50 protein-coding genes and 3 pseudogenes (2 of these 53 running past the window's edge) are annotated in these 57671 nt (G+C 50.2%); 38 read left to right on the forward strand and 15 right to left on the reverse strand.

Annotation, left to right across the window (positions count from 1 at the left end; genetic code table 11):
• From ilvI to cra, 3 genes are all read left to right on the forward strand, one after another.
• Positions 1 to 782, forward strand: the final stretch of a protein-coding gene (gene ilvI / locus DSM2777_RS07155; protein WP_025800374.1) for an acetolactate synthase 3 large subunit. The gene continues 937 nt to the left of window position 1, outside the view; only the last 782 of its 1719 coding nucleotides appear in the window; its start codon lies off the left edge, out of view; the stop codon is at positions 780 to 782.
• Between the two features lie 2 nt (positions 783 to 784).
• Positions 785 to 1276 (forward strand): acetolactate synthase small subunit, encoded by a 492-nt coding sequence (gene ilvN / locus DSM2777_RS07160; RefSeq protein WP_025800373.1) that lies wholly within the window; start codon positions 785 to 787, stop codon positions 1274 to 1276.
• Between the two features lie 185 nt (positions 1277 to 1461).
• A complete protein-coding gene (gene cra, locus DSM2777_RS07165) occupies positions 1462 to 2466 on the forward strand; it encodes a catabolite repressor/activator (RefSeq protein ID WP_025800372.1) in 1005 nt (334 codons plus the stop codon).
• Positions 2467 to 2527: 61 nt separating this feature from the next.
• Here cra and DSM2777_RS07170 read toward each other — a convergent pair.
• A pseudogene (locus DSM2777_RS07170) lies at positions 2528 to 2994 on the reverse strand (L-alanine exporter AlaE).
• Between the two features lie 879 nt (positions 2995 to 3873).
• On the opposite strand from DSM2777_RS07170, the gene mraZ reads away from it, so the two are divergent.
• From mraZ to mutT, 19 genes and pseudogenes are all read left to right on the forward strand, one after another.
• A complete protein-coding gene (mraZ, locus tag DSM2777_RS07175) occupies positions 3874 to 4332 on the forward strand; it encodes a division/cell wall cluster transcriptional repressor MraZ (protein WP_004094563.1) in 459 nt (152 codons plus the stop codon).
• A gap of 2 nt (positions 4333 to 4334) precedes the next feature.
• Positions 4335 to 5279 carry a 16S rRNA (cytosine(1402)-N(4))-methyltransferase RsmH gene (gene rsmH, locus DSM2777_RS07180; protein WP_040045384.1) on the forward strand — a complete coding sequence of 315 codons (945 nt, stop codon included), beginning with the start codon at positions 4335 to 4337 and terminating at the stop codon, positions 5277 to 5279.
• The gene (gene ftsL, locus DSM2777_RS07185; RefSeq protein WP_004094561.1) at positions 5276 to 5596 is read left to right on the forward strand and encodes a cell division protein FtsL; all 321 of its coding nucleotides are present in this window, start codon (positions 5276 to 5278) and stop codon (positions 5594 to 5596) included. Before rsmH ends, ftsL begins: the two co-directional genes overlap by 4 nt.
• A 51-nt stretch (positions 5597 to 5647) precedes the next feature.
• A pseudogene (locus DSM2777_RS07190) lies at positions 5648 to 7410 on the forward strand (peptidoglycan glycosyltransferase FtsI).
• Positions 7397 to 8884 carry a UDP-N-acetylmuramoyl-L-alanyl-D-glutamate--2,6-diaminopimelate ligase gene (murE, locus tag DSM2777_RS07195; RefSeq protein WP_061553545.1) on the forward strand — a complete coding sequence of 496 codons (1488 nt, stop codon included), beginning with the start codon at positions 7397 to 7399 and terminating at the stop codon, positions 8882 to 8884. The pseudogene DSM2777_RS07190 and the gene murE overlap by 14 nt, the downstream one beginning before the upstream one ends.
• Positions 8881 to 10257: a UDP-N-acetylmuramoyl-tripeptide--D-alanyl-D-alanine ligase gene (gene murF / locus DSM2777_RS07200; protein WP_061553546.1), complete on the forward strand. Its 1377-nt coding sequence runs from the start codon at positions 8881 to 8883 to the stop codon at positions 10255 to 10257. Before murE ends, murF begins: the two co-directional genes overlap by 4 nt.
• Positions 10251 to 11333, forward strand: coding sequence for a phospho-N-acetylmuramoyl-pentapeptide-transferase (gene mraY / locus DSM2777_RS07205; RefSeq protein ID WP_004094552.1), 1083 nt, complete (start codon positions 10251 to 10253; stop codon positions 11331 to 11333). Before murF ends, mraY begins: the two co-directional genes overlap by 7 nt.
• A gap of 1 nt (position 11334) precedes the next feature.
• Positions 11335 to 12651, forward strand: coding sequence for a UDP-N-acetylmuramoyl-L-alanine--D-glutamate ligase (murD, locus tag DSM2777_RS07210; protein ID WP_061553547.1), 1317 nt, complete (start codon positions 11335 to 11337; stop codon positions 12649 to 12651).
• An 83-nt stretch (positions 12652 to 12734) separates the two neighbouring features.
• Positions 12735 to 13889 (forward strand): cell division protein FtsW, encoded by a 1155-nt coding sequence (ftsW, locus tag DSM2777_RS07215; protein WP_230676541.1) that lies wholly within the window; start codon positions 12735 to 12737, stop codon positions 13887 to 13889.
• A complete protein-coding gene (murG, locus tag DSM2777_RS07220; RefSeq protein WP_025800362.1) occupies positions 13886 to 14965 on the forward strand; it encodes an undecaprenyldiphospho-muramoylpentapeptide beta-N-acetylglucosaminyltransferase in 1080 nt (359 codons plus the stop codon). The genes ftsW and murG overlap by 4 nt, the downstream gene beginning before the upstream one ends.
• Positions 14966 to 15070: 105 nt before the next feature.
• Positions 15071 to 16528: a UDP-N-acetylmuramate--L-alanine ligase gene (gene murC, locus DSM2777_RS07225; protein ID WP_061555346.1), complete on the forward strand. Its 1458-nt coding sequence runs from the start codon at positions 15071 to 15073 to the stop codon at positions 16526 to 16528.
• Positions 16521 to 17441 (forward strand): D-alanine--D-alanine ligase, encoded by a 921-nt coding sequence (locus DSM2777_RS07230; protein WP_061555347.1) that lies wholly within the window; start codon positions 16521 to 16523, stop codon positions 17439 to 17441. The genes murC and DSM2777_RS07230 overlap by 8 nt, the downstream gene beginning before the upstream one ends.
• A 1-nt stretch (position 17442) precedes the next feature.
• Positions 17443 to 18309 carry a cell division protein FtsQ gene (gene ftsQ / locus DSM2777_RS07235; protein ID WP_061553548.1) on the forward strand — a complete coding sequence of 289 codons (867 nt, stop codon included), beginning with the start codon at positions 17443 to 17445 and terminating at the stop codon, positions 18307 to 18309.
• Positions 18306 to 19562, forward strand: a complete 1257-nt coding sequence (ftsA, locus tag DSM2777_RS07240) for a cell division protein FtsA (protein WP_004094542.1) — start codon at positions 18306 to 18308, stop codon at positions 19560 to 19562. The genes ftsQ and ftsA overlap by 4 nt, the downstream gene beginning before the upstream one ends.
• Positions 19563 to 19631: 69 nt before the next feature.
• Positions 19632 to 20792, forward strand: coding sequence for a cell division protein FtsZ (gene ftsZ, locus DSM2777_RS07245; protein ID WP_025800357.1), 1161 nt, complete (start codon positions 19632 to 19634; stop codon positions 20790 to 20792).
• A gap of 113 nt (positions 20793 to 20905) precedes the next feature.
• Complete coding sequence (gene lpxC / locus DSM2777_RS07250; RefSeq protein ID WP_025800356.1) at positions 20906 to 21823, forward strand: UDP-3-O-acyl-N-acetylglucosamine deacetylase; 918 nt, start codon at positions 20906 to 20908, stop codon at positions 21821 to 21823.
• A gap of 260 nt (positions 21824 to 22083) precedes the next feature.
• Positions 22084 to 22611, forward strand: coding sequence for a secA translation cis-regulator SecM (secM, locus tag DSM2777_RS07255; RefSeq protein ID WP_046457416.1), 528 nt, complete (start codon positions 22084 to 22086; stop codon positions 22609 to 22611).
• Positions 22612 to 22687: 76 nt separating this feature from the next.
• Positions 22688 to 25396, forward strand: coding sequence for a preprotein translocase subunit SecA (gene secA / locus DSM2777_RS07260; protein ID WP_046457417.1), 2709 nt, complete (start codon positions 22688 to 22690; stop codon positions 25394 to 25396).
• A 106-nt stretch (positions 25397 to 25502) separates the two neighbouring features.
• Positions 25503 to 25892, forward strand: coding sequence for an 8-oxo-dGTP diphosphatase MutT (mutT, locus tag DSM2777_RS07265; protein ID WP_040045447.1), 390 nt, complete (start codon positions 25503 to 25505; stop codon positions 25890 to 25892).
• 102 nt (positions 25893 to 25994) lie between these two features.
• On the opposite strand, the gene yacG is transcribed toward mutT, so the two are convergent.
• The 3 genes from yacG to coaE form a co-directional block, all read right to left on the reverse strand.
• Positions 25995 to 26189, reverse strand: coding sequence for a DNA gyrase inhibitor YacG (gene yacG, locus DSM2777_RS07270; RefSeq protein ID WP_061553549.1), 195 nt, complete (start codon positions 26187 to 26189; stop codon positions 25995 to 25997).
• 63 nt (positions 26190 to 26252) lie between these two features.
• Positions 26253 to 27005, reverse strand: coding sequence for a cell division protein ZapD (gene zapD, locus DSM2777_RS07275; protein ID WP_061553550.1), 753 nt, complete (start codon positions 27003 to 27005; stop codon positions 26253 to 26255).
• The gene (coaE, locus tag DSM2777_RS07280) at positions 26998 to 27621 is read right to left on the reverse strand and encodes a dephospho-CoA kinase (RefSeq protein WP_061553551.1); all 624 of its coding nucleotides are present in this window, start codon (positions 27619 to 27621) and stop codon (positions 26998 to 27000) included. Before coaE ends, zapD begins: the two co-directional genes overlap by 8 nt.
• Positions 27622 to 28015: 394 nt before the next feature.
• Here coaE and DSM2777_RS07285 point away from each other — a divergent pair, with 394 nt between their 5' ends.
• Complete coding sequence (locus DSM2777_RS07285) at positions 28016 to 29062, forward strand: GMP reductase (RefSeq protein WP_025800349.1); 1047 nt, start codon at positions 28016 to 28018, stop codon at positions 29060 to 29062.
• A gap of 80 nt (positions 29063 to 29142) precedes the next feature.
• Here DSM2777_RS07285 and hofC read toward each other — a convergent pair whose 3' ends face one another.
• The 3 genes from hofC to ppdD are packed head-to-tail and all read right to left on the reverse strand — an operon-like array spanning position 29143 to position 32228.
• A complete protein-coding gene (gene hofC / locus DSM2777_RS07290) occupies positions 29143 to 30339 on the reverse strand; it encodes a protein transport protein HofC (RefSeq protein WP_061553552.1) in 1197 nt (398 codons plus the stop codon).
• Positions 30340 to 30345: 6 nt separating this feature from the next.
• Positions 30346 to 31701, reverse strand: coding sequence for an ATPase, T2SS/T4P/T4SS family (locus tag DSM2777_RS07295; protein WP_061555349.1), 1356 nt, complete (start codon positions 31699 to 31701; stop codon positions 30346 to 30348).
• 44 nt (positions 31702 to 31745) lie between these two features.
• Positions 31746 to 32228, reverse strand: coding sequence for a prepilin peptidase-dependent pilin (gene ppdD, locus DSM2777_RS07300; protein ID WP_082790862.1), 483 nt, complete (start codon positions 32226 to 32228; stop codon positions 31746 to 31748).
• Here ppdD and DSM2777_RS07305 point away from each other — a divergent pair.
• Complete coding sequence (locus DSM2777_RS07305; protein ID WP_061553553.1) at positions 32220 to 32402, forward strand: hypothetical protein; 183 nt, start codon at positions 32220 to 32222, stop codon at positions 32400 to 32402. The genes ppdD and DSM2777_RS07305 overlap by 9 nt on opposite strands.
• A 7-nt stretch (positions 32403 to 32409) precedes the next feature.
• On the opposite strand, the gene nadC is transcribed toward DSM2777_RS07305, so the two are convergent.
• The gene (gene nadC / locus DSM2777_RS07310) at positions 32410 to 33300 is read right to left on the reverse strand and encodes a carboxylating nicotinate-nucleotide diphosphorylase (protein ID WP_025800345.1); all 891 of its coding nucleotides are present in this window, start codon (positions 33298 to 33300) and stop codon (positions 32410 to 32412) included.
• A 211-nt stretch (positions 33301 to 33511) separates the two neighbouring features.
• Here nadC and ampD point away from each other — a divergent pair, with 211 nt between their 5' ends.
• Both ampD and ampE read left to right on the forward strand, forming a co-directional pair.
• Positions 33512 to 34069: a 1,6-anhydro-N-acetylmuramyl-L-alanine amidase AmpD gene (gene ampD, locus DSM2777_RS07315; protein WP_061553554.1), complete on the forward strand. Its 558-nt coding sequence runs from the start codon at positions 33512 to 33514 to the stop codon at positions 34067 to 34069.
• A gap of 20 nt (positions 34070 to 34089) precedes the next feature.
• Entirely contained in the window at positions 34090 to 34944 is an 855-nt protein-coding gene (gene ampE / locus DSM2777_RS07320) for a beta-lactamase regulator AmpE (protein ID WP_061553555.1), read from the forward strand.
• A gap of 636 nt (positions 34945 to 35580) precedes the next feature.
• On the opposite strand, the gene DSM2777_RS07330 is transcribed toward ampE, so the two are convergent.
• The 3 genes from DSM2777_RS07330 to DSM2777_RS07340 all read right to left on the reverse strand — a co-directional run bounded on the left by DSM2777_RS07330 (position 35581) and on the right by DSM2777_RS07340 (position 39578).
• Positions 35581 to 36531, reverse strand: coding sequence for a glycoside hydrolase family 43 protein (locus DSM2777_RS07330; protein WP_061553557.1), 951 nt, complete (start codon positions 36529 to 36531; stop codon positions 35581 to 35583).
• 25 nt (positions 36532 to 36556) lie between these two features.
• Positions 36557 to 37960, reverse strand: a complete 1404-nt coding sequence (locus DSM2777_RS07335; RefSeq protein WP_061553558.1) for a glycoside-pentoside-hexuronide (GPH):cation symporter — start codon at positions 37958 to 37960, stop codon at positions 36557 to 36559.
• 220 nt (positions 37961 to 38180) lie between these two features.
• Positions 38181 to 39578 carry an amino acid permease gene (locus DSM2777_RS07340; protein ID WP_046459041.1) on the reverse strand — a complete coding sequence of 466 codons (1398 nt, stop codon included), beginning with the start codon at positions 39576 to 39578 and terminating at the stop codon, positions 38181 to 38183.
• 248 nt (positions 39579 to 39826) lie between these two features.
• Between DSM2777_RS07340 and DSM2777_RS07345 the strand changes: the two genes are divergently transcribed.
• The 5 genes from DSM2777_RS07345 to lpdA all read left to right on the forward strand — a co-directional run bounded on the left by DSM2777_RS07345 (position 39827) and on the right by lpdA (position 47639).
• On the forward strand, positions 39827 to 40006 hold the full coding sequence (locus DSM2777_RS07345) for a hypothetical protein (RefSeq protein WP_061553559.1): 180 nt from the start codon (positions 39827 to 39829) through the stop codon (positions 40004 to 40006).
• Between the two features lie 439 nt (positions 40007 to 40445).
• Complete coding sequence (gene pdhR, locus DSM2777_RS07350; RefSeq protein WP_025800338.1) at positions 40446 to 41210, forward strand: pyruvate dehydrogenase complex transcriptional repressor PdhR; 765 nt, start codon at positions 40446 to 40448, stop codon at positions 41208 to 41210.
• Positions 41211 to 41371: 161 nt separating this feature from the next.
• Entirely contained in the window at positions 41372 to 44035 is a 2664-nt protein-coding gene (gene aceE / locus DSM2777_RS07355; RefSeq protein WP_025800337.1) for a pyruvate dehydrogenase (acetyl-transferring), homodimeric type, read from the forward strand.
• A 13-nt stretch (positions 44036 to 44048) separates the two neighbouring features.
• Positions 44049 to 45923: a pyruvate dehydrogenase complex dihydrolipoyllysine-residue acetyltransferase gene (aceF, locus tag DSM2777_RS07360; RefSeq protein WP_061553560.1), complete on the forward strand. Its 1875-nt coding sequence runs from the start codon at positions 44049 to 44051 to the stop codon at positions 45921 to 45923.
• 291 nt (positions 45924 to 46214) lie between these two features.
• Positions 46215 to 47639 (forward strand): dihydrolipoyl dehydrogenase, encoded by a 1425-nt coding sequence (gene lpdA, locus DSM2777_RS07365; protein WP_061553561.1) that lies wholly within the window; start codon positions 46215 to 46217, stop codon positions 47637 to 47639.
• A gap of 83 nt (positions 47640 to 47722) precedes the next feature.
• Here lpdA and DSM2777_RS07370 read toward each other — a convergent pair whose 3' ends face one another.
• A complete protein-coding gene (locus DSM2777_RS07370; RefSeq protein WP_046459039.1) occupies positions 47723 to 47980 on the reverse strand; it encodes a hypothetical protein in 258 nt (85 codons plus the stop codon).
• A gap of 532 nt (positions 47981 to 48512) precedes the next feature.
• Between DSM2777_RS07370 and acnB the strand changes: the two genes are divergently transcribed.
• The 3 genes from acnB (at position 48513) to yacL (ending at position 52488) form a co-directional block, all read left to right on the forward strand.
• Positions 48513 to 51110: a bifunctional aconitate hydratase 2/2-methylisocitrate dehydratase gene (acnB, locus tag DSM2777_RS07375; protein ID WP_046459038.1), complete on the forward strand. Its 2598-nt coding sequence runs from the start codon at positions 48513 to 48515 to the stop codon at positions 51108 to 51110.
• A 164-nt stretch (positions 51111 to 51274) separates the two neighbouring features.
• Entirely contained in the window at positions 51275 to 51928 is a 654-nt protein-coding gene (locus DSM2777_RS07380; protein ID WP_061553562.1) for a tellurite resistance TerB family protein, read from the forward strand.
• 194 nt (positions 51929 to 52122) lie between these two features.
• Positions 52123 to 52488: a protein YacL gene (gene yacL, locus DSM2777_RS07385; protein WP_025800332.1), complete on the forward strand. Its 366-nt coding sequence runs from the start codon at positions 52123 to 52125 to the stop codon at positions 52486 to 52488.
• 86 nt (positions 52489 to 52574) lie between these two features.
• Here the strand turns inward: yacL and DSM2777_RS07390 are convergent, their stop codons facing one another.
• Positions 52575 to 52922, reverse strand: coding sequence for a YacC family pilotin-like protein (locus DSM2777_RS07390; protein WP_025800331.1), 348 nt, complete (start codon positions 52920 to 52922; stop codon positions 52575 to 52577).
• Positions 52923 to 53185: 263 nt separating this feature from the next.
• Here DSM2777_RS07390 and cueO point away from each other — a divergent pair, with 263 nt between their 5' ends.
• From cueO to hpt, 3 genes and pseudogenes are all read left to right on the forward strand, one after another.
• Complete coding sequence (gene cueO, locus DSM2777_RS07395) at positions 53186 to 54808, forward strand: multicopper oxidase CueO (protein WP_061553563.1); 1623 nt, start codon at positions 53186 to 53188, stop codon at positions 54806 to 54808.
• Between the two features lie 104 nt (positions 54809 to 54912).
• Positions 54913 to 55517, forward strand: a pseudogene (locus tag DSM2777_RS07400) (nitroreductase family protein).
• A gap of 220 nt (positions 55518 to 55737) precedes the next feature.
• Positions 55738 to 56274, forward strand: coding sequence for a hypoxanthine phosphoribosyltransferase (gene hpt, locus DSM2777_RS07405; protein ID WP_025800295.1), 537 nt, complete (start codon positions 55738 to 55740; stop codon positions 56272 to 56274).
• Positions 56275 to 56332: 58 nt separating this feature from the next.
• Here the strand turns inward: hpt and DSM2777_RS07410 are convergent, their stop codons facing one another.
• Positions 56333 to 56641, reverse strand: a complete 309-nt coding sequence (locus tag DSM2777_RS07410) for a hypothetical protein (RefSeq protein ID WP_061553564.1) — start codon at positions 56639 to 56641, stop codon at positions 56333 to 56335.
• 422 nt (positions 56642 to 57063) lie between these two features.
• On the opposite strand from DSM2777_RS07410, the gene DSM2777_RS07415 reads away from it, so the two are divergent.
• Positions 57064 to 57432, forward strand: coding sequence for a DNA-binding protein (locus tag DSM2777_RS07415; RefSeq protein WP_061553565.1), 369 nt, complete (start codon positions 57064 to 57066; stop codon positions 57430 to 57432).
• Positions 57433 to 57520: 88 nt separating this feature from the next.
• Here DSM2777_RS07415 and can read toward each other — a convergent pair whose 3' ends face one another.
• Positions 57521 to 57671, reverse strand: the final stretch of a protein-coding gene (gene can, locus DSM2777_RS07420; RefSeq protein ID WP_025800292.1) for a carbonate dehydratase. It continues 500 nt past the right edge of the window; the window shows 151 of its 651 coding nt (coding positions 501–651); the start codon falls outside the window, past its right edge; its stop codon occupies positions 57521 to 57523.

Here is a 57671-nt window from a genome sequence, read left to right on the forward strand (position 1 = left end):
CCGTTGATGCAGATATTCCGATCGTGGGTGATGCGAAAGAGGCGCTAGCGACTTTCTTGGAGCTGCTGGGGCAGAAAGAAGCCAAGCAAGATTTCGATGGACTGCGTGATTGGTGGCAAAACATTGCTCAATGGCGTGCCCGTAAATGCCTGAGCTATGATACGAACAGCGGCCGTATTAAACCGCAGCAGGTCATTGAAACCCTCCATCGATTAACCCACGGTGAGGCTTATGTTGCTTCGGACGTGGGTCAACATCAGATGTTTGCCGCCTTGTACTACGGTTTTGATAAACCGCGTCGTTGGGTGAATTCGGGAGGCCTAGGCACTATGGGCTTTGGCTTGCCTGCGGCGCTGGGGATCAAATTAGCCTTGCCGGAAGAAACCGTGATTTGTGTCACTGGTGACGGCAGTATCCAGATGAACATCCAAGAGCTGTCAACGGCGCTGCAATATGATTTGCCCGTTGTCGTGGTGAATCTGAACAACCGCTTCCTTGGCATGGTTAAGCAGTGGCAAGACATGATCTATGCAGGGCGTCATTCACAGTCTTACATGGAATCATTACCGGATTTTGTGAAGCTGGCTGAGGCTTACGGACACGTTGGGATCTCGATCCGCACGCCTGATGAATTAGAAAGCAAGCTGGAGCAGGCGCTGGCGGTGAAGAATCGTTTAGTGTTTGTCGACGTTACCATTGATGAAACTGAGCACGTTTATCCGATGCAAATTCGCGGCGGATCAATGGACGAAATGTGGTTAAGCAAAACGGAGAGGACTTAATAATGCGCCGGATTTTATCTGTATTACTGGAAAACGAATCAGGCGCACTGTCCCGCGTGGTCGGCCTGTTCTCTCAGCGTGGCTATAACATTGAAAGTTTGACCGTTGCTCCTACGGACGATCCCACGCTTTCGCGCATGACGATCCAAACCGTCGGTGATGCGAAAGTGCTTGAGCAAATTGAAAAGCAGCTCCACAAACTGGTAGATGTTTTGCGTGTGAGCGAGTTGGTGCAGGGCTCGCACGTTGAGCGTGAAATTATGTTAGTGAAGTTACAGGCAACGGGTTATGGACGTGAAGAAGTGAAGCGCAGCACCGACATTTTCCGTGGGCAAATCGTGGATGTCACCGCGGCGCTTTACACAGTTCAGCTAGTCGGTACCAGCGACAAGCTTGATGCCTTCTTAAGCGCCGTACGAGAGGTTGCTGAAATTGTTGAAGTAGCCCGTTCAGGTGTTGTCGGGGTATCTCGTGGTGACAAAATAATGCGTTAACACAGGTCAATTTTCTGCGTAATAGTGCTATTTAGAGGCTCAGCTTTGTGCTGGGCCTCTTACTTTTTCTTATTTGCTGATGCCTTTCAGCAAAAGCGGTTGCTCCTTTCTTCTTTATGCGGTTAGATCATTTGTATCGATGACCATTCGGTCTTCTTAATTAATTTGATGCGTAAGGGGATAACGTGAAGTTGGATGAAATCGCGCGTCTTGCTGGAGTTTCGCGGACGACGGCCAGTTATGTCATTAACGGTAAGGCCAAACAGTACCGTGTGAGTGATAAAACGGTTGAAAAAGTGATGGCTGTGGTACGTGAGCATAACTATCATCCAAACGCCGTGGCTGCAGGTTTACGTGCTGGCCGCACCCGTTCTATTGGGCTGGTTATTCCTGATTTGGAAAACACCAGCTACACCCGCATTGCAAACTATCTTGAGCGTCAGGCACGCCAAAGAGGCTATCAGCTGTTGATCGCCTGTTCAGAAGATCAGCCAGATAACGAAATGCGGTGTATCGAGCACCTGTTACAGCGTCAGGTTGATGCCATCATTGTCTCGACCGCTCTGCCGCCGGAACACCCGTTCTACCAGCGTTGGGTCAACGATCCTTTGCCGATCATTGCGCTGGATCGTGCGTTAGATCCTGAAAACTTTATTAGCGTTGTGGGGGCCGATCGTGAGGATTCCGAGATGTTGGCGGAAGAATTACGCAAATTCCCGGCTAAATCGGTTCTGTATCTCGGTGCTTTGCCTGAGCTGTCGGTGAGTTTCTTACGCGAGCAGGGATTCCGAGACGCATGGCGCGACGATCCGCGTGAAGTGCAATATCTTTACACCAATAGCTACGAACGTGATGCCGCGGGCGTAGCGTTCTCTAATTGGCTTAAAGATAATGAAATGCCGCAGGCTTTGTTCACCACGTCATTCCCGCTTCTGCAGGGGGTGCTGGATGTCACGTTGAAGCATCATGGTCATTTGCCAACCGATCTTGCGATCGCAACCTTTGGCGACAATGAGCTACTGGATTTCCTCGATTGCCCTGTTTTATCGGTGGGGCAACGCCATCGTGATATCGCCGAACGCGTACTGGAATTGGTATTGGCGAGTTTGGATGAGCCGAAGAAGCCAAAAGCGGGTTTAAGCCGAATGCGTCGTGTACTGCTCAAGCGTGGTCGCCTTAACCGGATGTAATGCCGAAAGAATTAAGTAAAACGATGAAGTGAGAAGGCGCCGGTGGTAACCGGCGCTTTTTTTACGCCTGTACTTTATTGACCTGAACTTTATTGGCATGGGCAGACACTTTAAACAGCCTGCGGCAATAATCTAAAAATAGCCGTAGGCGACACCCATTGCCATCGATACCACGGCGTTACTGGTGACCGCCGCGATAATTTGCGCACCGTCGGCACCCACAGACCACAAAATAATGGCGTATACCGGCGACTGAAAAGAGACATAGGCAAGCAGATCGGCCACGATTTTAGCCGCTCCGGTTGGGCTGCAACGCTGTGACTGACGAATAAACCAATCACGATATATGCCATACGGCCAAGCGATAAGAATGTTGACCGGAATGGAAAGTAGGCGAGATGACAGTGATTGGCTAAAGCTCATTCCAGAGAGAAAGACTTCAATCGCCATACCGACGATGAAGGAGTAAACCACCAGTGCAAAAATATCGGCGGCTGCACTACGAGCACGAGAATCGGATGAAAACATAACGGCTAACTCCATGTTGAAACTAGTCATTAATACTGGTTTTGCTTGCTCTTAATGGTTTTATGAACTGCTTATTTTTGTATGAATAGCATACATGCTCGCCGTATGTTTTTTAACTAGTGAAAAATTATTATTTAAAGACGGATTTGCTACAAAAATCTGCGCGAATGACAAGAATGGGCAAAACGCATGATTTATCACCATGCCGGTAATTTTTATGTTCTTATTCAATTTCTTGGATGGAAATCGTACAGGGAAGGATAATGAATGGTTTGTGTTGTTCTAATAATCGTCTGAATAAAATAAAAATGAATATTTGAGAACTATCTGAGGTGGTAAGGATTGAGAGAACGAAATACTCAATGCCTTTTGAATAAAGGCAGTTAGATAATTAATCCTCAAACCGATTATTATCTCGGGATAAAGTGAGATAAAATGGTTATCAGAAAAACTATGTTGAATGGTAATTAAATTATTTTATTGATTTTTAAAGGTATTTTTAATTTTCTGACGACGATTGGCTAAGGTTGAATTAGCTTTATATTTACTACTGTAAAGCGTATGTAAATTATACAAGACATGTTCAAAATGAGAGCCATATTGCAAAGTCTGGTTAAATTTTAATTTTTGGTAAAAATTTTGTGTTTCTCGTTAGTAACACTCCCTTCCAAGAATTTCCCTTAATTTATCATGATGTTAATTTTATTATTTCTCTTTCAGAGTTTTCGTTGTGAATGGTTTTAATTTCACTTCAGGCAAAAATAATCCCAAACCGCATCCGCTCTGGCTTGACAAGGTTTTCCTACCCTCCGTAAACTTCCTTATGTGGGAATTTGTGGTGTAAAGTGGTGAGATGGGGCAACGAGGGGTAATTTAGGTATGTTTCGTGGCGCAACAACCATCAACCTTGACGGTAAAGGACGCTTAGCGGTTCCAATGCGCTATCGCGAATTACTGCTTGAGGAATCGCAAGGTCAAATGGTTTGCACCATCGATCTCCATCAGCCATGCCTATTGCTTTACACACTTCCGCAGTGGGAAGTGATTGAACAAAAACTATCGCGTCTTTCGAGTATGAATCCTGTCGAGCGTCGCATTCAGCGTCTGCTGCTAGGTCATGCCAGCGAATGCCAGATGGATAGCGCCGGTCGATTGCTGATTGCAAGTACGTTGCGACAGCATGCTGGGCTTACAAAACAAGTGATGCTAGTTGGGCAGTTCAACAAGTTTGAACTGTGGGATGAAGAAAACTGGTATCAACAGGTCAAGGAAGATATTGACGCACAACAGACCGCAACGGAGCCTTTATCCGAGCGGCTACAGGATTTGTCGTTATAGTCATGTCAGAAGAAAATTACCAACACAAGACCGTGTTGCTGGATGAGGCTGTGAATGGCCTTAATCTGCGCAGTAACGGCATTTACATTGATGGCACTTTTGGTCGCGGTGGTCATTCACGTCTTATTTTGTCCCAGCTTGGGCCAGAAGGACGCTTAGTGGCTATCGATCGTGACCCGCAGGCTATTGCCGCCGCAGCAGAAATCACCGATCCACGTTTCTCTATCGTTCATGGCCCGTTTTCCGATATGGCGAGCTATGTACGTGAACTCGGCCTAGAAGGCCAAATCAACGGCGTTCTTCTCGATTTGGGCGTTTCCTCTCCGCAGCTCGATGATGCTGAGCGCGGCTTCTCTTTCATGCGTGATGGACCGCTCGACATGCGAATGGACCCAACGCGTGGTTTGTCCGCAGCTGAATGGCTGATGAAAGCGGAAGAAGAGGATATTGCTTGGGTGCTGAAGACCTTTGGCGAAGAGCGCTTTGCCAAGCGTATTGCGCGCGCCATCGTGGAGCGTAATCGCCTTGAGCCAATGACCCGCACGCATGAACTGGCCACGCTGATTGCAAACGCCAGCCCATTCCGTGAAAAACATAAGCATCCGGCAACGCGCAGCTTCCAAGCGATTCGTATTTATATCAACAGCGAATTGGAAGAGATCGAACGTGCACTGAACGGCGCGCTAGAGATTCTCGCCCCAGAAGGTCGCCTGTCGATTATCAGTTTCCATTCGCTGGAAGACCGCATTGTAAAACAGTTTATTCGTCACCATAGCCGTGGGCCACAGGTTCCTGCGGGTATTCCTCTGACAGAAGCGCAGCTGCGCAGTCAGGGCGGACGTAAGCTGAAAGCGTTGGGCAAAATGAAACCGAGCGGTGAGGAAGTGAACGTTAACCCACGTGCTCGTAGCTCGGTGCTGCGCTTTGCGGAAAGGACGACAGAATGATCGGCAATGAGCGCCATACGCTAGTTGCCGTTATCGGCGGAGATATTCTCCGCCACGGTAAACTGCCTCTGATTCTGTTTATCGGCGTTTTGGTATCCGCGGTGCTTGTGGTGACGACCACGCATAAAACACGCTTGCTGACCGCACAGCGTGAGCAACTGGTGCTTGAACGCGATGCTCTGGATATCGAGTGGCGCAACCTGATTCTGGAAGAGAATGCGTTAGGCGATCATAGCCGTGTCGAACGTATTGCCACCGAGAAGCTGCAGATGCAGCACGTAGATCCATCTCAAGAAAACATTGTTGTTAAGCAATGAGTTAACAATGTTTTCAACAGACCACCTTCGACGTAGGTAAATGTGTAATCAATGAAAGCAGTGCGACCCGGAAAGTTAAAGCGTCAGGAAGATCAGGCCAGCTTTGTCAGCTGGCGTTTTGCGTTGCTCTGTGGGTGCATATTTATTGCCTTGATGGGTTTGTTAGGCCGCGTGGCTTATTTGCAGGTGATTAATCCCGATCGCTTAGTGCGTGAAGGCGATGCGCGTTCTTTGCGCACGCAGCCTATTCTGACTTCACGCGGGATGATTAGCGATCGTGCAGGCCGCCCGTTGGCCGTGAGCGTGCCTGTTAATGCCATTTGGGCCGATCCGAAAGAAGTGAATGAACGCGGTGGTATAACGCTGGATTCACGTTGGAAGGCGCTGGCCGATGCGCTGGAAATGCCGCTGGATAAAATGGCTGCGCGTATCAACGCCAACCCGAAAGGGCGCTTTGTTTATCTCGCTCGTCAGGTGAATCCGGCGATGGCTGATTACATCCATAAGCTGAAGCTTCCAGGTATTTTCCTCAAGCAAGAATCCCGTCGTTATTATCCTGCTGGGCAAGTAACCGCTCACATCATCGGTGTGACCAACATTGATGGTCAGGGGATCGAAGGCGTTGAAAAGAGCTTTGACCGCTGGCTAACCGGCCAGCCGGGTGAACGTACCGTGCGTAAAGACCGCTTTGGCCGCGTGATTGAAGATATTTCCTCGGTGGATAGCCAAGCCGCGCATAACTTGGCGCTCAGTATCGATGAACGTCTACAGGCGTTGGTCTACCGTGAGTTAAATAACGCGGTGGCGTTTAACAAAGCGGAATCTGGTACTGCTGTGCTGGTTGACGTGAATACCGGCGAAGTGTTGGCGATGGCAAACAGCCCATCGTATAACCCCAATAATTTGGCCGATACGCCTAAAGAAACCATGCGTAACCGCGCTATTACCGACATCTTCGAACCGGGTTCCACGGTGAAGCCGATGGTGGTGATGACCGCGTTACAGCACAACGTGGTGAAAGAGAATAGCGTACTGAATACGCTCCCTTATTTTGTTAACGGGCACCAGATTAAAGACGTGGCCCGTTACTCAGAACTCTCCATTACGGGGATTCTACAGAAGTCGAGTAACGTCGGTGTATCAAAGCTGGCGTTAGCGATGCCGTCCTCTGCGCTGGTAGAAACCTACTCGCACTTTGGATTGGGTAAGGCGACCAATTTGGGGCTGGTCGGAGAAAGTAGTGGCATGTACCCAAAAAACAACGGTGGTCTGACATAGAGAGGGCCACCTTTTCTTTCGGATATGGGCTAATGGTAACGCCGTTACAGCTAGCACGTGTCTATGCAACGATTGGCAGCCTTGGGATTTATCGTCCGCTGTCGATTACCAAAGTCGATCCACCGGTTCCGGGCGAACGCGTATTCCCTGAGCCCATCGTTCGCACGGTTGTGCACATGATGGAAAGCGTTGCACTGCCGGGCGGTGGTGGGACAAAAGCAGCAATCAAAGGCTATCGCATCGCGATTAAAACAGGGACCGCGAAAAAAGTCGGTCCAGATGGCCGTTATGTAGATAAATACATTGCTTATACCGCTGGCGTTGCGCCAGCAAGTAATCCTCGATTTGCTCTGGTTGTGGTCATTAACGATCCGCAGGCAGGGAAGTATTACGGTGGTGCGGTATCTGCTCCGATCTTCGGCGCTATCATGGGCGGCGTTCTGCGCACCATGAACGTTGAGCCGGATGCGTTGCCCACGGGTGATAAAAACGAATTAGTGAACAATAAAAAAGAGGGTTCAGGTGGCAGATCGTAATTTGCGCGCGCTTTTGGCTCCTTGGGTAGCAGATGCTCCGGAGCGCGTTTTGCGAGAGATGACATTAGACAGCCGCGTTGCGGCTGCGGGTGATCTGTTTGTGGCGATCGTTGGCCACGCGGTAGATGGTCGCCGTTATATTCCGCAAGCGATAGCGCAAGGCGTTGCTGCAGTCATCGCTGAGGCAGATGGGGAAGCAGAAGATGGCACCGTTCGCGAGAGCCACGGCGTTCCCGTTATCTACCTGAGTCAGTTAAACCAGCGCTTATCCGCGTTGGCAGGACGCTTTTACCATCAGCCGGGTGCTGATTTGCGCTTAATCGGCGTAACAGGAACCAACGGCAAAACGACCATTACCCAATTGTTGGCACAGTGGGGCCAGCTATTAGGCGAAACCAGTGCGGTAATGGGAACGGTGGGCAATGGCCTACAGGGTCAAGTTCATCCAAGTGAAAATACGACCGGTTCTGCGGTTGATGTGCAGCATTTGCTGCGCAGCTTGGTGTCTCAAGGCGCCACGCTGGCGGCGATGGAAGTTTCTTCCCATGGTTTAGTGCAAGATCGCGTTGCCGATCTGCCGTTTGCTGCATCGGTATTCACCAATCTGAGCCGCGATCATCTGGATTACCATGGTGACATGGCGCATTACGAACAGGCTAAATGGCTGCTGTTCTCCACTCACCACAGCGGTGAAAAAATTATTAACGCTGACGATGAAGTCGGTCAGCGCTGGTTGGCTAAGTCTCCAGATGCCATTGCGGTAACCATGGAACAGCGCTTGCCAGAAAATTGGTCTGGGCGCTGGGTTTCAGCGACCGACGTTGATTATCACGACGGTGGCGCAAGCATCAGCTTTGACTCTTCATGGGGTAAAGGCTTGCTGGAAAGCCGCTTGATGGGAGCCTTTAACGTCAGCAATTTGCTGGTTGCTGCCGCTACCATGCTGGCACTTGGCTATCCATTAGAAGCGTTGTGTAAAAGCTCTGCTCAGTTGCAGCCCGTATGTGGCCGCATGGAAGTGTTCGCTGCTCCTGGTAAGCCAACCGTCGTTGTTGACTATGCGCATACGCCGGATGCACTAGAGAAAGCGCTTGAAGCGGCGCGTTTGCACTGCAAAGGCCAGCTATGGTGCGTATTTGGCTGCGGCGGCGATCGCGATAAAGGTAAGCGCCCACTTATGGGGGTGATTGCTGAGCAATATGCCGATCGCGTTGTTGTCACTGACGATAACCCGCGTAGCGAAGAGCCTCGCGCCATCATGGCCGATATTCTGAACGGCATGCTTGATGCAGGCCGTGCACAGGCTGTTTCTGGCCGCGCCGAAGCCGTTACCGGAGCCATCATGCAGGCTAAGCCTGATGATGTGATTCTCGTGGCAGGCAAAGGCCATGAAGATTATCAACTGGTTGGCAACCGTCGTTTGGATTATTCCGATCGCGTGACCGTAGCACGTCTGCTGGGGGTGATTGCATGATCCCTGTTTCTTTGCAGGCTATCGCTGAGGCGGTTAACGGCCAGTTGATTGGTGCTGATACACAAATTACTGATGTTGTGACCGATACGCGCAAGCTAACCGACGGCTGCTTGTTTATCGCGTTGAAAGGCGAAAAATTTGATGCTCATGATTTTGCGGCCGATGCAGTGAGTCAGGGCGCTGGCGCTTTGCTAGTAAGTAAACACTTACCGATTGATGCTCCGCAGATTGTGGTTGCTGATACGCGTATTGCGCTGGGGTTGCTTGGCGCATGGGTTCGTCAGCAAATGCCCGCTCGCGTTATCGCGCTTACCGGTTCATCGGGCAAAACGTCGGTGAAAGAGATGAGCGCGGAGATTCTGCGCCAATGCGGCAACGTGCTGTATACCTCGGGTAATTTTAATAATGACATCGGCGTGCCGCTGACGTTATTACGCCTTGAGCCACAGCATGAATATGCGGTGATTGAGCTGGGCGCCAACCACGTGGGCGAAATTGCCTATACGGTAGATCTGGTTAAGCCAGAAAGTGCCTTAGTTAATAATCTGGCTGCTGCACATTTGGAAGGCTTCGGTTCCTTAGCCGGTGTAGCCAAAGCCAAAGGTGAGATTTTTGATGGTTTGGCCGCGAACGGCACAGCCATTATCAATGCCGATAATAACGACTGGCCACATTGGCAAGAAAAGATTACCAACCAGCGCGTATGGCGTTTCTCTCCGCAGGCCGCTGAGTCCGTGGATTTCTTTGCCAGCGATGTCCGCGTGACACATCAAGGCACCGAGTTTGATCTGCACACGCCGTTTGGTACTGCGCCGGTGGTTCTGCCGCTGCCGGGTCGTCATAACATCGCGAATGCGCTCGCGGCGGCTGCGCTGACGATGTCAGTAGGCGCAACGCTTGAGAATGTGCGCAACGGATTAAGCGAACTCAAAGCGGTTCCCGGTCGCTTATTCCCGATCCGTTTGAATTCAGAACAGCTGATTCTCGATGATACCTATAACGCCAACGTGGGCTCTATGACCGCGGCAGCGCAGGTGTTGGGCTCAATGCCTGGCTATCGCGTCATGGTGGTGGGTGATATGGGCGAGTTGGGCGCTGAAGAAGAAGATTGTCATCGTCAGGTGGGCATTGCGGCTCGCGAGGCGGGGATTGATAAAGTGCTGAGCGTTGGCCGTTTAAGCCATCTCATCAGCGAGACCAGTGGTTGTGGTGAACATTTCACGGACAAAACGGCTCTGATTGAGCGCCTAAAAAACCTGTTATGCGAACATGCGGCGATCACCATTTTAGTTAAAGGTTCACGTAGTGCCGCTATGGAGCAGGTAGTACGAGGCTTATCTGTGCAGGAAATGCAGGAGAATCAATCATGTTAGTCTGGCTGGCCGAACACTTGGTCAAATACTATTCCGGCTTCAACGTCTTTTCCTATCTGACGTTCCGCGCCATTGTCAGCTTGTTGACGGCGCTGTTCCTGTCGCTGTGGATTGGGCCGCGAATGATTGCTCGCCTGCAAAAAATGTCTTTCGGTCAGGTTGTTCGTAACGACGGCCCTGAATCGCATTTCAGCAAGCGCGGTACGCCAACGATGGGCGGACTGATGATCCTGACCTCCATCACCATTTCCGTGTTGATGTGGGCATACCCGTCTAACCCTTACGTCTGGTGCGTGCTGTTTGTATTGCTCGGCTATGGCGTTGTCGGCTTTGTTGATGATTATCGCAAAGTGGTACGTAAAAATACCAAGGGCCTGATTGCACGCTGGAAGTACTTCTGGCAGTCGGTGATTGCGCTGGTAGTTTCTTTTGCCATGTACTCCATCGGTAAAGGAACTCCGGCAACCGAGCTGGTGGTTCCCTTCTTCAAGGATGTCATGCCGCAGCTGGGTCTGCTGTATATCTTGCTGAGCTATTTTGTGATTGTGGGTACCAGTAACGCCGTTAATCTCACCGATGGTTTAGACGGATTGGCTATTATGCCTACCGTTTTTGTTGCGGCGGGAATGGGGCTGGTGGCTTGGGCGACCGGTAACATGAACTTTGCTGCTTACCTGCATATTCCTTATCTGCGTCACGCCGGTGAACTGGTGATTGTCTGCACGGCTATTGTCGGCGCGGGGCTTGGATTCTTATGGTTTAACACTTATCCAGCTCAGGTCTTTATGGGCGATGTTGGCTCTCTGGCTCTGGGTGGTGCGCTGGGTACGATCGCGGTGTTGCTGCGTCAGGAATTCCTGCTGGTGATTATGGGCGGCGTATTTGTGATGGAAACCCTCTCGGTTATTTTGCAGGTGGGCAGCTTCAAACTGCGCGGCCAGCGAATTTTCCGTATGGCGCCAATCCATCACCACTATGAACTGAAAGGCTGGCCAGAACCTCGCGTTATCGTGCGCTTCTGGATTATCTCTCTGATGCTGGTGCTGATTGGCCTAGCAACCTTGAAGGTGCGTTAATATGGTGGACTATCAGGGTAAGAAAGTCGTCATCATTGGCCTCGGGCTTACGGGCCTGTCATGCGTTGATTTCTTCTTGGCACGTGGCGTAACGCCGCGTGTTATCGATACCCGTATTTCTCCACCGGGGCTGGATAAGCTGCCGGAAAACGTCGAGCGTCACTTGGGCGATATGAACCAAGAGTGGCTGCTGGATGCCGACCTCATCGTTGCAAGTCCCGGAATTACCCTTGCTTCCCCTGCGCTCAGCGTGGCGGCAGAAGCAGGTGTTGAGATCGTGGGTGATATTGAGTTGTTTTGTCGCGAAGCGCAGGCTCCCATTGTAGCTATCACGGGGTCTAACGGTAAAAGCACCGTAACAACCTTAGTCGGCGAAATGGCTAAATCTGCGGGCTGGAACGTTGGCGTGGGGGGCAATATCGGTTTGCCTGCGCTGATGCTGCTAAAGCAAGAGTGCGATCTTTACGTACTTGAACTCTCTAGCTTCCAGTTAGAAACCACCAATAGCCTGCGGGCGGCTGCGGCCACGATCCTGAATGTCACCGAAGATCACATGGATCGCTACCCGCTTGGGTTGCAGCAATACCGCGCTGCCAAGCTGCGTGTGTATGAAAATGCCAAAGTTTGCGTGGTTAACTCCGACGATGCGCTCACGATGCCGATTCGCGGTGCGGATTCGCGCTGCGTGAGTTTTGGTGCCGACGTGGGCGATTATCATTTGAATCGTCAGCAGGGTGAGATTTGGCTGCGCGTGCGTGGTGAAAAAGTTCTCAATACGCGTGAAATGAAAGTCACCGGCAAACATAACTTCACTAACGCATTGGCTGCGTTAGCGCTGGCGGATGCCGTTGGTATTCCACGTGCTTCGAGCTTAAAAGCACTGACAACGTTTACCGGTTTAGCACATCGCTTCCAGCTGTCATTGGAGCATAACGGCGTGCGTTGGATTAATGATTCCAAGGCCACCAACGTTGGCAGCACTGAAGCGGCGCTCAATGGCTTACACGTTGATGGCACTTTGCATCTATTGCTCGGTGGCGATGGCAAATCAGCCGACTTCAGCGCATTGGCGCAATACCTACAAGGCGATAACGTGCGTCTGTACTGCTTTGGTCGGGATGGCGCGCAGCTCGCTGCTTTGCGTCCTGAGATTGCCGAGCAGACAGAGACTATGGAACAAGCGATGCGAGTGATTGCTACCAAAGTGAAAACCGGCGATATGGTTCTGTTATCTCCAGCCTGCGCTAGCCTTGACCAGTTTAAAAACTTTGAACAACGCGGCGACGAGTTCAGCCGTTTAGCCAAGGAGCTTGGCTGATGCGTCTGCGACTCCCGCGGTTACCGCGCCCTAAATTCTCGTTGCCACATTTTGGTTTAATCACGCGTTTGCGTGAGTGGGTGATGGGAGCGGGCGAGAGCGATGCGGCGATGGTGGTGCTGTACGATCGCACTTTGCTCTGGCTGACCTTTGGTTTGGCGGCAATTGGCTTTGTGATGGTGACATCAGCATCCATGCCAATTGGCCAACGTTTGGCAGACGATCCTTTCCTGTTTGCGAAACGTGATGCGCTGTATCTGGCATTGGCGTTTGGGCTGGCGATGGTGACGCTGCGTGTGCCGATGGAAATCTGGCAGCGCTATAGCAATGCGTTATTACTGATGGCCGTTGCGATGCTGCTGATTGTTCTCGTGGTCGGTAGCTCGGTGAACGGTGCTTCGCGTTGGATTGCGTTTGGTCCGCTACGTATTCAGCCCGCAGAGATCTCCAAGCTGGCGCTGTTTTGCTATCTCTCCAGCTATCTGGTGCGCAAAGTTGAAGAGGTTCGTTCGAACTTCTGGGGCTTCTGTAAACCGATGGGTGTGATGGTGGTATTAGCGGTTCTGCTGCTGGCTCAGCCTGACTTGGGTACGGTGGTGGTGCTGTTTGTGACCACGCTAGGTTTGCTGTTCTTGGCGGGTGCCAAAATGTGGCAATTCTTAGCCATTATCGGCTCCGGTATTTTTGCCGTTGTGTTACTGATTATTGCAGAACCGTATCGTATGCGCCGCGTAACGTCGTTCTGGAATCCATGGGCCGATCCTTTCGGCAGTGGTTACCAGCTGACGCAATCGCTGATGGCCTTTGGCCGCGGTGAATTCTGGGGACAGGGCTTGGGTAACTCGGTACAAAAACTGGAGTATTTACCTGAAGCGCACACCGACTTTATTTTCTCAATTTTAGGCGAGGAACTTGGGTATTTCGGTGTGGTTCTTGCTTTGTTAATGGTATTCTTCGTCGCTTTTCGTGCTATGTCGATCGGACGTCGTGCGTTAGAGGCAGATCAGCGTTTTTCTGGTTTTTTAGCCTGCGCCATCGGTATTTGGTTTAGTTTTCAGGCACTGGTTAACGTTGGGGCTGCCGCAGGGATGTTGCCGACGAAAGGTCTGACGTTGCCGCTAATTAGTTACGGTGGTTCCAGCTTGCTGATTATGTCGACCGCGTTGGTATTGCTGTTACGCATTGATTATGAAACTCGTCTGGAAAAAGCACAGGCGGTAGTAAGGGGTTCCCGATGAGTAGCAATGCTGATCATCAACAGAATAAACGCCTGATGGTAATGGCGGGTGGCACCGGTGGGCATGTGTTCCCTGGTTTAGCCGTCGCGCATTATTTGCAGGCTCAAGGATGGCAGGTGCGTTGGTTAGGCACCGCCGATCGAATGGAAGCCCAGTTGGTCCCACAGCACGGTATAGAAATTGATTTTATTCAGATTTCTGGCCTGCGTGGTAAAGGATTGAAGGCACAGCTAGGCGCGCCAATCCGCATTTTCCGCGCGGTTCGCCAAGCTAAAGCCATTATGAAGGCCTATAAGCCAGACGCCGTTTTAGGTATGGGCGGATATGTTTCAGGCCCCGGTGGTTTGGCTGCGTGGCTATGTGGTGTTCCGGTTGTGCTGCATGAACAAAATGGGATTGCCGGTTTAACCAACCGCTGGCTGTCTAAGATTGCTAAGCGCGTATTGCAGGCTTTTCCGGGCGCATTCCCGAATGCACCCGTGGTGGGTAACCCAGTGCGTGAAGACGTTCTGGCGCTGCCAGCCCCACAGCAGCGTTTAGCTGGCCGTATGGGGCCGATTCGAGTGCTGGTGGTTGGCGGAAGCCAAGGAGCCCGCATCCTGAACCAAACCATGCCGAAAGTTGCTGAGCAACTGGGTAGCCGAATTACGCTGTGGCATCAGGTAGGGAAGGGCGCTTTGCCAACGGTATTAGCCGACTATGAAAAAGTCGGTCAGACGCAGCACAAAGTGACTGAGTTTATTGATGACATGGCGGCAGCCTATGACTGGGCAGACGTCGTGGTATGTCGCTCTGGTGCACTGACGGTGAGCGAAATCGCGGCCGCTGGGTTGCCTGCATTGTTCGTACCGTTCATGCACAAAGATCGCCAACAGTATTGGAATGCGTTGCCGCTAGAAAAAGCAGGCGCTGCAAAAATCATTGAACAACCACAGTTGACCGTGGAGTCAGTGACGGCGACGTTGGCAGGATGGGATCGCCAAACCCTGTTAGAAATGGCAGAGAAAGCTCGCGCTGCTGCAATTCCCGATGCGACTGAACGTGTCGCCGCCGTGATTTGTGAAGTTGCGAAATAATTTACCGCTGAGCGGGTCGCTAGTTGTTAGCACCGGCCAAAATGACAGAACTGAGAAACAGTGAATAAGAACGTAAATACTCAACAACTCGCGAAACTGCGTACCATGGTGCCTGAGATGCGTCGCGTCCGGCATATTCACTTTGTCGGCATCGGCGGTGCGGGCATGGGCGGTATTGCCGAAGTGTTGGCTAATGAAGGCTATCAAATTAGCGGTTCTGATTTAGCGCCGAACCCTGTCACGCAGCAGTTAACCGAACTGGGCGCACAGATATATTTCAACCATCGTCCTGAAAACGTCAAAGACGCGAGCGTGGTTGTGGTTTCGACGGCGATTTCTGCGGATAACCCAGAGATCGTTGCGGCGCGTGAAGCGCGTATTCCCGTTATTCGCCGCGCTGAAATGCTGGCTGAGCTGATGCGTTTTCGTCATGGCATCGCGATTGCTGGCACCCATGGCAAAACAACGACAACGGCGATGGTTTCCAGCATTTATGCCGAAGCCGGTTTGGATCCAACGTTTGTAAACGGTGGTCTGGTGAAAGCGGCAGGCACGCATGCGCGTTTAGGCTCGAGCCGTTATTTGATTGCTGAAGCAGACGAAAGCGATGCCTCTTTCCTGCATCTACAGCCGATGGTTGCCGTGGTTACTAATATCGAAGCCGATCATATGGATACCTACCATGGCGACTTCGAGAATCTGAAGCAGACGTTTATTAATTTTCTGCACAACCTGCCGTTCTATGGCCGTGCGGTGATGTGCATTGATGATCCTGTGGTGCGTGAGTTATTACCGCGTGTAGGACGTCACATCACTACCTACGGTTTTAGCGATGATGCAGATGTGCGTATCGAGTCCTATCAGCAAAATGGCGCACAGGGCACTTTCTTCATCTGTCGTCAGGATAAGCCTCGTTTAGCGGTAACGTTAAATGCGCCAGGCCGCCACAACGCCCTGAACGCGGCAGCAGCCGTTTCGGTTGCCACCGAAGAGGGGATTGCGGATGAAGACATTCTACGTGCGCTAGAAGGCTTCCAAGGCACCGGACGTCGCTTTGACTTCCTTGGCGAGTACTCGCTGGAGAATGTGAACGGCAAAGAAGGTAAAGCCATGCTGGTGGATGACTATGGTCATCACCCAACGGAAGTGGACGCCACGATTAAAGCGGCTCGCGCAGGATGGCCGGATCGTCGTCTGGTGATGGTATTCCAGCCGCACCGTTTCACACGTACCCGCGACCTGTATGACGATTTTGCAAATGTGCTGTGTCAGGTTGACGTTTTATTGATGCTGGATGTGTACTCCGCCGGTGAAGCGCCAATTCCGGGAGCCGATAGCCGCTCTCTGTGCCGCACTATTCGTGGCCGTGGCAAGTTAGATCCCGTACTGGTGTCTGACGCTGCAACATTGCCAGCTACGCTGGCTCAGTTTTTAGAAAATGACGACCTGATTTTGACTCAGGGCGCCGGAAATATTGGCAAAGTGGCGCGGACTTTGGCTGAGCAGAAATTGCAGCCGATTAACGTTGACAGAACAAGTACGGATGAAAAACATCATGGCTGAGAAAGTTGCTGTATTACTGGGTGGTACCTCCGCAGAGCGTGAAGTCTCTTTACAGTCAGGCCAAGCGGTTCTGAATGGTCTGAAAGAGGCGGGTATTGACGCGCATCCGGTGGATATAAAAGACTTCCCCGCGACACAATTAAAAGACGCGGGCTTCGATAAGGTCTTTATCGCTCTGCATGGCCGTGGTGGTGAAGATGGAACGCTGCAAGGGGTTCTGGAGTTCCTGCAACTGCCTTATACCGGCAGCGGCGTAATGGCGTCGGCGCTGACCATGGACAAACTGCGTACCAAGCTGGTTTGGCAGGCGTCTGGCTTACCGGTGTCGCCTTTTGTTGCAATCAGCCGTGACCAGTTTGATGAAGGCTTAACTCAAGAAATGTTGGTTGAGCTGAATGCATTAGGTTTACCGCTGATCGTTAAGCCGAGCCGTGAAGGTTCAAGCGTCGGAATGAGTAAAGTCAGCGATGCCAGCGAGTTCGACGATGCGTTGGTTGAAGCCTTCCACCATGACGACGACGTGCTGGTTGAGAAGTGGTTAAGCGGCCCTGAATACACCGTGGCTTTCTTGGGCGAAGAGATTTTACCATCAATTCGTATACAAGCGCCGGGAGTCTTCTATGATTATGAAGCTAAGTACTTGTCGGATAAGACTGAATACTTCTGCCCAAGCGGTTTGAGCGAAGAGCGCGAACGTGAACTGGCTGAGCTGGCACGTAAAGCCTATAAATCGCTGGATTGCAGCGGCTGGGGACGCGTAGACGTTATGATGGACGCCGATGGAGAGTTTTATTTGCTGGAAGTGAATACGGCTCCGGGGATGACCAGCCATAGTCTGGTTCCAATGGCGGCGCGCCAGTATGGGTTGAGCTTCTCTCAGCTAGTTGCCCGCATCTTGGAGCTGGCTAACTGATATGTCGCAGGCAGCCCTGAACACTCGCGACCGTGAACCGACTGGTTCTGGCCAACGCCGTAGTGGTGCAGGTCTGCGTCGCAGTAATGGTATTTGTTTGTTTGGTATGATTTTTTTACTGATCATACTGGGTTCAATAGTGGTTAGTGGTTGGATGGTGGTGAGCTGGATGAAAGATGCCAGCCGTATGCCGCTTTCCAAGCTGGTGGTGACCGGTGAGCGTCATTTCACGAAGAGTGACGATATTCGTCAGGCGATTTTGTCGCTGGGTGCTCCGGGCACGTTCATGACGCAAAACGTCGATGTTATCCAGCAACAGATTGAGCGTTTACCGTGGATTAAGCAGGCCAGCGTGCGTAAGCAGTGGCCTAACGAACTCAAGATCCATTTAGTTGAGTACGTTCCGGTCGCACGTTGGAATGACTTACGTTTGGTCGATGCTGAAGGCAAATCGTTCAGCGTGCCAGCAGAGCGTACAGTGCAGCAGAAAATGCCGTTGCTGTATGGCCCAGAAGGCAGCGAAAATGATGTGCTGGAAGGCTATCACTCGATGAGTCAGGAACTGGCGAAGAATAATTTTAAGCTGAAAATGGTGTCAATGAGTGCGCGTCACTCATGGCAGCTAGGTCTGGATAACGACATTCGTCTTGAGCTGGGACGTGATGATCCTTCTGGACGACTGGCGCGGTTTGAGGAACTTTATCCCGCGTTACAGCAGCAGGCGCAGGCAACCAATCAACGTATTAGCTACGTTGATCTGCGCTATGACACCGGCGCCGCCGTGGGATGGGCTCCAGCGCCGCTTGACCAGCAGACACAGCAAAACGCTAATCAGCAACAGAATCAGGCACAGGTTAAACAACAATGATCAAGTCGACGGACAGAAAACTGGTAGTTGGACTGGAGATCGGAACGGCGAAAGTAGCCGCTCTGGTAGGGGAAGTTCTGCCCGATGGCATGGTCAATATCATCGGTGTGGGCAGTTGCCCATCCCGTGGCATGGATAAGGGCGGTGTTAACGATCTGGAATCCGTCGTTAAATGTGTCCAACGCGCTATTGATCAAGCCGAACTGATGGCAGATTGCCAAATTTCTTCAGTCTATTTGGCGCTTTCTGGCAAACATATCAGCTGCCAGAACGAAATAGGGATGGTTCCTATTTCCGAAGAAGAAGTGACGCTGGAAGATGTAGAGAATGTGGTTCATACCGCGAAGTCTGTTCGCGTGCGTGATGAGCACCGTGTTCTGCATGTTATCCCGCAGGAATATGCCATCGACTATCAAGAAGGCATCAAAAATCCGGTTGGCCTATCCGGCGTGCGTATGCAAGCTAAGGTTCATCTGATTACCTGCCATAATGATATGGCAAAGAATATTGTCAAAGCAGTTGAGCGCTGTGGGCTTAAGGTCGATCAACTGATTTTTGCCGGACTTGCAGCGAGTTATGCTGTATTGACCGAGGATGAGCGCGAACTGGGCGTTTGTGTGGTAGATATCGGCGGTGGCACCATGGATATGGCAGTCTATACCGGTGGTGCACTGCGTCATACCAAGGTTATCCCGTATGCAGGCAATGTGGTTACCAGTGATATCGCCTATGCATTTGGAACACCGCCTACCGACGCCGAAGCGATTAAAGTTCGTTACGGCTGTGCGATGGGCACGTTGGTCAGCAAAGACGAAAGCGTTGAAGTCCCTAGCGTGGGTGGACGTCCGCCACGCAGTTTGCAGCGTCAGACGCTGGCTGAGGTTATCGAACCTCGTTATACCGAACTGTTAAATCTGGTGAATGATGAAATTCTGCAGTTGCAGGAACAGCTTCGCCAGCAGGGTGTCAAACATCATCTGGCAGCAGGGATTGTATTGACCGGTGGTGCCGCGCAGATCGATGGATTGGCAGCGTGTGCGCAACAGGTTTTCCATACGCAGGTGCGTATTGGGCAGCCTCTGAATATCACTGGCCTGACAGATTATGCGCAGGAACCTTACTACTCAACGGCGGTTGGGTTGCTGCATTACGGAAAAGAGTCTCACCTTAGCGGTGAAGCCGAAGTAGAAAAAAGAGCTTCAGTGGGCAATTGGTTCAAGAAAATCAACGGCTGGCTGAGAAAAGAGTTTTAATGTTTAAAAAAAGAGATCATCCTTACGCGTTATGATCTCGAAGCGACAGGCACAAAACGGAGAGAAACTATGTTTGAACCAATGGAATTAACCAATGACGCGGTGATTAAAGTCATCGGCGTCGGCGGCGGCGGTGGCAATGCCGTAGAGCACATGGTGCGTGAGCGTATCGAGGGCGTAGAGTTCTTCGCCGTTAACACCGATGCTCAGGCGTTGCGTAAAACAGCTGTCGGCCAAACTATTCAGATCGGTAGTGGTATCACTAAAGGTTTGGGGGCGGGTGCAAACCCAGAAGTCGGCCGTAACTCTGCAGAAGAAGACCGTGAAGGTCTGCGCGCTGCATTGGAAGGTGCTGACATGGTATTCATCGCGGCCGGTATGGGCGGTGGTACAGGTACGGGTGCAGCGCCGGTTGTGGCTGAAGTAGCCAAAGATTTAGGTATTCTGACTGTTGCCGTGGTGACTAAGCCTTTCAACTTTGAAGGCAAAAAGCGCATGGCGTTTGCAGAGCAGGGTATTGCTGAACTGTCCAAACACGTGGACTCCCTGATCACTATCCCGAACGATAAGCTGTTGAAAGTTCTGGGGCGTGGTATTTCCCTGTTAGACGCCTTCGGCGCAGCTAACGACGTACTGAAAGGTGCGGTGCAGGGTATCGCGGAACTGATTACACGCCCAGGTCTGATGAACGTCGACTTCGCGGACGTGCGTACCGTGATGTCTGAAATGGGTTATGCCATGATGGGTTCAGGTATTGCCTGCGGTGAAGACCGTGCAGAAGAAGCGGCTGAAATGGCTATCTCTTCTCCACTGTTGGAAGACATCGATCTGTCTGGTGCGCGTGGCGTGCTGGTTAACATCACTGCGGGCTTCGACCTGCGTTTAGATGAGTTCGAAACCGTTGGTAACACTATTCGTGCATTTGCTTCTGACAATGCAACCGTGGTTATCGGTACTTCTCTGGATCCAGAGATGAACGATGAACTGCGCGTTACCGTTGTTGCGACCGGCATCGGCATGGATAAGCGTCCTGAAATCACACTGGTAACGAGCAAACAGGCTCCTCAGCCGGTTATTGACCAGCGCTATCAGCAGCACGGCTTGTCTCCGTTACCACAAGAAAACAAACCTGCAGCGGCTAAAGTCGTTAACGACCAGACCGCTCAGGGGAGCAATAAAGAACCAGATTATCTGGATATTCCAGCCTTCTTGCGTAAGCAAGCTGACTAATTTACTCAGATATTTGGCATCTCCGCTCTTTGTGCTAAACTGTCCCGCCGCCCTTAGTATAAAGTTAACTTTGCTAAAGGTGGTTGGATGGATAAACACTGCGAGATAAAACGATGATCAAACAACGGACATTAAAACGTATTATTCAGGCGACTGGTGTCGGTCTTCATACCGGCAAGAAGGTCACTCTGACTATGCGCCCAGCCGCGGCTAACACCGGGGTCATCTATCGTCGCACTGACTTGAATCCACCGGTTGATTTTCCGGCTGATGCAAAATCCGTGCGTGATACCATGCTCTGTACTTGCCTGGTTAATGAGCATGACGTGCGTATTTCTACCGTAGAACATTTAAACGCTGCTCTGGCAGGTTTAGGCATCGACAACTTAATTATTGAAGTTGATGCGGCAGAAATCCCTATCATGGATGGCAGCGCCAGTCCTTTCGTTTATCTGCTGTTAGAAGCGGGTATCGAAGAGCTGAACTGTGCGAAGAAATTCCTTCGCCTGAAGCAGACTGTGCGTGTTGAAGATGGCGATAAGTGGGCCGAACTGTCTCCGTATAACGGTTTCAGCTTAGACTTTACTATCGACTTCAATCATCCAGCGATTGATTCCAGCTCACAGCGTTATCGGATGGATTTCTCCGCCGAATCGTTTGTGCGCCAAATTAGCCGTGCGCGTACTTTTGGTTTTATGCGCGATATCGAATATTTACAGTCCCGTGGTTTGTGCCTGGGCGGTAGCTTCGATTGTGCCATCGTTGTGGACGATTACCGCGTTCTTAACGAAGATGGCCTGCGTTTTGAAGACGAATTCGTTCGTCACAAAATGCTGGATGCGATTGGTGACTTGTTCATGTGTGGACATAACATCATTGGTGCATTCACTGCATTCAAATCAGGTCATGCATTGAACAACAAACTGTTACAAGCAGTATTGGCTAAGCAGGAAGCTTGGGAATACGTAACGTTTGAAGATGATGCCGAAATGCCAATCGCATTCCGCGCACCAACAACAGTTTTGGCTTAACGCCTACTGTTTCTGATCACGACTGGTGGAGTTAGTACTCTCTCCGGCTAATGAAGCCAGTCGTTCTAATTTTTACTCCTGCTTAAAACTTCTATTAGTGCTTTATTCCCCGCTTTAATTCTTCATAATCAAACTAGTATGATATGAACTCATCATTATTATTGTTTCTATCGATTGGTATTGATGAATCCTGATGTGGATTGATGATAATAATGGTAAAATCTGCGGCCTATGTGTAAGTGGAAACACGGAAATCTGATGTGATTGGTATTCTCAATCGTTGGCGACAATTTGGCAGACGCTATTTTTGGCCGCATCTCCTTTGGGGGATGGTCGCGGCTACGCTTGGTGTGCCTACTGCATTAGCGAATACCGAACAAACTAAAGTTGCCGATCCTTCCGCCAGCTTGCAGCGTTTAATCAACGCCCACAACACAAATGAATTCGCGTGGCTTCAGGCCAGCAAACGCCGCGGTAATTTCCAATCCGTGGATTATTGGCATCAGCACGCACTGCGCACCGCGATTCGGCATTTAAGCTATCGCATGACGCCGCAGGCAACGGCGAGTGAACCCGTTAATGATGTCAAGGTTGATGAGCTACATGCTCAGCAGCTGGTGTTACTCAGTTCTTTAAGCTCGCTGTTAACGTTACAGCCAGCTATCACGCCATCTACCCCCGTTTTATTGATGCCTGAGTCGGATGCAGCGCCTGCCGCGCATACGCCAGCACTCTGGGTTGCTCAGGTTCAGGGCATTCGTGCCGGACCCCAGCTGCGCCATATCTAATCGCTTTTTATACCATCTCATCACTATAAAATTTGGGCGATCGTCAAGCATCGCTCCTTAAGAGATATTAAGAATTATGTTAATCAAATTATTGACCAAGGTTTTTGGTAGCCGTAACGATCGTACTCTGCGCCGTATGCGCAAAGCTGTAGCGCTGATTAATCAGATGGAACCGGAGATGGAAAAACTCTCCGACGACGAGCTGAAAGCAAAAACCAATGAGTTCCGTGAGCGTTTGGCCAAAGGCGCAACGGTAGAAAGCCTGTTGCCAGAAGCGTTTGCGACCGTTCGTGAAGCGAGTAAGCGCGTGTTTGGTATGCGTCACTTCGACGTTCAGCTGTTAGGCGGTATGGTTCTGAATGATCGCTGTATCGCAGAAATGCGTACTGGTGAAGGTAAAACCCTGACCGCAACCCTGCCAGCTTATCTGAATGCGCTGAGCGGCAAAGGCGTACACGTCGTTACCGTGAACGACTACTTGGCACAGCGTGACGCCGAAAACAACCGTCCACTGTTTGAGTTCCTCGGTCTGTCTGTTGGTATCAACCTGCCTGGTATGACCGCACCGGCGAAACGCGCCGCTTACGCCGCTGATATCACCTACGGTACTAACAACGAATACGGTTTTGACTATCTGCGCGACAACATGGCGTTTAGCCCTGAAGAACGCGTTCAGCGCAAATTGCACTACGCGTTGGTGGATGAGGTTGACTCCATTCTGATCGACGAAGCGCGTACACCGCTGATCATCTCTGGTCCTGCAGAAGACAGCTCTGAGATGTACATCCGTGTGAATAAACTGATTCCTAAGCTGATCCGTCAGGAAAAAGAAGACTCGGATACCTTCCAAGGTGAAGGTCACTTCTCCGTTGATGAGAAAAGCCGTCAGGTTAACCTGACCGAACGTGGTCTGATCCTGATCGAAGAGATGCTGGTTGAAGCGGGCATCATGGAAGAAGGCGAGTCTCTGTACTCTCCGGCAAACATTATGCTGATGCACCACGTCACTGCGGCATTGCGCGCACACGTGCTGTTTACGCGTGACGTTGACTACATCGTTAAAGATGGCGAAGTTATCATCGTCGATGAGCACACCGGCCGTACCATGCAAGGTCGTCGCTGGTCTGATGGTCTGCATCAGGCGGTTGAAGCGAAAGAAGGCGTTGAGATCCAAAACGAAAACCAAACGCTGGCTTCTATCACCTTCCAGAACTACTTCCGTCTGTATGAAAAATTAGCCGGTATGACCGGTACTGCTGATACCGAAGCATTCGAATTCAGCTCTATCTACAAACTGGATACCATCGTTGTTCCAACCAACCGCCCAATGATCCGTAACGATATGCCTGATCTGGTCTACATGACTGAAATGGAAAAAATCGGTGCGATTATTGAAGATATCCGTGAATGTACTAAACGCGGACAGCCAGTGCTGGTGGGTACTATCTCGATTGAAAAATCAGAAGTGGTTTCTCAGGAGCTGACTAAAGCGGGTATCAAACACAACGTATTGAACGCCAAGTTCCATGCGAAAGAAGCAGATATCGTTGCCAACGCCGGTCAGCCTGGTGCGGTCACTATCGCAACCAACATGGCCGGTCGTGGTACTGACATCGTGTTGGGCGGCAGCTGGCAGACTGAGGTCGCTGAGCTGGTTGAGCCTACCGACGAACAGATTGAAGAAATCAAAGCTGCATGGAAAATTCGCCATGACGCAGTTCTGGCTGCGGGCGGTTTACACATCATTGGTACCGAGCGTCATGAATCACGCCGTATCGATAACCAGCTGCGTGGCCGTGCGGGTCGTCAGGGTGATGCCGGTTCTTCTCGCTTCTACCTGTCTATGGAAGATGCCCTGATGCGTATCTTCGCTTCTGACCGTGTTACCGGCATGATGCGTAAACTGGGGATGAAACCAGGCGAAGCTATCGAGCATCCTTGGGTGACCAAAGCAATCGCCAATGCGCAGCGTAAAGTGGAAAGCCGTAACTTCGATATTCGTAAGCAGCTGCTGGAATATGATGACGTGGCTAATGACCAACGTCGTGCGATCTATACCCAGCGTAACGAACTGCTGGACGTAAGCGACGTTAGCGAAACTATTACCAGCATCCGTGAAGACGTCTTTAAAACCGTCCTTGATACCTATATTCCACCGCAATCGCTGGAAGAAATGTGGGATATCGAAGGTCTGCAAGAGCGTCTGAAGAATGACTTTGATTTGGAAATGCCAATCAAAGAATGGCTGGATAAAGAGCCAGAATTGCATGAAGAAACCCTGCGCGAGCGCATTTTCCAGCAGGCCGTTGAAGTTTATCAGCGTAAAGAAGAAGTTGTGGGCGTTGAAATGATGCGCAACTTTGAGAAAGGCGTGATGCTGCAAACGCTGGATTCCCTGTGGAAAGAGCATTTGGCTGCCATGGACTATCTGCGTCAGGGTATTCATCTGCGTGGTTATGCGCAGAAAGATCCTAAGCAAGAATATAAGCGTGAATCTTTCGCAATGTTCGCCGCTATGCTGGAATCGCTGAAATATGAAGTGATCAGCGTGCTGAGCAAAGTTCAGGTGCGTATGCCAGAAGAAGTTGAGGCAATGGAACAGCAGCGTCGTGAAGAAGCTGAGCGCTTGGCTCGCCAACAGCAGCTGAGCCACGTCGATGATGCAACTCTGGTTGCACAGGATCTGGCTTCTCAGACCGGTGAGCGCAAAGTTGGCCGTAACGATCCATGCCCTTGTGGTTCTGGCAAAAAATACAAACAGTGTCATGGTCGCCTGCAAGGCTAATCACTTAACGCTGTGAACATCATCGTTATCAAGGGATACGCTTTGGCGTATCCCTTTTTCTTATCTTCTCAGGTAAGAATGTCATCAGAAGGAATAAGTTATGAGCCTGAAACATTTGCACATTGCAGTAGGCATTATTCGCAATGACGAAGGGGAAATTTTCATTACTCAGCGTGGCGGCGACTCGCATTTATCCGGCCTGTGGGAGTTTCCCGGCGGAAAAATTGAGGTTAATGAGAGCCCGGTTCAGGGATTGCAGCGTGAGTTATTAGAAGAAACGGGGATCGAAGTCTTAGACAGCGAATTGCTATACCAGTTGGATCATCGTTTTAGTGACCGTATCGTCACGCTCTATTTCTATTTGGTTAAGCGTTGGAATAAAACGCCATATGGACGAGAAGGTCAGCCAATGCGTTGGGTGCACCAGCATCAGCTGAAAGCTGAGGAGTTTCCTGAGCCTAACAAGCCAGTTATCGAACAGCTTAACAAGGCATAACAAGGCATAACAAGGCATAACAAGGCATAGTGCAGTTCAAAACGTAGTGCAGTTCAAAGCATAGCTCAAATGGCGTAGGCAAAACCTACGCCGGTGAACGCATTACTGCTCTTCACTCCAGTCATCGCTTTCTGAAAGATCGGAATTGCTCGGAATGCGTTTCTCTTCATCGGCCCATTCACCAAGGTCAATCAGCTGGCAGCGTTTGCAGCAGAAAGGGCGATAAGGGCTTTGCTCGCTCCATATTACGGATTTGCCGCAGATAGGGCAGTTCACCGTCATAACTTCATCTGTCATTTTCTATTTCCTTTCATGCTCACATTTGAGAACGCTTCAGCGCCGTGAGCCTTTAGTACATTTTTAGCAGCAGGCTAGTTCAAACTGCAAACGTTCTGGAACAGTACCTTGCTCGCTATCAAGCGGTAAGAAGCGGATAGCAAAACGAGTTTTGTGTCCAGAAACCTGCGGGTATACCTGCAAATTCAAAGCAACATTCATTCGCAGCAGATCGGCATCTTCCGCGTTATCCTGATAAAAACCGTTGAGGCTGATCATCGGTTTGAAAACGCCAGAGTTACGGATTAAGTTTAGGATTAGCGTTAGTGTTGCGGATAATGGCTCAAGAGAAATCAGCCAAGAATCAACGAGTTCGTCGCGAATTTCTTGCGGCTGATGCAGCCAGATGTGCAGTGTTGGCAGATCAAAACTACAGCAACCACCGGGGATACCCAAACGCTGACGAACCAAGGCGATAAGGCGATCTTCACGCAGCTGTTGACCAATACGCGGCGCAGCCATCAATGTGGCGGCCTGATTTTTTAGTTGGCTACGTAATTGGCGGATCATCTCCTGATCGACGCCGGGAACCTCAGTCCATTGCAGCAGTTTTCGCTGCTGGCGTTCAAGCTCTTTTAGCAGCTCGGTGCGCACTTCGCCGCGTTCTAGAACATCTAGCAGGTCGGCCGTGGTACGAAAAAAGGCGAGGGCGCCAGTGATATCTTGTAGGTGTCTATGTTGCTGTAATTGCTGAAGTAGAAAATCAATTCGTAGCCAAGTACGCATCTTTTCATTTAGCGGATGTTCAAACAAAACAGTCGTAGATGTATCACTCATGGTGTGGATCCTGTTGGGTCGCTGCCGCCAGATCTAGATAGTGACGATGCAGTGAGGCAACGCGCGGCGCGATGGTTTCAGGGCTACCGCTGTTCTCAATAATATCATCAGCATAGGCTAAACGTTGTTCGCGTGTTGCCTGAGCTGCCAAAATGTTTGCGGCTTGTTCGCGAGAAACACCGTCGCGAGCCATTGTCCGCTGAAGCTGTACTTCAGGATCAACGTCAACCACCAACACGCGCTGTGCTCGTTGAGTTAATCCGTTTTCAACCAGCAGGGGAACCACCCATAACGCGTAAGGGGCATCAATCGTGGCGAGTTGACGCTGCGTCTCTTGATGAATCATGGGGTGCAGCAGGCTGTTGAGCCATATTTTTTCCTGCGGCTGATTAAAAATAATTTCTCGCAGTAATGTCCGATTTAATGAGCCATCACCCAGCAATATTTTCTGACCGAAATGTGCGGCAATTTTTTGTAGCGCGGGAGCGCCAACGGCTACGACCTGTCTGGCAATGACGTCGGCATCAACAACGGGAACGCCCAACTGATTGAACGCATCCGCGACAGTGCTTTTGCCACTGCCGATCCCTCCGGTTAGTGCAACGATGTAGGTCATCATGCCACCTTTTCATAGCAAATTAGCGCATCGATGGTTGCAGGCTAACGCCTGAATCAACCCACAATGGGTGCGAGAAATAAATGCCATGCGAATCATAATGGTCCTAGCGCCAAGTGCAAGCAAGGATCTTATTGGCTCGACTATTTTGAGAAAAAAACAGGCACAATTGTAAGGTTTGTGCTTTTTGATGCAGAAAAGTGTGATATGGAAGGGGTTAGTTGGCTGAAGTAAATTTATGGGAGTGTAACCTATATTTTGATGAAAAAGCAGTCTTGTCGAGGTGGAATTCTTGCGTATGATAACGTCACTGGAACTGGCGTCATGCAACAGCCAATCGTTTGTATGATTGCATTCCCTGCGAATCGTCGCCGTTAACCAGGAAACCAAACACATGCGTATTGAAGAAGATCTGAAGTTAGGCTTTAAAGATGTCCTGATCCGCCCTAAGCGTTCAACCTTAAAAAGCCGTTCTGAAGTTGAGCTTGAGCGTGAGTACACCTTTAAGCATTCAGGATGGAAGTGGTCCGGCGTTCCGGTTATCGCAGCCAATATGGATACGGTAGGCACTTTCCGCATGGCAGAAGCGCTTGCTTCTTTCGATGTTCTGACCGCAGTTCACAAACATTACACCGTAGAACAGTGGCAGCAGTTCGTTCAGCGTTCGTCTGAAAGCGTGCTGCGTCATGTTATGGTTTCTACCGGTACCTCTGAAGCTGACTTCGTGAAGATGAAGCAGATTCTGGCCTTATCCCCATCGCTAAAATTTATCTGCATTGACGTTGCTAATGGTTATTCTGAGCACTTCGTGGCATTCCTGCGTAAAGCGCGCGAAGCATGCCCAGATAAAGTGATCTGTGCGGGTAACGTTGTGACCGGTGAAATGGTCGAAGAGCTGATCTTGTCCGGCGCAGACATCGTAAAAGTTGGCATTGGCCCAGGTTCCGTTTGCACCACGCGCGTAAAAACCGGCGTTGGCTATCCACAGCTGTCCGCTGTGATTGAATGTGCCGATGCTGCGCACGGTCTGGGTGGGCAAATTGTATCCGACGGCGGTTGCACCGTGCCGGGCGACGTGGCTAAAGCATTCGGCGGCGGCGCTGATTTCGTGATGCTGGGTGGGATGCTGGCTGGGCATGATGAATGTGAAGGCCGTATCGTTGAAGACGAAAGCGGTGATAAATTCATGCTGTTCTACGGTATGAGCTCTGAATCTGCCATGAATCGTCACGTTGGCGGTGTTGCTGGCTACCGTGCCGCAGAAGGCAAAACCGTGCGCCTACCGCTGCGTGGGCCGGTTGATAACACCGTTCGTGATATCTTGGGTGGCCTGCGCTCAGCGTGTACCTATGTGGGTGCAGAGCGTTTGAAAGAGCTGACCAAGCGCACCACCTTTATCCGCGTTGCGGAGCAGGAAAACCGCGTTTACGGCTCCAACTAAGTTAGTACTTCTTAATACAGCCATTCTGTTGAAACAGGGTGGCTGTTTTGTTTTATGCCTTCTATGTCCGTCCTAATTGACTACTGCAATACGCTGCCCAGTTGAAAAATAGGGAGATACATTGCAAGCACTAAGCCGCCAACAACAATCCCCATAATCACCATCATGATGGGTTCTACCATCTGTGCCAGCGCATCGCTCAGGCTATTCGCCTGATGTTGATAATGCTGTGCCAAGCGCGACATCATGTGGTCAAGCCCGCCGGATTCCTCACCGACTCGTATCAGTTGAAAACACAGCGTTGGAAATACTGACTGCTGTTTTATGGCGACGCTTAGGGCATCTCCCTGCTGTAAATTCTGGCTCACATCTTCGACTGCCTGCCGAAAAATAGGATTCTGCTGCGCCTGAGCTGCATTATCTAACCCTTTCAACAGCGGCAACCCTGCCTGTTGGGTCATGGCGAGACTGAAAAAGAGCTGGCTAAGATTTGCCGTTGATATCAAACAACCGATGATGGGTAACCGTAATAACATTCGTTGGGTTTGTTTTCTGAATGATGGAGAGCGCTGATAACGCCATAGAATCAGAAGCGCTACCGAAGTGTTTATCCCAACCATCGATGGTGCATGCTGAATCAGCACCTGAGAGCAAGCCATTAATGCACGCGTGAACGCAGGCAAAGGTGCGTTAAAACTCCGGTAGAGATCGGAGAATTGCGGCAATACCCAAACCAGCATTATGACGATCACGATCAGCGTGACGCTAAGTAAGAGAGCGGGATAGCGCAACGCTTTGCCGATCTTGGCTTTGAGTTCGGCTTGGCGTTTCTGTTGCTCTGCTAACGCAAAACAGCTTTGATCCAGCCTTCCTGTCAATTCTGCCGTGGCAATGGTTTTGCTATACACCGGAGGAAAGATGTCTGAGAAAGTGACCATCGCCTCCGAAAGAGGAGTACCCATACTCACCTGCTGTGCAAGTCGTTGAAGTAAGCACCGCCAATGGCGATGTGGGTGATCTTCTGACAGCATCAGTAGGCATTTAGCCAAAGGCAATCCCGCATGCAGCAATGCGGCGAGCTGTTCGATAGCGTGAATGCAATCGGCGTTCTTCCACGCCAAAGGGCGCAGGCTATACTGCCGCTGCATTTTTAGAGCAGTGAGGCCTTGTCTCTGTAGCTGCAAAAATGCCTGATCTTTTTGTTTGGCAAGACAGATGCCCGTTTGCAATTGCTGCGCGGGATCGATCGCTAACCATGTAAAGAGCGCATAAGCCATCTATGTTCACCGTGTGTTGTCAGCATAATGACTACCCAAGACACGGACGACTTCTGCCAGCGAAGTTTCTCCTCGATGGGCGAGCTGAAGACCTGCCTGCCACAGCGACACAACGCCTTGTTGCTGTGACAGCGCGTAAATATCCAGAGCGGATGCATGGGCGAGCAGCGCGAGTTGGATTTCACGAGAAATCGGCAGAATTTCGTAAACCGCTTTTCGGCCATAGTAACCGTTGAAGCAGTGGTCGCAGCCAACGGCTATCCAGTGATGAAATTCATTGCCTTGCCATTGGCTGGGAGAGAGCTTTTGCGAGGTATAATCGCGTTGGCGACAATGCTGGCAGAGCTTGCGCACCAAGCGCTGTGCGATAACGAGACTCAGGCTGGCGGCGATAAGGTAGGGTTTAATATTCAACTGAGATAAACGTACCAGCGTTTCGCTAGCAGAATTGGTATGCAGTGTGGATAGCACCAGATGTCCGGTTTGTGCTGCATTAACAGCAATCTCCGCCGTTTCAGCATCGCGGATCTCACCGATCATAATCACATCGGGGTCTTGGCGTAGCAGCGCACGTAGGACGGTGGTAAATCCGAGCGCGGCTTTGGTGTTAATTGCGGTTTGGTTGACGCCTTCTAGCGGTGACTCAACCGGATCTTCTACGCTGCAAATGTTGATCTCTGGCGAGTGCAAATAGTTTAGGCTGCTATAGAGCGTGGCTGTTTTTCCACTTCCCGTTGGCCCTGTGACTAAAATCAGCCCCTGAGGTTTGCTCAATGCGGATTTAAACGTGCTAAGCGCTTGGGGTTCGAATCCTAAGTCGTCGAGCTCGAAAGGTTGGGCTCCCTCTTGTACCTGACGCAGTACCACTTTTTCACCAAGCCGAGTGGGCAGGGTGGAAATACGGAAGGTTGCGCTCTGGACATTTAGCGCGAGGTTAAGTTGCCCATCTTGTGGAATGCGGCGTTCCGCGATATCCAGTTCAGCCATCACTTTTAGCCGAGGAATAATACGCAGAGTTTCGTTGCCGCTTGGGAGCGGCAACGGCTGTAATACGCCATCAATGCGCAGGCGAACGCTTAGGCCGTCTCGTTTCGGTTCAAGGTGGATGTCTGAGGCTCTCCGCGTGAGCGCTTGCTGAATAATATATTCCAGTAACTGCTTGGTTTTAACATCATCACCGGTGCTGTCTGGTGGGTTTAATACGGTTGCATGATGTTGTTGGGCTGATTCTAACTGGGCTGCGCCCCACACATGCCAAACGACGGATTTCCCGCTGGCGAACTTTATTGCGTCGATGAGTTTGCTGGGAGCCACGGCGTGAGGCCCTGCGATCTGGATCGTGTGGCTATCGGCTTCAATCATTACGCAGCCAAATTGGTGACATAGCTGTTCAATACGCAGCTGGTTCACTGAGCGCCTCCTGCGGATGGGAAGCGCAGAACCTGCTCACAGGCGGTGACAAGCGCGCCGTTTTCACCCGACGCCTGACAGTTTTTCTGCCAAATGAGATCGCCGTTGGCGCTGTCTAACTGTGGTGTGAGCGATGCGGTTAATCCTTTTAACGCCTGTTGTCCTACCGCAGTGATAACGCCTTGAGACACGTTGAGACTGCTGACATGCGTTGTGCTTTTGCTTTGAGGGATACCACTTGCACCGATGTTGCATTCAGAGAGGCTGCCTTGTTCCAGTGCGCACAGCTCAATCGCCGTTTTATAGGGCATCATGGCCTGTAACATGTCGGTCATTGCCGCTTTTTGGATATAGCTTTGGTACGCCGGAATGCCTGCGGCGCTGAGAATGGCGATGATGGCGATCACGACCATTAGCTCAATGAGGGTAAATCCGCTTTGATGATGGGCTATTAAGTGAGGAACCATTGTTTGCTGCATGATGAGTCTCCGCTGTGTTGTGCAGCGCAGCATGCAATGAGCGATCGTGGCAGCCAAGTGCTGAAGGATAAGACTGGAAAGGTGATTGACGAGAAATTCAAACCTGTTGCAGGTTTCCACGCCATATTGCGAACAGCGCCGCAATATGGCGTAGGGGAGTGCTTAACGTTTTAATCAGGTACTACTGAAAGCGCATGGAGAGATCTAGCGCTTTGATGTGCTTGGTGAGGGCTCCGACCGAAATGAAATCAACGCCGGTTTCAGCAAACTCGCGCAGCGTTTCATCGGTCACATTGCCAGACACCTCTAGCTGAGCGAGATCGCCGGTAAGCGCCACGGCTTCACGCATCATATCGGTGGTGAAATTATCGAGCATGATAATATCGGCTCCGGCATCCAGCGCTTCTCTGAGCTCGTCGATGGATTCGACTTCCACTTCGACCGGCACATCGGTATGCATCCAAAATGCTTGTTCGACGGCTTTTTTTATCGAACCTGCGGCGATGATGTGGTTTTCTTTAATTAGGAAAGCGTCAGAAAGCCCAAGGCGGTGGTTGCTCCCGCCGCCGCACAATACCGCATACTTCAGCGCGGTTCGCATCCCGGGGATGGTTTTTCGCGTGTCGAGCAGCTGCGTTTTTGTTCCGGCCAAAATCTTCACATAGTGGCTGACCGTTGTTGATACGCCGCTGAGCGTTTGTAAAAAGTTCAACGCGGTTCTTTCGCCGGTTAGCAGGATGCGGGCAGGGCCGGTCAGTTTACACAGGCATTGATTTGGAACCAGTGTGTCACCATCTTTCACTTGCCACTCGATAGTGACTTTCCGCCCTAGTTGCAGAAAAACTTCTTCTAACCAGCGAACGCCGCAAAAAACGCCTGCTTCACGGGTGATGATGGTGGCGGTGGCTTCCCTATCGTTTGGCAATAGTTGCGCAGAGATATCACGGTCAGCGTCTACTTCGCCGCCCAAATCTTCTCGTAGAGCCAGAGACACCGCGTAAGGGATGTCGTTTTCAATACGTTCTAACAGCTCGGCTCGGCGCGTATCGGCGCTGTAGCGGCGTGTCGGCATAATAAAAACTCCGAAAGTAGCAGGTGATGACCTTTAGGCCATAAACCTGGACTGTTGATATAGGTCCAAGTATTAAGAATAATCATGCTACTCTGTTGCCGCTATAAGTACCATATATAGCCGTCATACTTGAAGCTGCATCTGTGTTGGCTGCAACTCCAATTATATTGGCTATAGACAACACTCATTCGGTCAGGAGTAGCAGTAAGAAATGCGATTAGAAGACGGCTGGATTGTTGGCGTTGAGCGCGTGCCTTCGCCTCATTTTGACGATCGCCCAGATGGTGAAGAGCCGTCATTGCTGGTGGTTCATAATATTAGCTTACCGCCGGGTGAGTTTGGCGGGCCGTACATCAGCCAGCTGTTTAACGGGACATTACGTGCCGATGAGCATCCTTTTTTTGCTGAAATTCAGCATTTACGCGTCTCAGCACACTGCCTGATACGCCGTGATGGAACGGTGATTCAATATGTGCCTTTTAATCGCCGAGCGTGGCATGCGGGAGTCTCTAGTTTTGAAGGGCGTGAACGCTGCAATGATTTTTCGATTGGAATTGAGTTAGAGGGCACGGATACCCAAGCGTTTGAGCCCGAGCAGTATCGCAAGCTGGCTGAAATTAACGCATTGCTGATGGATGAATACCCGATAACGCCTCAGCGTGTGACTGGACATAGCGATATTGCGCCAGGACGAAAAACCGATCCCGGGCCAATGTTTTTCTGGGATGAATATCGCCAGATTTTAAGTCGTTACATAAAAAATAAATAAAAAGTAGGGAGTTAAGAAGCATGACTCTGTTTTCGTTGTTACTGGTATTAGCGTGGGAGCGTCTGTTTAAGCTCGGCCATCATTGGCAAATCGATCATCGCTTTGAGCCGATATTTCGCGTGGGCTCTGGTGCATCGTTGCCCAAAACATTGCTGATGGCGATCGTTTGGATGGTGGTGGTATTTGCCGCTTTGTGGGCCGCACACGGCATGTTCTTTGGTGTGCTGTCATTGGCGCTGTGGATCATTATCGCGCTGTTTTGTATTGGTGCCGGTGAGATCCGTAAGCACTATCGAGCCTATCTGGCTGCTGCGCGCAAAGGCGACGAGCATGCCACCGATCAGATGGCGACCGAGCTGGCATTGATTCATGGTTTGCCGACGGATTGCACGGCTGATGTTCGTTTACGTGAACTGCAAAATGCGCTGGTTTGGATTAACTTTCGTTTCTATCTCGCGCCGCTATTTTGGTTTGTGGTGGCCGGCCCGTATGGCCCCGTTGCATTAGCTGGATATGCCATGCTGCGTGCTTACCAAACATGGCTAACACGTCAGGGTTCGCCGTTATTGCGTGCACAATCGGGCGTGGATTTGATACTGAACTGGCTTGATTGGATCCCCGTGCGTTTAGCCGGTGTGACCTATGCGCTGCTAGGCCATGGTGAAAGGGCACTGCCTGCATGGCTCGCGTCACTGGGGGATGTTCACACGTCGCAATATAAAGTACTGACCAATTTGGCTCAGTTCTCCTTAGCGCGCGATCCGCATCTCGACCCGATTAAAACGCCGCGTGCGGCGGTAACATTAGCGCGAAAAATCACCATGGTGCTGCTGGTGGTTGTGGCGTTGCTGACGATTTATGGGGCGTTAATGTAGGTGGCGTGGGGCTTCGCGCGCCATTCTATGTTAGGTCTGTGGAAGATTTCGTCCGCCGAATACACCGAGTTTCACATAGACATTGCGCTGGCGTCCGAGCAAGGCGGCTCAATCGCCGCCGCCTTGCATCCGGGCTTGGCACCGTTCTCCAGCCCGCTACGCGGGTTCCTTCATTACGTCATTCCGGCTTTAACGGAACGAACGACAATCGGCATCCATGCCTCCGTCGTTCTTTTGCCGACGTCCAGTCGGCAAATCCTAGCCTACATTCCTCCATTCAGCTGAAGAACAACGTGCCGGAAAACACCTAAAAACCAAAGACCAAAGACCAAAGACCAAACTCTATCTGGTTTCTTGTTTAAGTTTAGGCAACGAGAGCAGTGGAAACAGGATGTTTCCACTAGGGGAGGAGGCGCCAGGGATGGCGCATGCCGACCCGGCGCGAAAATGGCATCTCGGATAAAAGCGCGCGAGTTGAGAGCCCCCGCGCAACGGGGCTCTCATCGGACGCCTACTTCATTGGTTTCATAGGAGTATATTTGCTTACAGGCGGACGAAATCTTTCACACTTCTAACATATACAGTACCGGCAGACGAAACCTTACCCCACAAGTTGAATCGCCCCCAGATCCCCCCCTACCTATTATCCCCCAACGGTTCCCCAAACACCGGCATCCCTTGTTCATCCCACGTAAAGGTTTTGATGCGCGTGTGGCGGTTTGGGTCATACAACGGATCGCCTTCGATTTCAGTGTAGTTACGCGCGTGGTAAACCAGTACGTCGTCGCCCTCTTTGGTTTGCGTAAAACTGTTATGCCCCGGACCAAATTGGCGGTTATGGCGTGCGGTGCCAAATACGGGCTTTTGCGCTTTATGCCACTGAGAGGCATCGAGAATATCAGCGCCGTCCTTCGCCCATAGCAGCCCCATGCAATAGTTTTCATCGGTGGCGCTGGCGGAGTAGGTGATAAAAATTCTTCCTCCGTGACGAATGGCCGCTGGCCCTTCGTTGACCCAAAAGCCGCGTGTTTCCCATTCCAGTTCAGGCTTGCTCAGCATGACCGGCTGGCCTTTTATCGTCCATGCATTTTCAAGCTCAGCGAGGTAAAGATTAGAGTTGCCGTAAACCTCAGGATCTTTCTGCGCCCAAAGATAATAGCGTTTACCTTGGTATGCAAAACTGGTGGCGTCGAGTGAAAACGTATCCAATGGCGTGATGACTCTGCCTCGCTCAATCCAGTTTCCGCTTAGCGGATCGGCGTCGTTGCAGGTTAGAGCGAACATGCGATGCTGGAATAGCCCTTCTTTAATCTCTGGTGAATGCGCAGTGGCAAAATAAATCACCCATTGTCCATTGAAGAAATGCAGCTCTGGCGCCCAAATTAGGTGGCTCATGGGGCCATTTTCTGGCTTGCGCCAAATGGTGACGGGTTTCGCGTCGGCCAGTTGTTCTAGCGTTTGGGCGCGCCGTAGCTCCAAGCGATCGTATTCGGGCACCGAAGCGATGAAGTAATACCAACCATCCTGATGCAAATGAATATAGGGATCGGCGCGCTGTTCAATCAGCGGGTTAGGAAAAACGGTCATGTATAGCTCCCTGATATTTCATGGATTAAACGGTATGTGGCTTCGCCTGTTTGGCATCGATTAGCGCATTGAGTTCTTGATAGTTTTCGCGACGTTTAGCCAGATCGCTCTGAATTTGAATCATCATGTTGCGGTCAACTTTCAATAGGCGAACAACGCCTGCGGTAATCAAATAGCCAATTCCCGGAATGACGGTGAAAAGCAGGATAATGCCACCTACGGCGCTGTCGCTCTGACGTGCTGCACCGGCGTCGTAGCCGTAAGCTGAAAGTAAGAATCCCACCATCGCACCTGCCACGGCTAAGCCTACTTTGAGGAAGAATAGGTTGCCTGAGAAGCTGATCCCGGTGCTGCGCTTACCGGTTTTCCATTCGCCGTAGTCGTCAACGTCGGCCATCAGTGACCAGTGCAGCGGGGAAGGGAGCTGGTGCAGAATATTGAGCAAGAAATAGAGCACCAGAACCAGAGTGGTCGCGTGTGGGTTTACCCAATAGAAGCCACAGGAGAAGAGTGCGAGCACGATATTAGTCCAGAAGAAGACCTTAAGTTTGCAGTAGCGATCGGTTAACGGTTTTGCCAGCGCACTGCCGAACATCATGCCAATCACGCCCAAACTGATAAACAGAGTGGCGAAATGCGTGCTTTTTTCCATTACCCATACGACGTAATACATGGTTGCGGCCATGCGAATAAAGCCCGGGCAGACGTTGCAGAACGTGAGCAGCAGAATACGTACCCACTGATCGTTCTTCCATACGTCGCGTAAATCCTGCTTTAGCGCATCATTACTGGGAACGGCGGGTTTTATGCGCTCGCGAACGGTGGCAAAGCAGAACAGAAACATAAATAGGCCGATCAGCGCCAGCACGCCCATCGCCATCTGATAGCCTTTTGCTTTATCTTCGCCGCCAAACCAATCCGCCATCGGCAGAAGGGTGGAAGACAAAATCAACGTGGCGATCCCAACCATGATGAAGCGGTAAGACTGGCAGGAAACGCGCTCTTTGGGATCGGCGGTGATCACGCCGCCCAGTGAGCAATAAGGAATATTGATGGCGGTGTAGGTCAGTGACATCAGGAAGTAGGTCACAAACGCATAGATAACTTTGCTGTTATAGGTCCATTCTGGCGTGGTAAACATCAATACGCTGAAAATGACGTAAGGGAATGATACCCAGAGCAGATAAGGACGGAAACGCCCCCAGCGAGTTTGAGTGCGGTCGGCAATGGCGCCCATAATCGGGTCGGTAACGGCGTCCAAAACACGTACCGAAAGGAGCAACACGCCAACTAATGCGGGAGCTAAACCAAAGATATCGGTGTAGAAATAGCTCAGGAACATCATGATGGCGCTGCCGATCATGTTGCAACCAGCATCCCCCATTCCGTACCCGATCTTTTCTTTTACCGAGAGCTTGTTTTCATTCATGGCTAACATCCTCACATAGAAATTATTTAGCTATCTTGATGAGGATTATGTGCTCGTAAACCTTGATTCTATGGGTAAAGGTTTAGCTGGCGAGATGGATAAATGTGCTACTGACTTGGAACTGTGAACGGGGTAACAATTTTTGCTTTCGCAAAGATAGCGCACCATAAAAATAAAGCCTCCGACATGCGGAGGCTCTAAGAGTATGAACATAAATCGCTTACGAGTGGCTGGATACGCTATTCGTATTGCGTTGGTTCCGCTGTTTTATGGCGTAGCCAATACCCAGAATAATCAGCCATACCGGTATCAGCAGCACGGAAATCTGAATGCCCGGCGTGAAGTACATGATGACTAAGATCCCGCACAGGAAGGCTAAGCACAGGTAGTTGCCGAACGGATACCAGAACGCCTGAAACTTAGGTACCACGCCTTCACGATTTTTAGCCGCACGGAAACGCAGGTGCGCTAAGCTAATCATCGCCCAGTTGATCACCAGAGCAGAAACGACCAGCGCCATCAGCAGCTCAAAGGCTTTGCCCGGCATGATGTAGTTAATCAGCACGCACAGCAGGGTGGCGGCAGCCGAGAGCCCAATCGCTACGACGGGAACGCCGCGTCCATCGACTTTCAGTAACGCTTTCGGCCCATTGCCCTGCTTGGCTAAACCAAACAACATGCGACTGTTGCAATACACGCAGCTGTTATAAACCGATAGGGCAGCGGTCAATACCACGATGTTTAGAATGGTGGCGACAACGTTGCTGTCTAATTCGTGGAAAATCATCACGAATGGACTGCCGCCTTCCACTACTTTGCCCCACGGATAAAGCGAAAGCAGGATAGACAGAGAGCCAATATAGAAAAGCAGGATACGGTAAATAACCTGATTCGTGGCTTTAGGAATGCTTTTCTCTGGGTTATCGGCTTCGGCTGCGGTGATGCCAACCAGTTCTAATCCACCGAATGAGAACATGATAACGGCCATCGCCATGACCAGACCCATGGTGCCGTTAGGGAAGAATCCACCTTGCTCCCACAGATTCGTCACGCTGGCTTCAGGCCCTGCGTGGCCGCTCAGTAAGAGCCATGCGCCGAACACAATCATGCCGATAATGGCGACGACTTTGATAATGGCAAACCAGAATTCCATTTCACCGTAGACTTTGACGTTCGCAAGGTTAATGGCGTTAATGGCGAGGAAGAAGACTGCCGCAGAAACCCATGTAGGGATATCGGGGAACCAGTACTGAACATAAATGCCGACGGCAGTAAGCTCTGCCATCGCCACGAGCACGTAAAGAACCCAATAGTTCCAGCCCGAGGCAAAACCTGCAAAGTTCCCCCAGTATTTAAAGGCAAAGTGGCTAAAAGACCCTGCTACAGGCTCTTCAACCACCATTTCACCCAATTGACGCATTATTAAGAACGCAATAAAACCACCAATTGCGTAGCCTAAAATAACGGACGGCCCCGCCATTTTGATGGTTTGTGCAATACCTAAAAACAGTCCGGTGCCGATGGCACCACCCAGAGCAATCAGCTGAATATGGCGATTTTTCAATCCCCTTTTCAGTTGGTCGCCGTGAGGCTGAGCGCGATGTTGCTGATCACTCATGTCTTCCATCCTCTAAATATGCCGGCCGAAAACGACCTCTGGCTCACTGTTACTGTCATTTGTAATTATTAAAATACGAAATGCGTAATTTATTGTTTACATGGAATGCCAATTTGATTTGTTTTATTGGCTACCAATGACTTGAGAATAATGATAAGCGAAAGAAATTGCACCACATTTATAGCGTTAAATACCGATATAGATCACAGAGAGAGCTCAATGAGTTTTTGCTCATTCATTCAGAGAAAATGAGCATTGTTTATAAAATAGACGCTTTGAGCGAAATTGGCGAAAGAGACGAAAAAAAAGCAAAATTTTATAAAATGAAGCGTCGCTGGTGGAAATGCTTCTTTTGGAGGACGGCGACAATTATTGATTGGATAGATTTCATGCTGACCGAGCGAGTGGGGTTGGCAAACACCGCATAGCCGTGACTTCTTTACCTAATTTTACCTACCGCACGTAACATATTTATCTTCAAGCAATTAGCATTGTTAATACATATATGAATTAAATAACTATTCATTAATTTGAATTGTTATGCGTATTTTGCACTGCTTTCACGCTTCAGCTTGAGTGCGTTTTAGTTTCAATAAAGTTAAAATGCTCTCACCCCTCGTAAATGGTATTACCACGTTACAGTTATAGTATTGCTGTGTTGTCTGAGTGACTTTGTTAAAAAATGCTCGCTTTCATGATTTCAATCAAAGCCTGTATGGACAGCAGGTGAATACTTTGTTACTTTAGCGTCACGTTTTTGAAATTGGTATTACCAATTGACTTTGCGCCACTCGCAGAGATTTTAAGCGGCTCGCGAACAAAATAACGTTAATAAGAAGAAGCACTCGCAGAGAAGAAAAGAGCGACATGGCCTACAGCAAAATTCGTCAACCGAAACTATCAGATGTCATCGAACAGCAACTGGAATATCTGATTCTGGAAGGCACGCTGCGCCCAGGAGAAAAACTTCTTCCCGAGCGTGAGCTGGCGAAACAGTTTGATGTGTCTCGACCTTCTTTAAGAGAAGCGATACAGCGGCTAGAAGCAAAAGGATTGCTGTTGCGTCGTCAGGGAGGCGGTACTTTCGTTCAAACCAACCTCTGGCAAAGTTTTAGCGATCCCTTGGCTGAACTGCTGGCAGACCATCCAGAATCACAATTCGATTTGCTTGAAACCCGTCATGCGCTTGAAGGTATTGCTGCTTATTACGCAGCACTGCGTGGCACAGACGAAGATTTAACCCGTATTCGCACCTGCCATCTGGTTATCCAAGAGGCGCAGGAAAGCGGCGATTTAGACGCTGAAGCGGATGCGGTTATGCAGTATCAGGTCGCGGTGACCGAAGCTGCACATAACGTGGTTCTTCTGCATTTGTTGCGCTGCATGGCGCCGATGCTGGAGCAAAACGTGAAACAGAACTTTGAGTTGCTTTACTCGCGCCGTGAAATGTTGGCCAAGGTAAACGACCATCGTGCCAGCATTTTTGAGGCGATTGTGGCACGCGAGCCAGAGAAAGCTCGTGAAGCATCGCACCGCCATCTGGCATTTATTGAGGATATCTTGTTGGAACTCAATCGTGAGCATAGCCGCCGTGAGCGGTCGCTGCGCAGACTCCAGCAACGCAAGGATTAAAAACGGATTGTGAAAGCTTAGCCCTTTGATAATCCGTTTTATTGCAACACCACTAGGCAACTAAACCCTGATTGGGCCTGTCTTCGTGTTTTTTCCCGACATGAAGAAAACACACGAAGACAGGCTCCTGACAAACCATTAGACAGATAAGGAATACCACCATGTCAGAACGTTTAAACAATGACGTGGACCCGATCGAAACCCGCGACTGGCTGCAGGCGATCGAATCGGTCATCCGTGAAGAAGGTGTAGAGCGCGCTCAGTACCTGATTGATCAAGTATTGGGTGAAGCCCGTAAAGGCGGCGTAAATCTGCCTACCGGAGCGACCAGCCGCAACTACGTCAATACCATTGCGGTAGAAGACGAGCCTGCGTACCCAGGTAATCTGGAGCTGGAACGCCGCATCCGTTCAGCGATTCGTTGGAACGCGGTCATGACTGTTCTGCGTGCATCGAAAAAGGATCTGGAGCTGGGTGGCCACATGGCTTCTTTCCAGTCTTCCGCAACGGTATACGAAGTCTGCTTTAACCACTTCTTCCGCGCTCGTAACCAGAAAGACGGCGGCGACTTGGTGTACTTCCAGGGCCACATTTCTCCGGGCGTTTACGCTCGTGCCTTCCTTGAAGGCCGTTTGACCGAAGAACAGATGAACAACTTCCGTCAGGAAGTTCACGGTAAAGGCCTGTCCTCTTACCCGCATCCTAAACTGATGCCTGAATTCTGGCAGTTCCCAACTGTATCAATGGGTCTGGGCCCAATCGGTGCAATCTATCAGGCTAAATTCCTGAAATATCTGGAACACCGTGGCCTGAAAGACACCTCTGAACAAACCGTTTACGCTTTCTTGGGCGATGGTGAGATGGATGAGCCAGAATCTAAAGGTGCGATCACTATCGCAACTCGTGAAAAACTGGATAACCTGTGCTTCATCATCAACTGTAACCTGCAACGTCTGGATGGCCCGGTCACCGGTAACGGCAAAATCGTTAACGAACTGGAAGGCATCTTCGCAGGCGCTGGCTGGAACGTGATTAAGGTTATCTGGGGTAGCCGTTGGGATGAGCTGCTGCGTAAAGATACCAGCGGTAAACTGATCCAGCTGATGAACGAAACGCTGGACGGCGACTACCAGACCTTCAAATCCAAAGACGGCGCTTATGTTCGTGAGCACTTCTTCGGTCGTTACCCTGAAACCGCCGCTCTGGTTAAAGACATGAGCGATGACGAAATCTGGGCATTGAACCGTGGCGGCCACGATCCTAAGAAAGTCTACGCTGCACTGAAAAAAGCGAAAGATACCAAAGGCCAAGCGACCGTTATTCTTGCCCACACCGTTAAAGGTTATGGCATGGGTGACACCGCCGAAGGTAAGAACATCGCTCACCAGGTTAAGAAAATGAACATGGACGGCGTGCGCCAGTTCCGTGATCGCTTCAACGTACCTGTGGCTGATTCTGAAATCGAAAAACTGCCATACGTGACGTTTGATAAAGATTCTGAAGAGTCCAAGTACCTGCACGAACGCCGTCAGGCGCTGCAAGGCTACCTGCCAACTCGTCTGACTCACTTCACCGAGAAACTGGAAATGCCTGCGCTGTCAGACTTCGGTTCTCTGTTGGAAGAGCAGAACAAAGAAATTTCCACCACCATCGCTTTCGTTCGTGCCCTGAACGTGATGCTGAAGAACAAGTCGATCAAAGATCGTCTGGTTCCAATCATCGCCGACGAAGCGCGTACCTTTGGTATGGAAGGCCTGTTCCGTCAGATCGGTATCTACAGCCCTAACGGCCAGCAGTACACCCCGCAGGACCGTGAGCAGGTTGCTTACTACAAAGAAGACGAAAAAGGTCAGATCCTGCAGGAAGGTATCAACGAACTGGGTGCAGCATCATCTTGGCTGGCGGCGGCAACGTCTTACAGCACCAACGATCTGCCAATGATCCCGTTCTACATCTACTACTCCATGTTCGGTTTCCAGCGTATCGGCGACCTGTGCTGGGCAGCGGGTGACCAACAGGCTCGTGGCTTCCTGATCGGTGGTACTTCAGGTCGTACAACCCTGAACGGTGAAGGTCTGCAGCACGAAGATGGCCATAGCCACATTCAGTCTCTGACTATCCCGAACTGTATCTCTTACGATCCAGCATACGCTTACGAAGTGGCAGTCATCATGCATGACGGCTTGGAGCGCATGTACGGTGAAGCACAAGAAAACGTTTACTACTACATCACTACGCTGAACGAAAACTACCACATGCCGGCAATGCCGCAGGGTGCAGAAGAAGGTATCCGTAAAGGTATCTACAAACTGGAAACTCTGGAAGGTAGCAAAGGTAAGGTTCAGTTGCTGGGTTCAGGCTCTATCCTGCGTCACGTTCGTGAAGCGGCTAAGATCCTGGCTGAAGAATACGGCGTGGGTTCTGATACCTACAGCGTAACTTCCTTCACCGAGCTGGCTCGTGATGGTCAGGACTGTGAGCGTTGGAACATGCTGCACCCAACCGAAACTCCACGTGTACCGTACATCGCTCAGGTGATGAACGATGCGCCAGCGGTTGCGTCTACCGACTACATGAAGCTGTTCGCAGAACAGGTTCGTACTTACGTTCCAGCCAGCGATTATCGCGTACTGGGTACTGACGGCTTCGGTCGTTCAGACAGCCGCGAAAACCTGCGTCACCACTTTGAAGTTGATGCTTCTTACGTTGTGGTTGCTGCACTGGGTGAACTGGCTAAACGCGGTGAAATCGAAGCTTCTGTGGTTGCTGATGCAATTAAGAAATTCGACATCAACCCAGAAAAAGTTAACCCGCGTCTGGCATAAGAGGTACAGAAGAATGTCTATCGAAATTAATGTACCGGACATCGGTGCTGATGAAGTTGAAGTTACCGAAGTGATGGTAAAAGTGGGCGATAAAGTGGAAGCCGAACAGTCTTTGATCACCGTTGAAGGTGACAAAGCTTCCATGGAAGTCCCATCGCCACAGGCCGGTGTAGTTAAAGAAATTAAAGTTTCCGTGGGCGACAAAGTCGAAACCGGCAAACTGATCATGATCTTTGAAGCCGAAGGTGCAGCAGCCGCTGCACCAGCTAAAGCCGAAGAGAAACCAGCGGCCGCACCTGCTCCGGCAGCTGCCGCTGCAGCAAAAGATGTTGAAGTTCCAGACATCGGCGCCGACGAAGTTGAAGTCACCGAAGTGATGGTGAAAGTAGGCGATACCGTTGAAGCGGAACAGTCTCTGATCACCGTAGAAGGCGACAAAGCTTCTATGGAAGTTCCTGCATCGTTTGCGGGTGTGGTTAAAGAGATCAAGATTGCGACCGGTGACAAAGTGAAAACTGGCTCACTGATCATGGTCTTCGAAGTGGCTGGCGCTGCGCCTGCCGCTTCTGCACCGGCACAGTCTGCGGCTCCTGCTGCTGCGGCTGCATCAGCGGTGAAAGATGTTGAAGTTCCAGACATCGGCGGTGACGAAGTTGAAGTGACTGAAGTGATGGTAAAAGTGGGCGATAAAGTTGCCGCTGAACAATCACTGATTACCGTAGAAGGCGATAAAGCCTCTATGGAAGTCCCAGCTCCGTTCGCGGGTGTGGTTAAAGAAATCAAGATCGCGACCGGCGATAAAGTCAAAACCGGCTCACTGATCATGACCTTTGAAGTAGAAGGCGCGGCACCTGCGGCTGCACCAGCTGCTAAACAGGACGCTGCTCCGGCTAAACAGGAACAGAAAGCTGCCCCTGCGCCAGCGGCTAAAGCTGAATCGAAGGGCGAGTTTGCTGAAAACGACGCTTACGTTCACGCAACGCCGGTTATCCGTCGCTTGGCACGTGAATTCGGTGTGAACCTGGCGAAAGTCAAAGGTTCTGGCCGTAAAGGTCGTATACTGCGCGAAGACGTTCAGGCTTACGTGAAAGATGCGGTTAAACGCGCTGAATCTGCTCCGGCAGCAGCTGCGGGTGGCGGTATTCCGGGCATGCTGCCTTGGCCGAAAGTTGACTTCAGCAAGTTCGGTGAAATCGAAGAAGTTGAATTGGGCCGTATCCAGAAAATCTCTGGTGCTAACCTGAGCCGTAACTGGGTGATGATCCCGCACGTTACGCACTTCGACAAAACAGATATCACCGATCTGGAAGCGTTCCGTAAACAGCAGAACGCCGAAGCTGAGAAACGTAAACTGGACGTGAAATTCACCCCAGTGGTCTTCATCATGAAAGCCGTTGCGGCAGCGCTTGAGCAGATGCCACGTTTCAACAGCTCTTTGTCTGAAGACGCACAGCGCCTGACGCTGAAGAAATACATCAACATCGGTGTTGCGGTTGATACGCCAAATGGTCTGGTTGTTCCTGTCTTCAAAGACGTTAACAAGAAGAGCATTACTGAGCTGTCCCGTGAACTGACGGTGATCTCTAAGAAAGCGCGTGATGGTAAGCTGACGGCTGGCGAAATGCAGGGCGGTTGCTTCACCATCTCTAGCATCGGTGGCCTGGGTACAACCCACTTCGCGCCGATTGTTAACGCGCCTGAAGTCGCTATCTTGGGTGTTTCTAAATCAGCGATTGAGCCGGTATGGAATGGTAAAGAGTTTATGCCGCGTCTGATGATGCCGATTTCTCTTTCCTTCGACCACCGCGTGATTGACGGTGCTGATGGTGCTCGCTTTATCACCATCATCAACAATATGCTGTCAGACATTCGTCGCCTGGTGATGTAACCCTAAAAGCCGGCCAAACGGCCGGCTTTTTTCTTCAAGTGCGTCAGTGCTGGAGCTAATACGGTTCAGCATTGGATAGTGAGACTTTCGTCACCCGATCAAAGCTTTACATAATTGTTAACATTTTTGTAAACTATGGGCAGTACGAGCGTCCCGGTGGTAGATGGGCGTTATGAATGACTCTCCTCTTTCCTTTGGAAATAAAGGTTGTGAGCCAAACAATGACGTTGGCAGTGATGTTATCAATGTGGATGATGTCGCACCCGCCGGACAAACAATAAAGAGGTCATGATGAGTACTGAAATTAAAACTCAGGTCGTGGTACTTGGGGCGGGCCCTGCAGGTTACTCTGCGGCTTTCCGTTGCGCGGATTTAGGTCTAGAAACCATCATCGTTGAACGTTACTCCACCTTAGGTGGCGTATGTTTAAACGTCGGTTGTATCCCTTCTAAGGCTTTGCTGCACGTCGCTAAAGTGATTGAAGAAGCCAAAGCCTTAGCAGAGCACGGCATCGTTTTCGGTGAGCCGAAAACTGACATCGATAAAGTTCGTGTCTGGAAAGAAAAAGTTATCACTCAGCTGACCGGCGGTCTGGCTGGGATGGCAAAAGGCCGTAAAGTGAAAGTGGTTAACGGTCTGGGCAAATTCACCGGTGCTAACACACTGGAAGTTGAAGGCGAAAACGGCACGACCGTGATTAACTTCGACAACGCGATTATCGCTGCGGGCTCTCGTCCAATTCAGCTGCCGTTCATTCCACATGAAGATCCACGCGTTTGGGATTCAACCGATGCGCTGGCGTTGAAATCTGTCCCAGAACGTCTGCTGGTGATGGGCGGTGGTATTATCGGTCTGGAAATGGGTACCGTTTACCACGCGCTGGGTTCTCAGATTGACGTTGTTGAAATGTTTGATCAGGTCATCCCTGCCGCTGACAAAGACGTGGTGAAAGTGTTCACCAAGCGTATCAGCAAACAATTTAACCTGATGCTGGAAACCAAAGTGACCGCGGTAGAAGCCAAAGAAGATGGTATCTACGTCACGATGGAAGGCAAAAAAGCGCCAGCAGAACCACAGCGTTACGACGCGGTTCTGGTTGCTATCGGTCGTGTACCAAACGGTAAACAGCTGGAAGCGGGCAAAGCGGGTGTGGAAGTTGACGAACGTGGCTTTATCCACGTCGACAAACAGCTGCGTACCAACGTACCGCACATCTTTGCTATCGGCGATATCGTCGGTCAGCCAATGCTGGCACACAAAGGTGTTCACGAAGGTCACGTTGCCGCTGAAGTTATCGCGGGCATGAAGCACTACTTCGATCCTAAGGTAATTCCTTCGATTGCTTATACCGAGCCGGAAGTTGCCTGGGTTGGTCTGACCGAGAAAGAAGCGAAAGAAAAAGGCATCAGCTACGAAACATCCACCTTCCCGTGGGCTGCTTCAGGCCGTGCTATCGCTTCCGATTGTGCAGACGGCATGACCAAACTGATCTTCGACAAAGAAACTCACCGTATCATCGGTGGTGCGATTGTCGGTACTAACGGCGGCGAGCTGTTAGGTGAAATCGGTCTGGCCATTGAGATGGGTTGTGACGCTGAAGATATCGCGCTGACTATCCATGCTCACCCAACGCTGCATGAATCCGTTGGTTTAGCCGCAGAGATCTACGAAGGTAGCATCACTGACCTGCCGAACCCGAAAGCGAAGAAAAAATAATTTTTTAGCGGACTACGCTAAAATGTAAAACGGCTCCCTCGGGAGCCGTTTTTTTATGCCATTTTCAGCTGCTACTCACGCTGCTAATCGTCTTTAAATCCAATAAAAAAGGCGATGGTAAACAGCAATACCCCAATCAACAGCGCAAACAAAAAGAAATTCATTCCCCAAATCATGGGGCCATTGTCGAGGTCTGTGCGGGCGAGATCGTTTCCGTTGAGTACCAGATACTGTGACTGGGTCGTGTCGATCAGGAAAAACAGCGCACCGACGGCCAATAAAACGGAGGCAATCTGTAGCACTGTAAGATAAAAACTTTTCGACTTCCTTTTAAGTATCATTTCGCATCCTGCATCTACTCGTGGTGATAGTGGATCATAGCGAAAAAAACCGCGCTTAGATCCTAGAACAGATCAAGATTTATCAGTTTTCGACATTTAATACTGTTACAGAACGATACCAATTTGCATTATGCGCTATTTATGTTGCTTTTATGTGAACAGTTTAACAACCGAGTTAAATCCTGATATGCTGGATGGGCATAACCGGGTACTCTACTCATGAAGACCTTGTAACTTGAAAGGTTTTATCTCCGTCATACTTCAAGCTGCTTATGCGTTGGCTGCACCCGCTCACCCTAGTCACTTACTTGAGTAAGTTCCTAGGGACTCACAGGTTTGCCGCCTTCAATCAGCTTGAATTATTTTGGGGGTACTTTCAGAGCGTGGGACAACGCTCTAAAGACATCTTACTTACCCGTAACCCGGTGGTGGGTGTGTTCCGTAGTAGGTTTTTACACCGTCTCGAGAACGTACTACGAAACACACCCTCTGCACACATAATGACTCCAACAATGAGAGCGAGGATAAAGTCGTGCTAAAAGAATATCGCGAGCACGTCGCTGAACGTGCGGCAGAAGGCGTGGTTCCTAAACCACTGGATGCGACGCAAATGGCTGGGTTGGTTGAGTTACTGAAATCGCCGCCCGCTGGTGAAGAAGAATTTCTGTTAGATCTGCTGATCAATCGTGTGCCACCGGGTGTTGATGAAGCTGCTTACGTTAAAGCGGGTTTTTTAGCCGCTGTTGCTAAAGGCGAAACGACCTCTCCTCTGGTTTCTCAAGAAAAAGCCGTTGAACTGCTCGGTACCATGCAGGGCGGTTACAATATCCATCCCCTGATTGATGCCCTCGATGATGCCAAACTGGCACCAATCGCTGCGAAAGCGCTGTCTCATACGCTTCTTATGTTTGATAACTTCTACGATGTGGAAGAGAAAGCTAAAGCAGGCAACAAACATGCGCAGCAGGTTTTACAATCGTGGGCTGATGCTGAATGGTACTTATCTCGTCCAGAGCTGGCCGAGAAAATCACCGTCACCGTGTTTAAAGTGACCGGTGAAACCAACACCGACGATCTGTCTCCTGCGCCTGATGCGTGGTCACGTCCTGATATTCCTCTGCACGCATTAGCGATGCTGAAAAACGAACGCGACGGCATTGTTCCCGATCAGCCGGGTAGCGTGGGTCCGATCAAGCAAATTGAGTTACTGAACAAAAAAGGTTTCCCGCTGGCCTATGTTGGCGACGTGGTCGGAACCGGTTCTTCGCGTAAGTCAGCGACTAACTCCGTGCTGTGGTTTATGGGCGACGATATTCCTCATGTGCCAAACAAGCGCGGCGGTGGTGTGGTTCTCGGCGGTAAAATTGCACCGATCTTCTTCAACACAATGGAAGATGCGGGCGCATTACCGATCGAAGTTGACGTTTCTAAGCTGAATATGGGCGATGTGATTGATATCTACCCGTACAAAGGCGAAGTGCGCAATCACGAAACGAATGAACTGCTGGAAAAATTCGAGCTGAAAACCGAAGTGCTTCTGGATGAAGTGCGTGCCGGTGGCCGTATTCCGCTGATCATCGGCCGTGGTTTAACCACTAAAGCGCGCGAAGCACTGAATCTGCCACACAGCGAAGTATTCCGTATCGCTAAACCAGTCGCTGCGAGTAACAAAGGTTTCTCTCTGGCACAGAAAATGGTCGGACGTGCCTGTGGCACTAAAGGCATTCGTCCGGGGCAGTACTGTGAGCCTAAGATGACGTCCGTCGGTTCGCAGGATACCACGGGGCCAATGACGCGCGATGAGCTGAAAGATTTGGCTTGTCTGGGCTTCTCGGCTGATTTAGTGATGCAGTCGTTCTGTCATACCGCGGCTTATCCTAAGCCGGTAGACGTGACCACGCACCATACGCTGCCTGATTTCATCATGAACCGTGGTGGTGTTTCATTGCGTCCGGGCGATGGCATTATTCACTCATGGCTGAACCGTATGCTGCTGCCTGATACCGTTGGTACCGGCGGTGACTCCCATACACGTTTCCCTATCGGGATCTCTTTCCCTGCGGGTTCTGGTTTGGTTGCGTTTGCTGCAGCAACCGGCGTGATGCCGTTGGATATGCCTGAATCTGTGCTGGTACGCTTCAAAGGTAAAATGCAGCCGGGTATTACCCTGCGCGATTTGGTTCACGCCATTCCTTACTACGCAATTCAGCAGGGTCTACTGACGGTTGAGAAGAAAGGTAAGAAAAATATCTTCTCTGGCCGCATTCTGGAAATTGAAGGTTTGCCAGAGCTGAAAGTTGAGCAGGCGTTTGAGCTGGCGGATGCTTCCGCTGAGCGTTCTGCGGCGGGTTGTACGATCAAACTCGATAAAGCGCCGATTACGGAATACCTGAGCTCCAACATCGTTCTGTTGAAGTGGATGATCGCGGAAGGCTACGGCGATCGTCGTACCATCGAGCGCCGTATTCAGGGCATGGAAAAATGGCTGGCCGATCCGCAGCTGCTGGAAGGCGATGCGGATGCAGAATATGCGGCAGTGATCGACATCGATCTAGCCGAGATCAAACAGCCAATTCTGTGCGCGCCAAACGATCCAGACGATGCGCGTTTGCTGTCTGACGTTGCCGGTGAGAAGATCGATGAGGTCTTTATCGGTTCGTGTATGACCAACATTGGTCACTTCCGTGCTGCTGGTAAGCTGCTGGATGGGCATAAAGGCCAACTGCCAACGCGTCTGTGGGTTGCACCGCCAACTAAGATGGATGCGGCTCAACTGACCGAAGAGGGCTACTACAGTATCTTTGGTAAGAGTGGCGCACGCGTTGAGATCCCTGGTTGTTCCCTGTGCATGGGTAACCAAGCGCGAGTGGCCGATGGTGCAACGGTGGTATCGACTTCAACACGTAACTTCCCGAACCGTTTAGGCACCGGAGCAAATGTGTATCTGGCTTCGGCTGAGCTGGCTGCGGTGGCTTCACTGCTAGGCCGCTTGCCAAACCCAGAAGAGTACCAGCAGTATATGGAACAGGTAGATAAAACCGCGGTAGACACCTACCGTTACCTGAACTTTGACAAGCTGGAACAGTACACTGAGAAAGCTGACGGTGTGATTTTCCAGACCGCGGTTTAGTTTTCAGCGGTGACTGAATATCGAGGAGGCTTCGGCCTCCTTTTTTTATCGACTTTTCCCCCGCTCAGGCCATAAGCAAGTTTTCACTTCCCATACGTAAACTGACAGATAAATCCGTAATCTGCATGTAATAACATCAATAAATTGCGCCTATGGGGTGTGTTATGAAAAACAGTTGGATGCAGCAGATTCAATCTATGCTCGGTGATAAAACCAAGTCGCTCGGTGGGTCTGAAGGGTTTGGTAAATTACTGGCTCCGGCCGCGTTAGGTGGCTTGGTTGGCGTGCTGTTGGGTAATAAATCCACTCGTAAAATGGCGGGTAAGTTCGGTAAAAATGCGCTGATTATTGGTGGTTCTGCCGCGGTAGGTGCGGTGTTGTGGAATAAATATAAACAACGAGTCAAAGAAACGCATCAGGATGAGCCCCTGTTTGGCATGCGCACGTCACCGATTGATGCACGAACCAAGCGGCTGATTCAGGCTGTCGTGTTTGCGGCAAAAAGCGATGGGCATGTGGATGATGCTGAACGTCAGGCCATTGATAATAGCCTGCATGAGCTTGGTCTTGGCGCTGAAGCAGAGCATTGGGTGCAAGAGGCATTGGCACAGCCGTTAAATCCAGCGCTGCTAGCACAAGACATTAAGAATGAAGACGAGGCTCTTGAGGTCTATTACCTCAGCTGTGTGGTGATCGATATCGATCACTTTATGGAGCGTAGCTATCTGGATGCGTTGGCGCAGTCTCTGAAAATCCCCGCTGATGTGAAGCAAGGGATTGAGCACGATATCAGCGAGAAGAAACGCGAGCTCGCTTGACCCTAGACGCTATTTTTGTTGATATACCGCGCCGGTTTTCCAGTGAAAATTGTGCAGATAACGTAACGGAGGCCATGGCCTCCGTTTTATTTTTCCAGTTTGCGAGCCTCGACAGTGCAGCTACGCGATGGATGTTTACACTATAAGTAAGTCATCCCCAGAAAAAATAGGGGAAAGTCGCGGAGGGCTGAACGATGGATTATGAATTTCGCCATGATGTAACGGGGCAGGTTGTCGCCGTATTTTCGATGGGGCACGAGGTCGTTGGGCACTGGCTAAACGAGGAAGTTAAAGGCGATTTGGCTTTGCTGACTCAGGTGGAGCAGGCCGCGGCTGAAGTGAAAGGCAGCGAACGCCAGTGGCAGTTAACCGGGCATGAATACACGCTGTGGTTAGACGGTGAAGAAGTGATGGTTCGCGCTAATCAAATGGCGGTGGAAGGTGATGAAATGGAAGAGGGGATGAGCTACTACGATGAAGAAAGCCTCTCGTTCTGTGGCTTAGAAGATTTTTTACTGGCGCTAGAGAAATATCGCGCTTTTATCGTTTCGACCCGCTAGTTCAGTTGAGACGCTGAGTTTATCTTTCACTGATATATCAAACGGCAGATACGCTCTGCCGTTTGAGTGGCCGCTTTGGCGATAGCTTAGTTAGCGTAAGCGAGCAGGCTCAGAGAATCTCGGGCGAGATATTTGCATTTCGTTGCGGTTGGCATCGAAATTCGGCTGAGATCGTGATAGCTATCTTCACCCAACGCTTTCATTTTCTTCGTGTTGTAGTTGGATAAATCCCATCCGTTACGATTGGCAAAAAAGACGATCGCTTTTTTGATTTGCGCATTGGGTAAATCGTTATAACCACAGTCATTTTTTAGAAACACGAAGATAGCGGTGAGATCGGCTAAATCTTCGGATTGCATATCATCAAGAGCCTGGCTGGCAGAGGTAAAACTCAGCAAACCTAAAAGCAGAAGCACCAGCGAGGTTTTTTTCATAAACAGATGCACATTATGTAGTTGTAGTTTGACGGTATCATATTTCAGCCCTGTTTCTACAGTGTTTCTTGCTCATTTCATCAATCAATTTATGGAACCTACTTTCCATTTAATCAAGTGCTAGCTTGACTTTCCCCTTACTGGAAGGTCTACCCTAAAATGGCAATAGTTAACTGCAGCTAAACATTTCGTAGCTTCACGTATGAAGCTAAACACGTCTAAGTTTAACCGAGTCTACTCACTGACGCACAAGGGAATCTGACATGCTTCGCCGCGACTTTATCAAACTGACTGCCGTTCTGGGTGCATCCAGCGCCTTACCTTTCTGGAGCCGTGCTGCTTTTGCGGCCGATCATCCTGCATTACCGATCCCTGCACTACTCACGCCAGATGCCGCAGGAAAAATAGCGCTGAACGTCCAAACCGGTAGCATGAAATGGAAGGCGGGGATGCAAACCCCAACGTGGGGTATCAATGGCCCGCTGTTAGGGCCTGCCATGCGTTTGCAGCGAGGTAAGGACGTCGCGATTAATGTTACCAATGAGCTGCCAGAGGCAACCACCATGCATTGGCACGGCATGGAGATTCCGGGCACGTCTGACGGTGGCCCGCAGGCGGTGATTGAGCCAGGCAAAATGTGGACGGCTGAGTTTAAAGTGGATCAACCCGCAACAACCGCATGGTTCCACCCGCATACGCACGGTTTAACCGGACGTCAGGTGGCGATGGGGCTAGGCGGTCTGATTATTATTGATGATGAAGAAAGCACCAAGCTGCCATTGCCCAAAGAGTGGGGCGTTGATGATGTGCCGGTGATCCTGCAAGACAAGCGCCTTGATGCCAAAGGCCATATTGATTACCAGCTCGATATCATGACAGCGGCGGTAGGATGGTTTGGCGATATGATGCTGACCAACGGCACAGTCTACCCTCAGCACCTCGCGCCGCGTGGATGGCTGCGACTGCGGTTCCTCAACGGATGTAATGCGCGTTCATTAAATCTGGCAACTAGCGATGGACGCCCTTTATATGTGGTGGGCAGCGATGGCGGATTGCTGGGCGAGCCGGTTAAATTGACGGAACTGCCGATTCTGATGGGCGAGCGTTTCGAAGTTTTAGTGGATACTCGCGACGGTAAGGCGTTCGACATTATCACGTTGCCGGTCAAACAAATGGGGATGACGCTGCCACCGTTCGATCGCGCCCTGCCCGTTTTGCACATTCAGCCTACGCTAAAGAGCAATGAGGCAAAACTGCCAGATGCTTTAGTGAATATGCCTGCTGTTCCCGCCGCGGATAATGCGAAAACGCGCTGGTTACAGCTGATGATGGATCCTCAGCTCGACATGATGGGCATGCAAATGATGATGCAGCGCTATGGCATGGCGTCGATGGCAGGCATGGATATGAAAGGTCATGGCAATATGGCCGGTATGGATCACGGTCAGATGCAGGGGCAAATGACTCATGGTCAGATGGGCCATGGAAAAATGAATCATGGCGGCATGGAGCAGGGTGACCAAATGGCTCCGGGTTATGACTTCATGCACGGCAACAAAATCAACGGTATTGCGTTTGATATGGCCAAACCGATGTTTGATGTGAAACGTGGCACCTACGAGAAATGGACCATTTCCGGTGAAGGCGACATGATGCTGCATCCATTCCATATCCATGGCACGCAGTTCCGTATTCTTTCTGAAAACGGTAAACCGCCAGCGGCTCATCGCAGTGGCTGGAAAGATACGGTACGTGTTGAAGGATGGCGAAGCGAAGTTTTGGTGAAATTCGATCACGAAGCACCGAAAGAACGCGCATACATGGCGCACTGTCATCTGCTCGAGCATGAAGATACGGGCATGATGATGTCGTTTACGGTGAGCTGAGCTTATTAAGCGTAAAAATTTAACAGCCTCAAAGCATCACTAGACAACTGGTCTAATTTAATGACAATGGTTTGGTGAGAATAATAATGAGGACGGAATTGAAAATGAATGCTATCGAAGTGATCCAACAACGCCGTGCGACCAAGCAGTTTGATGCTGGTTATGTCATGACTTTAGAAGAAAAAAAGAGCTGCTGAATATTGCGCTGCAAAATGCGCCAAGTGCGTTTAACCTGCAACATTGGCGTCCATTGCTGATTGAAGACCGCGCCCAGCGTGAGAAAATTCGTGAAGCGGCATGGGGCCAAGCTCAGGTTACCGATGCGTCGATGCTGGTTGTGCTGTGCGGCGATCTCTCAAGTTGGGAGTCTCAGGTAAAAAACATTTGGGCAGAAGCCGCCGAGCCTGTACAGCAATATATGGTGCCTGCCGTGGATAGCTACTACCGTGGCAAAGCGCAGACCCAGCGCGACGAAATTATGCGCAGCGCGGGTATCTTTGCCCAAACGCTGATGCTGGCTGCTAAGGCGCATGGATATGACTCCTGCCCAATGGATGGTTTTGATTTCGACGCCGTGGGTAAAATTATCAATAAACCAGAACAGTATGAAATTTGCTTGATGATCGCGATCGGCAAAGGTGTGAGCCAGCCGTATCCTCGTATCGGCAAGTTGCCGTTTGAGCAAATTGTTAAAACCGACCGTTTTTAATTTCCCAGTAAAATTATTTATGTAGGTGATGAGTAGAGCGCTGCCCATGACGGCGCTCTATTACCTTGCTATACTCTGCGCCCTTAAACACTCCACTCCTCCTCTCATCATTAAATAGTGCCTATATGTATGCGGCAACTCGGTACGTTTTGGCGTTATGATGACGGGTTGGTAGAGATGAAAGAACGATTTACAGGACTCGGTCTAAAGGTATATAGCGATGAAACATACAGTTGAAGTAATGATCTCTGAACAGGAAGTGCGTCAGCGTATTGCTGAACTAGGCCGTCAGATTTCAGCAGACTACCGTGATAGCGGCAGCGAGATGGTTCTGGTTGGTTTGCTACGTGGTTCCTTTATGTTTATGGCTGATCTTTGCCGCCAGATTGATGTTCCGCATGAAGTCGATTTCATGACCGCGTCTAGCTATGGCAACGGCATGAATAGCACCCGTGACGTTAAAATCCTGAAAGATTTGGATGAAGATATTCGCGGAAAAGACGTATTGATCGTTGAGGATATTATTGACTCCGGCAATACCCTGAGCAAAGTACGTGAATTATTTGCTCTGCGTGGCCCTAAATCTTTGGCTATTTGTACCTTGTTAGATAAACCAAGCCGCCGCGAAGTTGATGTGCCGGTTGAGTATGTCGGTTTTGCTATTCCTGACGAATTTGTGGTCGGTTTCGGCATTGACTATGCTCAGCGCTATCGTCATTTGCCTTATATCGGCAAGGTTGTCATGTTAGACGAATAAGTTAGTTTGTTGATACAAAAAACGCCGTCATTTTTGACGGCGTTTTTGTTTAGGCTATTTAATAATAGTTAATGGTAAGAAGCTTTAAATTCTTCTCTTCATCCACTGGCTCAATTTGAGTCCAGCCAAGATTCTCAGGTAAAAATACCTTTCCATTCGCTTCATTAATTGTCGTGGTCTGCCTGAACGCTTTTCCATTTCGGTAACAGCTTGCCTGAAACGATGACTGTATTTGGCTGATATGACAATCACTATCAACCACGCTGCCGGTAAAATGGATGATCCCATCAGCTGCGCGGGTATGGGCCGAGAACATTAACGTAACAACGGTGGTTAAAAAAAGAAATGAACGATATAGGCTCATCATTACCTCAAATAGCGGTTATTGAGTATTTAGCCTTCCATTGCTAGGTGCGTTAATTTATTTATTAACTAAATAACAAAACTAAAAGCATAAGTGTGTTTGCACTATTATCCACATCCTATGGATGTTGTTTTTTTGTTGCATTGTGGATGCGTAATTTAGCAATAATAAATATTAATTAAAAGTGATTTAAGATTAAATTACGATACAAAGGAAAGCGCTGTGCTTATATTTATTTGTATTGATTGGTAGGGTGAATGTTTTATTTTTTATTGGCAGTTTGTTTTTATGATTTAATTTAATCGTTAATTTTCTATAAAACATTCTTAAATTATCAATTTTAAGAAAAGGTGTTATTACTAATCTCTGTTACAGCAATTTCTATTAATGCGGATATCGAGTTATCCCTTGAAGAGGAAGCGAACATGGAATCAGAATGGTTTACGGCGAAACAACTCACCGAAATAGCGCCTTTGCCCACCACACCGCAGGGGTTGCATTCTCATGCCAGAAAATCGGAATGGGTAAGGCGTATGCGCGATGGAAAAACGATTGAATACCATATCGATAGCCTGCCAGAAGAGGTTAAAGAGGTGCTGCATTTGCATCAGCTAAACGAAACGAGAGCGTACTATCGGCTTCAACCGAATGACGAAAGCACTGGGGCAAAGCTATGGGACGATGTGTGTGAAAAAATACCGTTGCTGCAACGTAAAAAACTCGTTGAGCTGGCGTTATTAGAAGGTGTTAATGCGGTGTTTTTTCGATTGGCGTCGTCATTAACGTTACGTTAGAGATGTCGGCGAGGTCTACTGGAAAGGAAACACAACCGCTGTTATCACTTAAGGACGTCAGCGGTTGTGTGGTCACGCGGGTGTCTAATTAGCCTTGTTGCAGCAGGGTAGACATGGCGTTGCGATAACGCAGTTCGAGAGTTTCACGGCTCGTAGTGGTGATATCCAGATCGCGTAGGCGGCCATCTTTCAGACCATAAACCCATCCGTGGATCATCACTTTTTGTCCACGTTTCCAT

It is taken from the genome of Obesumbacterium proteus (genome assembly GCF_001586165.1).
Lineage (GTDB): Bacteria > Pseudomonadota > Gammaproteobacteria > Enterobacterales > Enterobacteriaceae > Hafnia > Hafnia protea.

Bases quoted from the DNA above. Each gene is read 5' to 3' on its own strand.
- ilvN (WP_025800373.1), top strand. From the start codon at position 785: ATGCGCCGGATTTTATCTGTATTACTGGAAAACGAATCAGGCGCACTG.
- mraZ (WP_004094563.1), top strand. From the start codon at position 3,874: ATGTTTCGTGGCGCAACAACCATCAACCTTGACGGTAAAGGACGCTTA.
- rsmH (WP_040045384.1), top strand. From the start codon at position 4,335: ATGTCAGAAGAAAATTACCAACACAAGACCGTGTTGCTGGATGAGGCT.
- ftsL (WP_004094561.1), top strand. From the start codon at position 5,276: ATGATCGGCAATGAGCGCCATACGCTAGTTGCCGTTATCGGCGGAGAT.
- murF (WP_061553546.1), top strand. From the start codon at position 8,881: ATGATCCCTGTTTCTTTGCAGGCTATCGCTGAGGCGGTTAACGGCCAG.
- mraY (WP_004094552.1), top strand. From the start codon at position 10,251: ATGTTAGTCTGGCTGGCCGAACACTTGGTCAAATACTATTCCGGCTTC.
- murD (WP_061553547.1), top strand. From the start codon at position 11,335: ATGGTGGACTATCAGGGTAAGAAAGTCGTCATCATTGGCCTCGGGCTT.
- ftsW (WP_230676541.1), top strand. From the start codon at position 12,735: ATGGGAGCGGGCGAGAGCGATGCGGCGATGGTGGTGCTGTACGATCGC.
- murG (WP_025800362.1), top strand. From the start codon at position 13,886: ATGAGTAGCAATGCTGATCATCAACAGAATAAACGCCTGATGGTAATG.
- murC (WP_061555346.1), top strand. From the start codon at position 15,071: ATGGTGCCTGAGATGCGTCGCGTCCGGCATATTCACTTTGTCGGCATC.
- DSM2777_RS07230 (WP_061555347.1), top strand. From the start codon at position 16,521: ATGGCTGAGAAAGTTGCTGTATTACTGGGTGGTACCTCCGCAGAGCGT.
- ftsQ (WP_061553548.1), top strand. From the start codon at position 17,443: ATGTCGCAGGCAGCCCTGAACACTCGCGACCGTGAACCGACTGGTTCT.
- ftsA (WP_004094542.1), top strand. From the start codon at position 18,306: ATGATCAAGTCGACGGACAGAAAACTGGTAGTTGGACTGGAGATCGGA.
- ftsZ (WP_025800357.1), top strand. From the start codon at position 19,632: ATGTTTGAACCAATGGAATTAACCAATGACGCGGTGATTAAAGTCATC.
- lpxC (WP_025800356.1), top strand. From the start codon at position 20,906: ATGATCAAACAACGGACATTAAAACGTATTATTCAGGCGACTGGTGTC.
- secA (WP_046457417.1), top strand. From the start codon at position 22,688: ATGTTAATCAAATTATTGACCAAGGTTTTTGGTAGCCGTAACGATCGT.
- yacG (WP_061553549.1), bottom strand. From the start codon at position 26,189: ATGACAGATGAAGTTATGACGGTGAACTGCCCTATCTGCGGCAAATCC.
- zapD (WP_061553550.1), bottom strand. From the start codon at position 27,005: ATGAGTGATACATCTACGACTGTTTTGTTTGAACATCCGCTAAATGAA.
- coaE (WP_061553551.1), bottom strand. From the start codon at position 27,621: ATGACCTACATCGTTGCACTAACCGGAGGGATCGGCAGTGGCAAAAGC.
- DSM2777_RS07285 (WP_025800349.1), top strand. From the start codon at position 28,016: ATGCGTATTGAAGAAGATCTGAAGTTAGGCTTTAAAGATGTCCTGATC.
- hofC (WP_061553552.1), bottom strand. From the start codon at position 30,339: ATGGCTTATGCGCTCTTTACATGGTTAGCGATCGATCCCGCGCAGCAA.
- DSM2777_RS07295 (WP_061555349.1), bottom strand. From the start codon at position 31,701: ATGATTGAAGCCGATAGCCACACGATCCAGATCGCAGGGCCTCACGCC.
- ppdD (WP_082790862.1), bottom strand. From the start codon at position 32,228: ATGCAGCAAACAATGGTTCCTCACTTAATAGCCCATCATCAAAGCGGA.
- nadC (WP_025800345.1), bottom strand. From the start codon at position 33,300: ATGCCGACACGCCGCTACAGCGCCGATACGCGCCGAGCCGAGCTGTTA.
- ampD (WP_061553554.1), top strand. From the start codon at position 33,512: ATGCGATTAGAAGACGGCTGGATTGTTGGCGTTGAGCGCGTGCCTTCG.
- ampE (WP_061553555.1), top strand. From the start codon at position 34,090: ATGACTCTGTTTTCGTTGTTACTGGTATTAGCGTGGGAGCGTCTGTTT.
- DSM2777_RS07330 (WP_061553557.1), bottom strand. From the start codon at position 36,531: ATGACCGTTTTTCCTAACCCGCTGATTGAACAGCGCGCCGATCCCTAT.
- DSM2777_RS07335 (WP_061553558.1), bottom strand. From the start codon at position 37,960: ATGAATGAAAACAAGCTCTCGGTAAAAGAAAAGATCGGGTACGGAATG.
- DSM2777_RS07340 (WP_046459041.1), bottom strand. From the start codon at position 39,578: ATGAGTGATCAGCAACATCGCGCTCAGCCTCACGGCGACCAACTGAAA.
- DSM2777_RS07345 (WP_061553559.1), top strand. From the start codon at position 39,827: ATGAGCATTGTTTATAAAATAGACGCTTTGAGCGAAATTGGCGAAAGA.
- pdhR (WP_025800338.1), top strand. From the start codon at position 40,446: ATGGCCTACAGCAAAATTCGTCAACCGAAACTATCAGATGTCATCGAA.
- aceE (WP_025800337.1), top strand. From the start codon at position 41,372: ATGTCAGAACGTTTAAACAATGACGTGGACCCGATCGAAACCCGCGAC.
- aceF (WP_061553560.1), top strand. From the start codon at position 44,049: ATGTCTATCGAAATTAATGTACCGGACATCGGTGCTGATGAAGTTGAA.
- lpdA (WP_061553561.1), top strand. From the start codon at position 46,215: ATGAGTACTGAAATTAAAACTCAGGTCGTGGTACTTGGGGCGGGCCCT.
- DSM2777_RS07370 (WP_046459039.1), bottom strand. From the start codon at position 47,980: ATGATACTTAAAAGGAAGTCGAAAAGTTTTTATCTTACAGTGCTACAG.
- DSM2777_RS07380 (WP_061553562.1), top strand. From the start codon at position 51,275: ATGAAAAACAGTTGGATGCAGCAGATTCAATCTATGCTCGGTGATAAA.
- yacL (WP_025800332.1), top strand. From the start codon at position 52,123: ATGGATTATGAATTTCGCCATGATGTAACGGGGCAGGTTGTCGCCGTA.
- DSM2777_RS07390 (WP_025800331.1), bottom strand. From the start codon at position 52,922: ATGAAAAAAACCTCGCTGGTGCTTCTGCTTTTAGGTTTGCTGAGTTTT.
- cueO (WP_061553563.1), top strand. From the start codon at position 53,186: ATGCTTCGCCGCGACTTTATCAAACTGACTGCCGTTCTGGGTGCATCC.
- hpt (WP_025800295.1), top strand. From the start codon at position 55,738: ATGAAACATACAGTTGAAGTAATGATCTCTGAACAGGAAGTGCGTCAG.
- DSM2777_RS07410 (WP_061553564.1), bottom strand. From the start codon at position 56,641: ATGATGAGCCTATATCGTTCATTTCTTTTTTTAACCACCGTTGTTACG.
- DSM2777_RS07415 (WP_061553565.1), top strand. From the start codon at position 57,064: ATGGAATCAGAATGGTTTACGGCGAAACAACTCACCGAAATAGCGCCT.